The organism is Aquabacterium soli, assembly GCF_003933735.1.
GTDB lineage: Bacteria > Pseudomonadota > Gammaproteobacteria > Burkholderiales > Burkholderiaceae_C > Aquabacterium > Aquabacterium soli.
Map to the genome: position 1 here is coordinate 1 of NZ_RSED01000015.1, position 57671 is coordinate 57671.

A 57671-nucleotide genomic window follows, 5' to 3' on the forward strand; every position below is an offset into this window, starting at 1 on the left:
GGGCGCCGAGACCGTCAAGCTCACAGCCAACACGGCGCAGAACACCACGCCAGCAGCGGGCACCGGCACGATCAATGACGGCAATGGCCTTCCCAGCCTGAGCATCAACGACGTCGAAGTGAACGAAGCGGCCGGCACGGCCACCTTCACGGTGACCCTGAGCGGCCCGAGCAGCACCCAGGTGACGGTGAACTACGGCACGCAGGATGGTTCGGCCAAGGCCGGCCAGGACTACACGGCCAACAGCGGCACGCTGACCTTCGCCCCGGGCGAGACCAGCAAGACCATCACGGTCGCGATCACCAACGACAACATCTACGAAGGCATCGAGCAGTACCAGGTGGTGCTGAGCAATGCCAGTGCCAACGCGCAGATCGGTGACGGCACCGGCGTCGGTGGCATCAACGACCAGGGCGGTCCGACCACGCCGCCCCCCGGCCCGAACGTGCCGCCGACCACACCGGACGATGACCGCCCGGTGGTCAGCAGCGTGAGCAGCCCGAGCGCCACGGAAGGCAGCCCGCTGGACTTCACGGTGACGCTGAGCAAGCAGAGCACGACAGCCACGAGCGTGACGCTCAAGCTGACGGGCGAGACGGCCACGCTGGGCACGGACACCGGCACGGTGCGCGTGTCCACCGACGGTGGTGCGACCTACCAGACCGTGACGGTGGCGGCCGATGGCAGCTTCACCGTGAGCGTGCCGGCCAACGCGCCGACCAACGCCCTGCACGTGCAGGTGCCCACGGTGGCGGACAACCTCAGCGAGGGCGCCGAGACCGTCAAGCTCACAGCCAACACGGCGCAGAACACCACGCCAGCAGCGGGCACCGGCACGATCAATGACGGCAATGGCCTTCCCAGCCTGAGCATCAACGACGTCGAAGTGAACGAAGCGGCCGGCACGGCCACCTTCACGGTGACCCTGAGCGGCCCGAGCAGCACCCAGGTGACGGTGAACTACGGCACGCAGGATGGTTCGGCCAAGGCCGGCCAGGACTACACGGCCAACAGCGGCACGCTGACCTTCGCCCCGGGCGAGACCAGCAAGACCATCACGGTCGCGATCACCAACGACAACATCTACGAAGGCATCGAGCAGTACCAGGTGGTGCTGAGCAATGCCAGTGCCAACGCGCAGATCGGTGACGGCACCGGCGTCGGTGGCATCAACGACCAGGGCGGTCCGACCACGCCGCCCCCCGGCCCGAACGTGCCGCCGACCACACCGGACGATGACCGCCCAACGGTGGCCAGCATCACCAGCCCTTCGGTGACGGAAGGCCAGCCGCTCGGTTTCGTCGTGAAGTTGAGCAACCAGTTCGACACGGCCGTTTCCGTCAAGCTGACGCTGACGGGCGGCACGGGAGCGCAGGGCAAGGCCACGATCGGCGTGGACACCGGCACCGTCGAATACTCCGTCGATGGCGGTGTGACCTATTCGCAGGCTGTGATCGCTGCTGATGGCTCGTTCACTGTGGTAGTTCCCGCCGGCACCAATGGCACCCGCGTGGACAGCATCCTGGTGCGCGTCCCTACGGTGGACGATGTGCTGCCCGAAGGTGCCGAGACGCTGACCCTGTCGGGTCAGACAACACGGGATGCGTCAGAAGGCCGGCCTGTGGTGGCAGGCACGGGCACCATCGTCGACAACGATGCCCCGCCCGCCGTCGATCTGGATGCCGACAACTCGTCCGGCATCCCTGGCAACGGCTACCAGACGACCTACACCGAGAACGGCACTCCGATCGCCATCGCCGACCTCGACATCCGCATCACCGATGTGGACAGCACGGTCTTGCGCGGTGCCACCATCAAGCTCACCAATGCGCAAACGGGTGACACGTTCGCCGTGGTCGGCACCCTGCCTTCCGGCATCTCGGCCAGCGTGTCCAACGGCACCATCACCTTGACGGGGGCTGCCTCTCTGGCTGACTACCAGACGGCCATCCGTCAGATCGGCTTTGCCAACACCACCGACACACCCGCCACGGTCGACCGCGTCATCACGGTCACGGTCAATGACGGGACTTCCGACAGCGCCGTTGCCACGACCACCATCAAGGTGATCGCCGTGAACGATCCACCGGAAGTGACGGACACGCCGACGAATCCGGGCGGCCCGGGTACCTCGTTCGATCCGAACACGGGCAACTACAGCCACACCACGCCCGAAGACACCCCGGTCAGCGGCCAGGTCAAGGCCACGGACAAGGATGGTGACGCACTGACCTTCACGAAGGGCAGCGACCCGGCGCATGGCACCGTCACCGTGAACCCGGACGGCACCTGGACCTACACGCCCAACCCTGATTACAACGGCGGCGACAGCTTCAAGGTGGTGGTCAGTGACGGCAAGGGCGGCACGGACACCTCCATCGTCAACATCGGCGTCACGCCGGTCAACGACGCGCCCGTGCTGGTGGCCCAAACCGCCGCCGTGTCGGAGGAAGGTCTGGCTGGTGGCTTGGCCGACAACACCGGCGCGCCCTCGGACACGACCAATGCGAGCACCGTCTCGGGCACGATCGCGGCGTCCGATCCTGATGGCGCCACACCATCGAACTGGACGCTGGAAGCGCCCACCACGGTCCTCACCTCGGGCGGTGCGGCCGTGACCTGGACGGGCAATGGCACCCAGACGCTCACCGCCACGGCGGGCGGTGTCACCGTGGGCACGCTGACCATCAACAACAGCGGCGGCTACACCTTCACGCTCAAGGCACCGCTGGATCACCCTGTGGCCAACGCCGAGGACGTGCTGCCGCTGAACTTCACGGTGCGTGCCAGCGATGGTCAGTTGACGAGTTCGACCACGCTGACCATCAACGTGGAAGACGACGCGCCCAGCGCCGCAGTGCCGCAAACTCGCGACACGTCGGGCATCGACTCCAACATCATGGTGATCCTGGACATGTCGACGTCCATGAACACGCTCGATGGTGTCAATGGCACGACTCGCCTGGCCAGCGCCATCGCATCCATCAACAGCCTGCTCGACAAGTACGATGCGCTGGGCGACGTGCGCGTGCGCCTGGTGACCTTCGGTACCAACGCACAGGCCCGCGGCGATGTCTGGACCACGGTGGCCGAAGCGCGCAGCATCCTGGCGAGCCTGGGCACGACCGCGCCGACCAACCAGGGCACCAACTACGACGAAGCGCTGGGCGATGCCATCACGGCCTTTGCCAGCGCTGGCAAGCTGTCATCTGCCCAGAACGTGTCCTACTTCATCTCCGATGGCGCACCGACGTTCGGCTCTGGCACCGAGAGTCAGCTCACCCCCACGGGGCAGAGCCCTGGTACGCCTGCCACCAATGGCTCCGGCAGCAACCAGGACGGCGGCGACACCGGCATCCAGGCCAACGAAGAGTTTCTCTGGAAGAACTTCCTTACCGCCAACCAGATCGACAGCTTTGCGCTGGGCGTGGGCGGCGTGACGGCAACGCAGCGCACCTTCCTGGACCCGATCGCCTTTGATGGCCGGGCCGTGGCCGAGCGCAATGGTGTCGTGGTCAGCGCGTTCTCGCAGCTCGATGGCGTGTTGGCAACCACGATTCCTGCGTCGATCAACGGCAACCTGCTGTCCGGCAGCTTCCTGGGCAACGGCAGCGTGGGCGCCGATGCGCCGGCGTATGTGAAGTCGCTGACGGTCAATGGCATCACCTACACCTACAACCCGGCCGATGGGGGCTCGATCACGGTGACAGGCGGCGTCAGTGCCGGCGTGTTCGACACCACCACCGATACATTGACGATCACCACCAAGCTGGCCGATGGCTCGACAGGCGGCAAGTTCATCGTCGACATGGATGGCGGCGACTACCGCTACGAGGTGCCGCCGGTGGTGCCGGCCGGTGGTGCCAGCGAGGTCCTGAACTTCGTGATCACCGACCGTGATGGCGACACGACGGGCTCGGCCCTGACCGTCAACGTCAGCAAGCCGACCGTGACCAACGGCACGGCGGGTGCGGACACGCTGAACGGCGGTTCCGGCATCGACTTCATCACCGGCGGCGAGGGCAACGACACCATCAATGGCGGTGCGGGCGACGACAAGCTGTACGGCAACAATGGCAGTGACATCCTGAATGGCGGCGCCGGCAATGACGTGCTGCACGGTGGGGCTGGCAACGACACCCTCAATGGTGGCGATGGCAATGACCTGCTCATCGGCGGTGCCGGCAACGACACGTTGACGGGCGGCCTGGGTTCGGATGTGTTCCAGTGGACACTGGCCGATCCGGGCACCAACGCTGCTACCCGGGCCACCGATACCGTCAAGGACTTCAACGTGGCGGCGGCTTCGGCCGGTGGCGATGTGCTGGATCTGCGTGACCTGCTCACCGGTGAGAACACCACGGGTGGTGCGGGCAACCTGCAGAACTTCCTGGACTTCGACACCAGCACCGGCAATACCGTGATCCGCATCAGCCCGACAGGCGCTTTCAGCAACGGCACCTACGCGGCCGCCAGCGACCATCAGCAGATCGTGCTGGAGGGGGTGAACATTCGCACCGGGCTGGGCTTGGCCGCCAATGCCACGGATGCGCAGATCATCACCAAGCTGATCCAGGACGGGAAGTTGCTCGTCGACAACTGAGGCCTCACGACTTGACTTGAAAGCCCGCCTTGATGGCGGGCTTTTTTCTGCCAATTTTCCAATATGCGAAAAATAGAAGGCGTTCCCTCTGAATGAGGGTGGGACAAAGCGTGTGGGGAGGAGAGCCCTCAACTGAGCAGCAAAGTGATCAGATGCCGAGAAACGTGCAAACCGTCACATTTGCAGAGGAGCCTTATCCGGATAGCTGAACATGGCTTCGTGATTTACCGCACTCAGCGGTGCGGTTTTTGGCTGGTTTGGCGCAGTGCGATCGGATTACATTGCAGTCAGTTGTATTAGCCCTCTGGAGTCGCCCATGCCTTTGCTCGCCAAATCCCAATCCGGGACCGTGACCGCACTTTGGGGCACAGCGTTCCTGCAGTTGCCGGATGGCACGCTCAAGCCGATCAAAGTGGGGGACCACCTGAACTGGGGCGAGCAGATCCTGACGTCTCAGGACGGCATCGTCCAGATCACCCGCCCCGACGGTCAGATGGCTGAGTTGCGGGCTGATGCGCTGGCGCCTTCCGATCTGGACCGGGACATCGCCGGGCTGGAAGACGGAGAGATCGACTTTGCAACCGCGGCTGGCCTGACCGGCGGCGGCGAGGGTGGGCTGACTCCCGGCCTGCGCGTGGACCGCGTCAGCGAGTCCGTGACCCCTCTGAATTTCGCTTTCGATACGGCCGGCCTTGGCCCGGGCGCACCGCTGGCGGGCGTCGAGCAACCGTTCATTGCCGACCAGGTGCCGGCGGTGACGTTGCCCACCTTGTCCGTGGGCAATGCCAGCACCATCGAGGGTGGCAATGCAGTGTTCACTGTGTCCTTGAGTGCGCCCTCCAGCACGTCGCAGACCTACGACCTGGCGCTGAGCGATGGCACGGCCGCGCAGGGCCAGGATTACGCAAACACCATCGAGGTGTCCTTCGACAATGGCGTGACCTGGGCGGCCGTGGTCAATGGACAGGTGGTGCTGCCAGCGGGCCAGACCGGTTTCCTGGCACGTGTGCCCACGCTCGACGACAACCTCACCGAAGCCACCGAGACCTTCACGCTGACCGTGTCCGGCGCGGGCACGGTCAATGGCAGCGCTGCAGGCATCGGTTCCATCGTGGACAACGATGCCCCGCCGGTGCTGGATCTGGATACCAACGACTCCAGTGGCACCACGGGCAGCGGCTACCAGACCCGCTACACCGAGAACGGGGAGCCCGTGCGCCTGGCCGATGCCGACGTGAGCATCACGGATGCGGACAGCGCCATCTTGAAAGGCGCCACCATCACGCTGACCAATGCGCAGGCCGGTGACGTGCTCAGTGTGCTGGGCACTTTGCCCTCGGGCATCACGGCTGCCGTCAATGGTTCAATCATCACCTTGACGGGCGATGCCAGTCTGGCCGCCTACCAGGCCGCCTTGCGAGAGATCGGGTTCTCAAGCACCGGCGACAATCCGTCCACGGCGGCCCGCAGTGTCGAGATCACCGTGACCGATGGCGGGCAGATCAGCAACACGGCCGTGACCACCATCGAGGTGGTCGGGGTGAACGATGCCCCCACCGTGTCGGCCACCTCTGGCACCGTCTCTGAAGAGGGCCTGCCCGGCGGGGCCACCGATCCCAATGCGCCGTCGCCCGAATCGGCTGTGTTCAGCGGCAAGATCGACGTGTCTGATCCTGACGGAGATGCCACCACGATCACCCTGACCGGCCCTGGCGGCATCTATGGCAGCAACGGCAGCGAAGTGATCTGGACCAGCGATGGCAAGGGCGGCTTGATCGGCACCGCTGGCTCGACCCCCGTGGCCACGCTGACCATCGATGCCGCCGGCAACTACACTTTTGAGCTGAAGGGCCCGTTGAAGCACAGCGCGCAGGGCGAGGACACGCTGGACCTCACGTTCGGCGTCAGCGTCAGCGATGGGCAAGGCGGCACGGGCACCACATCGTTCACCGTCACGGTGCAGGATGATTCACCGGCCACACTGCTTCCCGTCACCGACACGGTGCAGGTGCTGGACACCAACGTGCTGATTGTGTTGGACGTGTCAGGCTCGATGAACAACCAAAGCGGCATTGGCGACCTGAGCAGCCTGCAGGCTGCCATCCAGTCGATCAACGCGTTGCTGGAGAGTTACGACCAGTTCGGCAATGTCTCCGTGCGTCTGGTCACCTTCTCGGATACCGTGCAGGCCCTGGGAACAACCTGGGTCAGCATTGCGGAGGCCAAGACGCTGCTGGCCAACATCTCGGCCATTGGCAGCACCAACTATGACTACGGCCTGTCGGCCGCAGAGGATGCGTTCGCCAGCGACGGCAAGATCAGCGGTGCGCAGAACGTGTCCTACTTTTTCTCCGATGGGGACCCGACCCTGTCCGATGCCAACCCGAAGGGGACGGCGTTCGGTGGCAACAACGATGGCAACGTCACCAACCCGGAGTTGGGTGACGGCATCGATGCCTTGGAAGAGGCCGCCTGGCAAGCCTTCCTGGACGCCAACCGGATCACCTCCTATGTGGTGGGCCTGGGGGCCAGCGTCAACCAGAGCAACCTGAACCCGATCGCCTACGATGGTCAATCGTCGTCCGATCTGGACGCCACGGTGGTGACCGATCTGGCACAGCTTGGCTCGGTGCTGGCCGGGACGGTGAAGCAGACCACCAGCGGCTCCTTGTCCGATGGGCAACTGCTCGGGGCCGATGGCTTTGGTCACATGCAGAGCATCACGGTCGATGGCGTCTCGTACACCTACGATGCGGCCAACCCGGTGGTGTCCATCACAACGGCGCTGGGCCAGTCGCTCACGGTCAATTTCGATACCGGAGCCTATACCTACTCCGTGCGTGAAGCCCTCGGCAGCAGTGCCACCGAGAACTTCAGCTATACCCTGGTCGACAGGGATGGGGACAGCGCATCGTCCACGTTGACCATCGAGGTGCAGCGCACCGTGGTGGCCGAGGGGACGGCCTCTGCCGACACCTTGACCGGGCAACTGGCAGATGCCAACGTCATTCTGGGTCGGGGTGGGAACGACATCATCATTGGTGGTGCGGTTGGTGACCAACTGTTCGGCAATGAGGGCAATGATGTGCTGCGGGGGCTGGGCGGCGATGACTTCCTGCACGGTGGTGCGGGCAACGACACGCTGGTGGGCGGCGTGGGCAGCGACACCCTGGTGGGGGGGCTCGGCTCCGACGTGTTCCGTTGGGACCTGGGCGATGCCGGCACGGGTGTTGCACAGCGCCCTGTCGACACCATCAAGGACTTCGACGTGGCAGCGCCCGCCGCGGGCGGTGATGTGCTGGACCTGCGCGATCTGCTGGAGGGCGAGAACACCGGCAACCTGTCCAACTACCTGAACTTCGAGACCAGCGGTTCGAGCACCGTGATCCGGGTGAGCACCACCGGCGGCTTTGCCAATGGCACTTACGCCTCAGGTGCCGACAACCAGCAGATCGTGCTGGAGGGCGTGAACCTGCGAAGCGGTCTGGGCCTGGCGGCGGACGCCAGCGGCGCACAGATCATCGGCAAGCTGATCGAGAACGGCAAGCTGCTGGTGGACAACGGCTGAGGCCTGGGCCGCGGACTGCGGTGTGCTCAGTCGAGCTGCTCCAGGCGAGCCTGCAGACGCCTCTTCACCCCGGGCCATTCGTCTTCGATGAGGCTGAAGCGCACGGAGTTGCGCTTGTGCCCATCGGGCATGATGCGCTCATGACGCAGGATGCCTTCCTGCTGCGCGCCCAGGCGCAGGATCGCGGCGCGGGATGCGGCATTGCGCTCATCGGTCTGCAACTGCACACGTATGCAGCCCATGCTGTCGAATGCTTCCCCCAGCATCAGCAGCTTGGCTTCTGTGTTGGCGAAGCTGCGCTGCCACGAGCGGGCCAGCCAGGTGTGTCCGATCTCCAGCTTGCGATTGTCCCGGTCGATCTTCCAGAACCGTGATGAGCCGATGACCTGACCAGTGTCACGCAGGGTGGTGACGAATGGCATGACATGGCCTTGCCGCTGGCCGTCGAGAGCCCGAGCGATGTAAGCCTGGACTGTTGCTGCCGAAGGCACCACGGTGAAAGGCAATGACCACAGCTCGCCATCGGCGGCGGCTTCGACCAGGGCATCGGCATCGCTCGCCAGCAAAGGGCGCAACACGATGCGCTGGCCGCTCAGGGTAGGGACGGAATGGCTCATGAACGGCTCAATGCGGCGGCATGTCAGGACACGGCGGCACGCTTGAGCTTGTGGTGATACACGAATCCAACGGTCACCAGTGTGCCTCCGCAGACCAGCTCCGACAGCCCAACCAAGGTGAAGGTCAAGGAGCCGTTGTACAGGCCGCTCGCCAACGCCGGGACACCTGCTGCGAACATCACGCCACCGGCGATCCAGAAAACTTGAGGTTTCTTCATACGTTGTTGGTGGCCTGAGATCGCGGCCACTGCTGAATATCGTAGGGCATGTGGAGACGCGCCAGAGCGCCGCTGCCCGTATTCGCGCGTCGGATGAAGGGATTGCGGACGCTGGGGGGCGCACGCAGGCAAAGCCCCCAGGCCAAGGGGTTAGGGCGCTGCAGGATTTCACGAACTTGCGCGGCAAACCGGCGGTTGTCCCTCTGCATTGTTTCAGCGGCTTGAAGGACACTCCCGGGAGACCGGAAGCGGTTCCGGTGCTGAGGTTGTTGTTAATGAGGTTGTTCTCATCGTCCAGCCTGGATGCGCTGCGCAAGCGGGGCAGCCCGGAGATGGAAGCGCATATCGTGGGCGTGCGTGAGCGCGCCGCGCACGAGATGATCCCCATGGCGATGGTGTGTTCGCTGTTGACCTCCCTGGCGCTCGTGCTGGTGCTGCGCGACAAGGTCTCCATGCTGGCCCTGGGCTGGTGGTTGGCCACCCGTGTGCTGATCGCGCTCTTGCGTTCCGTGCACACCTGGATGTTCATGACAGGCCGCCTGGCCGGTCGGCCGTCCATGCCGGTGTACCGCGCGCTGGCGGGCATGGACGCCGTGCTGTGGAGCGCGCTGGGTTGGGGGCTCACGCCCATCTGGAACCTGGAGGTGGCCGTGATCACGGTCAGCACGCTGATCGGCGTGGCGGCCCTCGGTGGGTTCATGCTGCACATGGACTTGCGTGCCACCAGCTTCTTCATCGTGCCGCTGCTCTTGCCCAACGCGTTTTATGCGGGCAGCCGGCAGGACGAGATCGGCTGGTTCTGTCTGGTCGCGGTGCTGGGCCTGATGGGCATGCTGCTGTTCGAGGCCACGCGGTCGGGGCGCCGCATCACGGAGCTGCTGCAGTTGCGCTTCCAGGCTGACCAACTGGCCCAGGCCCAGGCGAGCGCGCTGACTGAAGCGCAATCGCTCAGCGAGATGAAGGGCCGCTTCGTGGCCACGATGAGCCACGAGATGCGCACGCCGCTGCACGGCATCCTGGGCGTGGCACGCATGGTGCGCCAGCAGGCCCGTGATGCACAGACCCTGCGTCACATGGACCTGATCCAGGGGGCCGGCGAACACTTGGTGAGTGTGATCAACGACGTGCTGGATTTCTCCCGCATCGAGTCGGGCGGCATGCCCCTGCACGAGCAGCCCTTCGACCTGCATGCCTTGCTCGACAACGTGGCCGACACCTGGCGCGTGAGCTGCGAGGACAAGGGCGTGCGCATGGAGGCCGTGCTCGACATCCCGCCGGGCAGCCAGGTGCAGGGCGATCCGGTACGCCTGCGGCAGGTGCTCTACAACCTGCTGGGCAATGCCGTGAAGTTCACGGCCCAGGGTCATGTACGCCTGAGCGTGGGGCGCACCAGTGCCGCCATGGTGTCTTTCCGCGTGGAGGACACGGGCGTGGGCATCCCCAAGGACGAGGTGCCTCGCATTTTCGAGGCTTTCCGGCAGGCCGAGGACACGCACCGCCGCCGTCTGGGTGGCTCGGGCCTGGGCCTGACAATCTCGCGCGAGCTGTGCGTGGCCATGGGCGGCGATCTGCGCTGCAGCAGCCAGGAGGGGGTGGGGTCGGTGTTCGAGTTCACACTGCCGCTGGCCAAGGTGATGCAGCTGGGTGCACCGCCCATGCCCGCGCTGCGTGGCCGCAACGCCCCCCGCTTCGATGGACATGCGCCACCATTCCAGGGCTGGACCCTGGCCGACGGGCCGCCACCGCATGTCTTGCTGGTGGAAGACAACCCCGTCAACGCGCTGGTGGCCGAGGCCGAACTCGCGCGCCTGGGTTTGCGGGTCACGGTGTGCACCAATGGGCGGGAGGCTGTCGATTGGCTGGAGCGTGAGGCGGCAGACCTGGTGCTGATGGACTGCGAGATGCCGGTGCTCGACGGACTCCAGGCCACGCGTCGCATCCGTGAGCGTGAACTGGTGCAGGGCCGTGCGGCCGTGCCCATCGTGGCGCTGACCGCGAATGGTCCCGAGGTCTACGGCGACAGATGCCGCCAGGCCGGCATGAACGACCACCTGCTCAAGCCCTTCCAGCCGGAAGAGCTGGCCCGCCTGCTGGGGCGCCATTTGCCCCGCCAGCCGTGCCCCGCGTGATGGCTCAGGCGTTGGCCGTGAACGTGGGGTTTCGTGCGCTGGCCTGCCTCAGCACGTCCAGATAGCCTGGCGCTGGGGGCAGGGCGTGCCTGTCGCGGAGCATGCGGTGCATCAGAGGCAATCGGTAGTAGGGCACGGAGGCCATCACATGGTGCTCCAGGTGGTGGTTCACGTGCACCGGTGCCACGGTGATGCGCGCCAGCCAGCCCGCACGCGTGGTGCGGGTGTTGACGAACATGTCAGGCGTGCGTTCCAGGCAGCCGTGCTCGGCGATCGAACGGATGCGGATGAACAGTGGCAGCGGCGTGATGTAGGCCAGCACCCAGACCCCGTACAGCCATGCATGGCCCGCCAGCGCCAGCAAGCCCCACAGCACGCCATTGGCCAGCAGCATGGGTGCCATGTTGCGCAAGGCGCTGACCACGTAGTGGTACCAGCGCCGGCCGTTGCGGGGCAGCCTCTGGATGTCGTTGGAGACCGTCCACTTGATGACGCCAGCGTCCATCAGGATCAGGCCGTAAAGCGTCTTCAAGCCGGTCAGGCCCGTGATGTCGCGCAGGAATTTGCGCACCAGCGAACGGCGGGTGACCGGGTAGTCGACGTGCAGGGACAGGTCCGGGTCGGCCTCGGTGCCCGTCTTGGTGTGATGAACGAAGTGGTGGGCGCGGTACTTGTGCAGGTGCTGCCACACGGGACGCGCGCACAGCCAGTCCACGATCACGTCGTTCATCCAGCGGGTCTTGAACAAGGTGCCGTGCGAGCCTTCGTGCTGCAGGATGGCCAGGCACAGTTGGCGCCCGGCGATGACCACCAGCGCGCCGACAAAGGTGAACACATTGGGCCAGCGTGCCAGCACCGCGAAAGCACCCGCGATGACCATCCAGGTGGAGATGATCGCCCAGGCGCCTCGCCAGTCAGAGCGTGCCGTGAGCTGGGCGATCTGCTCGCGCGTGAACAGTTCGTTGATCTTGCGCCGCGTCGTGGCTGGCAGCACCTTGGGCGTGGCGCTGTCGGGTGCGGTCTTGTCTTGGAGGGCGTGGCTGGCGGTCATGGGGACACCTCGCGAACGAGGCGTGGCTTCAGGTCAGTGAGGGCGTTTGCCCGGTGGTGACACCTTGGTACTGATAGTGCCATTGGTGTCTTCGATGGCAGTGTCGATGCGGCCGCCGGACAGCAGATGCGCCAGCAGCTTCTGCCAGATCACGTGTCCCATGCGGTCGTAGGCCTGCACTGCTTCGTTGAACGCACGGCGCTCGGCCACATCAACCAGGGGCTCGGGCAGCAAGGGATCGAACACAAGCTGCCGGATGGCCTCGTTGCCCAGCAGATAACTTTCTCTCGCGGCAACTTCCGTATCAAGCTGGGCGGCATGCGCCATCCAGCGTTCGAGCTTTTGACGCGTGGCCTTGTAGCTGGTCGTGAGGGCCTGCCCGTTCCAGAGCTGGCGGGCGGTCTGCTCGCGGGCAGGGTCCAGGTCGTGCGCGGAAAACACCGGGGCGTTGGGATCGAGGCCCAGCTTGTACAGGCGCTCGCGCACCACCGGGGCATGGCCTACCAGGTTGTCGGGGCGCAGGTACAGCGTGGGCTCCAGCTCGCGAAAGCCCGCCATGGTCAAGGCACGTTCGCGAGCCCGCAGGGCGGGGCGGTCGCTGCGGCCCAGGGCGCCGGTGCTGACGATCAGCCAGCGGCCATCCCAGTCGCAGGCGCGTTGCTCGATCGTGCGCCAGCGGGACACGTCGTCGGCCAGCGGGGCGGCCTGGGGGCCCAGGCGGTAGCTGCCACGGCCCGCGGCTTCTACCAGGCCTGCAGCGGAGAGGCGTACCAGGGCCACCCGCACGCTGTTCTCGCGAATGCCAAACAGGGCGCAGGCGCCGACGGCCTCACGCGAGGTGAGCGGGCCATCAGCGGCCATCAGCAGGTTGAGGATGAGGTGCTTCGGGTTTGGCGCCATGGTGCTGTCTTGATCCTGTGTGAATGTTAGAGACAGATTTGTTTCTCTGTCAACATCATTTTGATTTTCTACGCAATTTGTTCAATGCGACGCGGAATGGTGGGTGCCTGCCCATGACTGACGTGGCGTGTGTGTCACGGTAGATGGGTGACAGTGACATGTCCGAAAGTATGCCTCCATGCCGGGTGCCTGAACGGGCTCTGTGCGATCAGCACGTGACAAGGGCCACCCCGGGTCGTGCGGTGTGCACGACGGGTGGCCCTGTACAGTCGTCGTTGGTTGGCGCTGGGACAGTGCCCGTCAGGGGGCCAGCACGACCACGTCCTGGCCCGCGGTGACGCCGCCGCCTTCCTTGCAGCGCACGCTCAGCACGGTGCCCTTGAGAGGCGCGATGACGGGAAACTCCATCTTCATGGATTCGACCACGGCCAGGGTCTGGCCTTCATCGACCGTGTCGCCTTCGGCCACCAGCACTTTCCAGACGCTGCCCGGCACGGGGCTGCCCACAGCGGTGGCGCCTTCAGGCAGGGCGCTGTCGTCGGGCGGCGGTGAGGCGTCCAGTTCGCTGAGGCTGCCATCCTGGCCGGAGGCCTTCCAGCGCTCGCGTTCGGCGTCGAACGCGGCCTGCTGGCGTTGCTTGAACGCATCTATGCCTGCCGCTTCATGCTGCAGGAACTGGCGGTACTCGCGCAGGCTGAAGGTGCCTGGCTCGATGCGCAACTTCAGACGGCCGGCGGGAAAGTCGCGGCGCATCTGCAGCAGCTCTTCCTCGCCCACCGGGTAGAAGCGGATCTGGTCGAAAAAGCGCAGCAGCCAGGGCTTGCCGGCCTCGAAGTCCGCCGCCCCGTGGCGCTCGTCGCGCCATCGGTTCCACATCTGCACGGTGCGTCCAACGAACTGGTAGCCGCCGGGGCCCTCCATGCCATAGACGCACAGGTAGGCGCCGCCGATGCCCACGGCGTTCTCGGGCGTCCAGGTGCGGGCGGGGTTGTACTTGGTGGTGACCAGGCGGTGGCGCGGGTCCAGAGGCGTGGCCACCGGGGCACCCAGGTAGACATCGCCCAGGCCCATCACCAGGTAGCGGGCATCGAAGAGGATGCGCATGACATCGTCGATGCTGTCCAGGCCATTGATGCGTCGGATGAACTCGATGTTGCTGGGGCACCAGGGCGCATCGGCCCGCACCGACTGCATGTACTTCTCGATGGCCAGGCGCGTGGCGCTGTCGTCCCAGGACAGGGGCAGCCACACGGTGCGGGTGGGCACGGTGAGGTCGTCCAGCGAGGGCAGGGCGGCTTCGGCCCGGTCGATGGCCTGCAGCAGTTGGGCACGTGGCAGGCGGCTGGGGTCGAAGTGGATCTGCAGGGAGCGGATGCCCGGCGTCATGTCGACGATGCCGTCGAGCCGCCCTTGCTGGCGTTGCGCATCGAGCGCTGTCATCAGCGCGTGCACGTGAAAACGCAGCGTGAGGTCGAGCACCAGCGGGCCGTATTCGACCAGCAGGTAGCGGTCGCCGGCCTGGCGGATGCAGCGGGCGGGCTTGTCGCCTTGTTCGTCGCGCTGGGCCAGGATGGGGGACAGGGTGGTGGTGACGTCGCTGGCGGGGATGCCTGTGGGGAGTGTCGGCGGTGTGGCGGAAGCGGTGAGGTTCGAACCCACAGAGGCGATCTGGTCGTCTCGAGCCCGCTGCAGCGCTTGCGCCTGTTCATGCGTCAACGCGATGAAGCGCAGCGTATCGCCCGCCTTGAGCTGCCCCAGTTTCCATCGCTCGGCCGCCACCACCACGGCCGGGCAGACGAAGCCACCCAGGCTGGGGCCGTCCGGGCCGAGGATCACGGGCATGTCGCCTGTGAAGTCGATGGCCCCGATGGCATAGGCGTTGTCGTGGATGTTGGAGGGGTGCAGCCCCGCCTCGCCGCCATCGGTGCGTGCCCATTGCGGCTTGGGACCGATCAGGCGCACGCCGGTGCGGCTGCTGTTGTAGTGCACCTGGTAGTCGGTGGCAAAGAAGGTGGCGATGTCGTCTGGCGTGAAGAAGTCCGGGGCACCGTGCGGGCCGTAAAGCACGCCGATGGTCCAGTGGCGGGCGAACCGGTTTGGCGCGGCAGGGGCGGATGCCAGCAATGCACGAGCCTCGGTTCGATCAGGCCGTGTCACACCTTGAGGCGCACCATCCAGCGCTGCGAAGGCATGCAGCATGTCACCGGTGCGCAGCGTGCGGCCCGCGTGACCACCGAACTGCCCGAGCGTGAAAGTGCTGCGGCTGCCGAGGTAGGTGGGCACGTCCAGCCCGCCCTGCACGGCCAGGTAGGTGCGTGCGCCGCCTTCGCTCAGGGCCACAGGCCCGAGCTTGACCGTGCTGCCGGCGGGCAGGTGCAAGGCCTGGTTGAAGGCGTCTTCAGCAGGCAGCGGTTGGCCGTTGAGCACCACGGCCATGGGTGCGCCGCACAAGGCAATCACCAGATCGCTGTGCAGCTTGAGCGTTGGGCCGGCCACGGTGCACTCCAGCGCGGCGGCGCCTTGTTCATTGCCCACCAGCCGGTTGGCCAGGCGCAGGTGCAGGTCGTCCATCGGGCCGGAGGGGGGCACGCCCACGTCCCAGTGGCCGGTGCGGCCGGGCCAGTCCTGCACGGTGGTCTGCACGCCGCCGTCCAGCACCTCCAGTGCACGCGGGTGCCATGCGAAGCCGCCCAGCGTGCTGGTGATGATGCGGCCCTGGGCGAACACCTCGGCTCCAGTCACGGCGCGCAGGTAGCGCAGGTTGGTCTCGATGCCGGCCAGTCGGGTGGCCTTGAGCGCGTCGCGCAGCTTGAGCACAGCCTGCTCGCGCGTGTCGGCGGTGACGATGAGCTTGGCGATCATCGGGTCGTAGTAGGGCGGCACGTCGCTGCCGGTGTCCACCCAGCCGTCCACGCGCACGCCTTTTGGGAAGGCCACTTCGGTCAGCACACCCGCGCTGGGCTGGAAGTTGCGGGCCGGGTCTTCGGCGTACAGACGCACCTGGATCGAGGCGCCCTGCGGCGCTGGGGCAAGCAACGGCCATTGATCGCCGCGCGCCAGCCGCACCATCCACTCGACCAGGTCCACGCCGGTCACCTGTTCGGTCACACCATGTTCGACCTGCAGGCGCGTGTTGACCTCCAGGAAGTAGAAGGCACCGGTGTCGGCGTCCAGCACGTATTCCACGGTGCCGGCGGAGCGGTAGTTCACGGCCTGGCCCAGGCGGGTGGCGGTGTCCAGCAGGGCGGTGCGGGTGGCTGCTGCCAGGTGCGGCGCAGGGGTTTCTTCGATCACCTTCTGGTTGCGGCGCTGGGCGGAGCAATCACGCTCGCCCAGGGCGACCACGGTGCCGTGGCCATCACCGAACAGCTGCACTTCGATGTGGCGCGCACGCTCCACGAACTTTTCCAGGAACAGGCCGGCATCCTTGAAATTGGCCCGAGCCAGGCGTTCCACGGCCTCATAGGCCGCGTCAAGCTCGGCCTCGTTGCGCACCAGACGCATGCCGATGCCGCCGCCGCCAGCGGTGCTCTTGAGCATCACGGGGTAGCCGATGCGCAAGGCCTCGGTGCGGGCGTGGTCCGCGCCCTCCAGCAGGCTGCTGCCGGGCAGCAAGGGCACGCCGTGCGCTTCGGCCAGCGCGCGCGCCGTGTGCTTGAGGCCGAAGGCGCGCATCTGCTCGGGCGTGGGGCCGATGAAGGCGATGCCGGCGTCCTCGCAGGCCTGGGCGAAGCCGGGGTTCTCCGACAGAAAGCCGTAGCCGGGGTGGATCGCGCCGGCCCCGGTCTCGCGCGCGGCGGCGAGGATGCGGTCGGCATCCAGGTAGCTCTGCGCGGCAGGCGCAGGGCCGATGCAGACGCTGGCATCGGCCAGGGCCACGTGGCGCGCGTCGGCATCGGCCTCGGAATAGACGGCCACGGCCTTCAGGCCCATCTTGCGCAAGGTGCGGATGATGCGGCAGGCGATGGCGCCACGGTTGGCGATGAGGACTGTGTCGAAGCCGCGGGCGGCAGAAGCAGGGGTGTCGGACGTGCTCATGGAACGGCGGGCGCTTTCGTCGGCGTGAAGCAGGTCGTCCTGCCGTATCGGATGTCCAGGCGGGTCGTCCCGCCGGGGCTGTGGCGTGTCAGCCGAGAAGGGCGCAAGGGTTCAGGCCGGATCCCACAGCAGAAAGCGCGCGGGGGTGGGGTTGTAGGCGTTGCACGGGTTGTTGAGCTGCGGGCAGTTGGACACCAGCATCAGGATGTCCATCTCGGCGCGCAGCTCCACGTACTTGCCGGGGCCGGACACGCCATCGGCGAAGGTGAGCTGGCCGTCTTCGGTCACAGGCACGTTCATGAAGAAGTTGACGTTGGGCACCAGGTCGCGCTTGCCCAGCCCGATGTCGGCGTGCTGCAGGGCGACCAGGTAGTTGTCGCGGCAGCTGTGCATGAACTTCTTCTGCAGGGCGTAGCGCACGGTGTTGCTCTCGGCCGCGCAGGCACCGCCCAGGGTGTCGTGCCGGCCACAGGTGTCGGCGGTGAAGGTGAGCATGGGGTGGCCTTCGCTGCTCATCAGCATTGAACCGGTGGTCAGGTAGATGCCGCCTTGCGCCAGCATGGTGTTGGTGGCGCTGTAGTGCTCTGCCGGATCGTTGGCGTTGTAGAAGATCACGTCGACGGCCTGGTTGCCTTCGAGGTCGACGATGCGCAGGGTCTGGCCCTTGGCGAAGCGCAGCAGGTAGGGTTCGCCGGAGGGCAGGGTGTGGTCCAGCACGGCCTGGGCAGGGTCCAGCAGGCTCTCGTGCAGGCGGGTGGCGGCGGCGCTTGCCGTGGGCAGGTCGGTCAGGGCGTTCATGTCGTGTCCTTGTCTGGTGTGATCGCGCAGGGCGCGGGGATCACAGGTACTGCATGTCGGCGTTGTGGAGGGCGCGTGCACATTCGGGCCTGAAGGCACGGTTGAAGTCTTCCTTGGGTGCGGGGCCGGATCGCCACGCGGCCAGGCCAACTTTCTTGGGTGTATAGCTGGGGGTTGGGTCCAGCGGATGTGGCGCGGTGGACAAAGCGATCAGCGTGTCCATGTCGAAGCGCAGCTCGACCATGCCGCCAGCCGGCGTGTGTTCGGGCGTGAACTGGAAGCGGCCTTCCGCATCCACCGACACCTTGCTGAAGAAGTTCACCGGGGCGATCAGGTCGCGGCGGGCCAGGCCATGCTTGCCGATCTCGATCAGCAGGCCATCCTTGCCGCTGCGGTGCATGGCATTGCGGTGGGTGTGGAAGGTGCGGGCATCGGTTGCGTACTTGGCCTGCAGGCGCTCGGCATCGAGCAGAGCGCCCAGCGGGTCGTGCCAGCCCACGGTGTCTTCGGTGATGCTGGCCAGCGAGCAGCCCATGTCGCTCATCAGGGTGTGGCCACGCGTGTAGTGGGCCGTGTGCTGGGCCTTGAGCGAATCGGGCATGTTGTAGCGCTCGAGCTTTTCCCTGGCGTGGTAGAGCACCATGCTCAGGTTGGCGCCGGCCTCCAGCGCGACCATGCGCAGGCGGCTGCCGCGTGGCATGCGGTACGACCAGTGCCCGCCGCCTGGCACGATCTCGGACCACATCACGCGGTCTTCGGGCAGCTCGGGGGCGAAGCGCTTCCACAGCGCCAGCGCATCGACGGGGGTGTCCGGCTGGCGAAGATCAGACAGATCGGACAGTGCGGTGAGGTGTTCCATCGTGGTTCAGTCCAGGTGCGTTGTCATTCGATGGCGCCGGTGGCCACGTCCTGCACGGAGCGGTTGAGCTTGTCGAGCAGGTCCAGGTCGGTCTTCATGCCGGAGGTGTCGCGGATGCGGTCCAGCAACTGGCGCTTGAGCTGCAGGAACTCGGGCGAGAGCTTCATGTCGCGGTGTCGATCGGGCGGCAGCGGCACGTTCACGATGCTGTCGATGCGGCCGGGGCGCGGCGCCATCAGCACCACGCGGTCACCGAGGTAGATGGCCTCGTCCACATCGTGCGTGACGAACACGATGGTGGTGCGCTCCAGCTTGTGCACGTGCTTGATCAGGTCGTGCATCACCTCGCGGGTCTGCGCGTCCAGTGCGCCGAAGGGCTCGTCCATCAGCAGGATGGGTGGGCGGCTCATCAGCGCACGGGCGATCGCCACGCGCTGCTGCATGCCGCCCGACAATGCTGCCGGGTAGGACTTGGCCACGTGGGTCAGGCCCATCAGTCGCAGCAAGGCATCGGCTCGGCCGGCCGCATCTTCCACATCGGCGCTGGTGCGGCCTTGCGTGTGCGTCTTGAGCTGGCGGCAGAACTTGATGTTGTCCAGCACGCTGAGCCAGGGGTAGAGGCTGTAGTGCTGGAACACCATGGCGCGGTCCGGGCCCGGCGCGGTGATGAGGCGGCCGTCCACGCTCACGCGGCCCTGGCTATAGCCCTCCAGGCCGGCGATGGTACGGAGCAGGGTGGATTTGCCGCAACCCGAGGCGCCCACGAAGGTGACGAACTCGTTGGGACCGATGTTGAGGGACACATCGCGCAGCGCGGGTGTCGTGGCGCCTGGGTAGTACTTCCAGACGTGATCGCACTGGATGCCGAGGGCTTGGGTCATGAGGTGGCTCCTGGGCTCAGCGGGTGTGCATGTAGGGGAAGGCCTTGCGGTGCGCCAGCCGGAACAGCTGGTCGATCACCAGCCCGATCAGGCCGATGATCAGGATGCCCGCGAAGATCTTGTCGGTCTGCAGGAAGCGCTGTGCCTTCAGGATGGCGTAGCCCAGGCCGGAGCTGGCCGCCACCAGCTCGGCCACGACCAGGTAGGTCCAGGCGCAGCCCATGTTCACGCGCAGGGTGTCCAGCAGGGCAGGCTTGGCCGAGGGCAGGATCACCTTCTCGACGATCTCCCAGCGGGTGGCGCCCATGGTCTGCGCGGCCTCGATCTGGGCCATGGGAACGCGGCGCACGTCTTCGGCCACCATCAGCACCATCGGAAAGAACGTGCCGATGAAGATGATGGCCACCTTGGCGCCTTCGTCGATGCCCACCCACACCATCACCAGCGGCACGAAGGCCACGGCGGGCATGTAGCGGATGAAATCCATCATCGGCTCCAGCAGGGCCTGCACCACGCGCCAGGAGCCGATCAGCAGCCCCAGCGGCAGGGCGATCAGGGCCGCCAACGCCCAGCCCATCACCACGCGCATGGTGCTGATGCCGATGTCGCCCAGCAGGCCGTCGGTCCACCAGGTGGCAATGCGTTCCATCACGGTCACCGGCCCGGGCAGGAAGACAGGTTCGACCCGGCCACTGGCCACGGCCAGCAGCCACAGCACGATGGGGGCGATCAGGCCGAGGGCCGCCAGCCCCCAGTACACGCTGGCCGGGATGCCCTGGCGCAGCGCGAACAAGGGCGGACCCTTGGGTGCGGGTGGTGTGTCGTCGGCGTGCACAGCGGCACCGAGGCCGCTGTGGCCTGTGGCCAGCGGCAACGCGATGGACGGGGGAGATTTCGACATGGTGGACTCCAGGTGTCTTGGCGCGGCGCACCAGCCCGCATGCGCCGCGAAGCGTCTTCTTGAACGCGTTCTTCAGCGCCTACTTCAGCGCTTCTGCCAGCAACGATGCGTCCACACCCTTGGCGGCGTCGGGCTTGCCGTCGATCAGCTTGTGCTCCAGCAGGAAGCTGGAGATGGTCGGCGCCACGCCCACGAGGGACTGCGGGCCCTTGCCATCCATGGCCGCCTTGTTGGCTGCCGCGTCGAAGAACTTGGTGCCCGGCAGGAACACCTTGTATTCATCGGGCTTGAGGCTGACGATCTTGCTCATGATCTGCGCGGCTTCGTCGGGCTTGTCGGCGATGAACTTCACCGTGTCGAACCAGGCCTTGATCATGCCCACCAGCTCTTTGCGCTTGGCCTTGATCGCCTTGTCCTGCGCCACCAGCAGATCGGGGATCAGGCCGGGCATGTCCTTGGAGGTGAACAGCGACTTGCCCTTTCCGCTCTGCTCGATGGTGTGGATCCAGGGGTTCCAGACCACGGCGGCGTCCACGCGGCCAGCCATGAAGGCCGCGGCCGCATCACCGGCCGAGAGGTTCACGATCTTGACGTCGGCCGGCTTCATGCCGTTCTTGGCCAGGGCCGTGGCCAGCACGAAGTGCGAGACGCTGAACTCTTCGAGCGCGACGCTCTTGCCCTTCAGGTCCTTGATGGACTTGATCTTGGGCGAGGCCATCACGGCATCGTTGCCAGCGGAGTTGTCGTTGACCAGGATGGTCTTGAGCGGCAGGCCCTTGGCCAGCGGGCCCATGGTGTCGGACCAGGTCTGCGAATTGGCATCGAGCTGACCGGATGACAGCGCCGCGATGGAATCGGTGTAATTGGCGAACCAGACGAGCTTGACGTCGGCCCCATGCTTCTTGAAGAAGCCCTTCTGCTCAGCCACGTACCACGCGACCCAGCCCGGCCAGTCGGAGACACCGACCTTGACCTCTGCCGCGGCGGGCAAGGGTGCTGCTAGCGCCATGGCTGCGGCGACCGCGGCCATGGCGCAGAGCACTTTGCCTTTCAGTGCATGAAGCACCGAAGGCTTGGCAAGTGGTGGCAGTGCGCTGGTTTGAACCTGGGCTTTTACTGCTGGCGAAACGGAGGCGTGAGCTGTCGGCTCTGGGCGGGATTCATCGACACGGCGCATAAGGGGGCTCCTGGCTGGGGTGGACGCGCGAGAGGACACTTCTGTCGAAGCGAACCTCCCGGGCTTTTGTCCCGCCGTGGAGCCTGCGTCGGTGATGGCCGACCCGGGCCGGCAGCTCTCGGACCAGACACTTCACCGCCGGTACTGCTGGCGATGGAAGCCGGAACCCTAGCCACCATTTCGAAGAAACGACTGCGACATCGTTCCTCTCAGGGCAAGATGTATGCAAGGTCGATGCCAGGCCGTCTGGCTGCGTTTTGCGTTGTTGTGGTGCGGGTTCCGCCCATGATGCGCCACCGGGGTGCGCCGAGACTGGCGCTCAGATCGGCCTGGTGCGCTCTTGCAGCCAGGCCAGCACGTCACCCGTGACCAGCGGCCCCAGGCGTCGCAGCACCTCTGCGTGATAGTCATTGAGCCACTGGATCTCGTCCGGTCGCATCAATGCCATGTCGACACACCGTGTGTCGATCGGACACAGGCTCAGGGTCTCGAAGGCGAGGTAATGGCCATGTTCGGGTGCGCCTGGGGCGGCGTCTGGCACGGATGGGGGAACGGGCACGTTCAGCACCAGGTTCTCGATGCGAATGCCCCACTGGCCTGGTCGGTACAGGCCAGGCTCGATCGAGGTGATCATGCCGGCGTGCATGGCCATGTTGGCGTCAGGCACCGCCTTGGAGATGGATTGCGGGCCTTCGTGCACATTGAGGAAGTAGCCCACGCCGTGCCCCGTGCCGTGGCCGAAGTCCAGGCCCTCGGCCCACAGCGGGGCGCGGGCGATGGCGTCCAGCATGGGCGCCAGGGTGCCGCGCGGAAAGCGGGTGCGCGACAGGGCCAGCGTGCCCTTGAGCACCAGGGTGTAGTCGCGCTTCTGCTCGGCGCTCGGCGTGCCGATGGCCCACACACGGGTGATGTCGGTGGTGCCGCCCAGGTACTGCGCGCCCGAATCGATCAGCAGCAGGCCTTCGGCCGTGAGGCCCTCGGGTGTGCTCAGCACGGCGTAGGCCCCGGGTGTCGCGCGGTAGTGGGGCAGGGCGCCATTGGCGTTGAAGCCGGCAATGGTCGGAAAGCTCAGCGAGACGAACTCGGGCTGCTTGCGGCGCTCGGCCGTCAGGCGCTCGTCGATGGTCAATTCGCTGATGTGCTCGCGGCCCAGGGCCTGGTCGAACCAGGCGTAGAAGGCGCACATGGCGGCGCCGTCGCGCTCCATCGCCTGGCGGACGAAGCCGGCCTCGTCGGGTGTCTTGCGCGATTTGGCCAGCGTGCTCGGGTTGATCGACTCGACCACGCGCACGCCCTCGGGCACCGCCTGGCGCAGCCCCCAGGTCACGCGCTTGGGATCGATGAGCAGCACGCTGCCTGCGCGTAACGCAGCCAGCGCATCCAGGGCCAGCGCGTAGGTCTGCACGGCCACGCCGTCGTTCGCCAGGCGCTCGCGCAGGGGTGCGTCGATCTTGCCGTCCGCCACGAAGAGCGTGGCGCTGTCCAGCCCCAGCAGCAGGTGGCCGAGGAACACGGGGTTGTAGTCCACATCTGCGCCGCGCAGGTTCAGCGCCCAGGCCAGGTCGTCCACCGTGGCGATCCAGTGGTGTGAAGCGCCCTTGTCGGCCATCGCCTTGCGCAGCAGGGCCAGCTTGTCGGCACGGCTGGTGGCGGCATGGGGCGGCAGGTGCTCAAACACCGCCGCATCTGGCAGGCCCGGGCGGCCGGGCCACACGGCGTCCAGCACGTCGAGGTCGGTGCGCAGGGTCCAGCCGTCGGCCTTGAGCGCATCCTGCAGGCCTTGTGTCTGGGCCAGGCCCATCACCTGGCCATCGACTGCGAGTGTGAACACGCCATCGGCGGGCGTGTCCAGGGCCAGGTCCTTGAGCCACTGCACATAGGCGGGCGTGGCCGGCCCATCGAGCTTGACCAGGTCGACCCCGGTGCCTGCCAGTTCGGCCTCCGCCTGCTCCCAGTAGCGGCTGTCGGTGAACAGTGCAGCCCTGGGGCCAGCCACCAGCAGCGTGCCTGAGGAGCCGGTGAAGCCGCTCAGCCAGCTGCGGCCCTGCCAGCGCTCAGGCAGGTACTCCGACAGGTGCGGGTCGCTGCTGGGTACCAGCACGGCATGCACATGGCGGGCGATCAGCGCGCCGCGCACGGCGCTCAGGCGCGAAGGGGTGTCTTGCAGGGCGGCGGAGGCAGGGATGGTGGAGGTCACGGTGTTCGGGCAGGCTAAAGCGACGTTGCCGGCCGCGCGCAGCGCACAGTGCGCCGCGGGCGGCCGACCGATGGCCAATCCTGCCACGGAACGGCTGTGCCGTGCGGTGGTGGTGTCTGCGGCGCCGCCCGCCCCCGTTCAAGCCGCGTTCGACGACCCGCTGGCGTTGGCCGGTGCGGCGCTGGCGGAGCTGTCCGCTGGCGAATTGACAACAGGGGCCGGCGGCGGCACCCGCACCACGACGGCATTGGGTTCCAGCGCGTGCGGATCCGGGAAGACGCGGGCGTGGCGTTGCGATGTGAAGTAGGCCCAGGCCCAGTCCCACATCACGACGATGCGGTTGCGAAAGCCGATCAGGAAGTACACGTGCACGAACAGCCAGAACAGCCAGGCCGGAAAGCCGCTGAACTTCAGCTGCTTCTTGGTGAAGGGCACGTCGACCATCGCCACGGCCGCGCGCCGGCCGATGGTGGCCAGCGAGCCGTAGTCGAAGTAGCGGAAGGCTTGTGCCTCGAGCCCCCTGCGGCGGCGGATGATGTTGAACGCCGCCTTGCGGCCCATCTGCTTGGCGCCGGGGCTGATGCCGGGCACCGGGGTGGGGTTGGCCGGATCCAGGTAGCTCTTGGCACTGGCCAGGTCACCCACCACATAGATATCAGGGTGGCCGGGCACGGTCAGATCGGGTTCGACGATGACGCGGCCAGCGCGGTCCAGCGCGCAGCCGGTGCTCTTGGCCAGCGCGCGGCCCAACGGCGAAGCCGCCACACCGGCGCCCCACACCACCGTGCGAGTGGGCAGAAAGTGCGTCACCGGAGCGCCATCTTCAGTGGTCTGGTAGTGCACACCGAAGGCCGTGATGTCGGTCACCTTGGCGCCCAGCAGCACCTGCACGCCCAGCTCGCTGAGTTGTTCCTCTGCACGCCTGGACAGGTCTTCGGTGTACACGCCCAGCACGCGCGAGGCGCCTTCGATCAGGATCACGCGGGCCCGGCGTGAATCGATGCGGCGGAATTCTTCGCGCAACGTATGCTGGGCGATCTCGGCCAGGGTGCCGGCCATTTCCACCCCGGTCGGGCCTGCGCCCACCACCGCGAAGGTGAGCCAGGGCTCACGCGCGCTCGGATCGGTTTCACGCTCGGCCTGCTCGAAGGCGGTCAACACGCGCCGGCGGATGGTGAATGCATCGCCCAAAGTCTTGAGGCCCGGCGCGTACTTGGCCCACTGGTCGTTGCCGAAGTAGCTGTGCGTGGCACCGGCGGCGATGATCAACTGGTCGTAGTGCAGGTGCTCGCCACCGTCGAGCACGATGCAGTTCGAGGCCGCGTCGATGCCGGTGACTTCGCCCATGAGCACCGTCAGATTGCCCCGGGCGATCTGCTTGCGCAGGATGTGTCGGATCGGCCCGGCGATGGCAGGCGCGGGCAGGCCGGCCGTGGCCACCTGGTACAGCAGCGGCTGGAACAGATGGTGGTTGGTGCGGTCCACCACGAAGATTTCCACATCCGCGCTGGACAAGGCTTTGGCTGCCTCCAACCCGCCGAAGCCGCAGCCCACGATGACCACCCTGGGACGTTGTCCGGTCGAGGCGGTGGGTGGGGGTTTCGAGGCGGGGTTGTGAGCAATCTGGTTCATGCGGGCGTCTCTTGTTTTTTCTGTGCTGGGGCAGTTCTGGGCAAGGCCATCACCTCTGCATCGATTAAATGCCGGGGTGCCTGTCCGAACTCATGGTTTATACCAGTGACCGTGGTAGAGGTGTGGTTTTGCACCACCGTGGTGCCTCCCCGGATCACGGGGTGCGTTCAACCCTCTTGCGCTGGGCGTCAGGCTGCGGCAGAGGTCTGATCAGGCAGGCCGTCGCCGGACGTGCCCATCACCAGCCGGCCCTTGCCGCCATGCTTGGCCGCGTACATCGCAGCGTCCGCGCGCTCGATCAGCTCGGTGTCGGGCTCCTGCCCATCGTGCATGACAGCGCCGATGCTCGGCGTGACGGTGATGTGGTGGCCGTCGATGACATAGGCCTCGCTCAGGCAGGTCAGCACACGCTGCCCCATGCGCTGCACATCGTGGACGGCCCCGGCCCCTTCCAGGATGAGCATGAACTCGTCACCCCCCAAACGGCACACGACGTCGGTGGTGCGCACGCAGGCCAGCAGGCGGCGGGCCACCTGCACCAGCAACTAGTCGCCGACCTGGTGGCCGTGGCGGTCGTTCACGCCCTTGAAGCCGTCCAGGTCCACGCACATGATGGCCAGCGTCTTGGCATAGCGGCGCGAGCGGGCCATGGCTTTGAACAACTGCTCGCCAAAGGCGCGCCGGTTCGGCAGGCCCGTGAGGCTGTCGTGCCGGGCCTGATCGGCCATGGTCCGCAACTGCTCCTTCAGCGGGTTCACGTCCTGGAAGACACGGCAATGGTGGGTGACGCGCTGCTGGGCATTGCGGATGGTGCTCACGTTCAACCAAAGATCCTGCTGGATGCCCTGCGCCGTGGTCAGCATGGACTCGCCGCTCCAGCGCCGGCCTTCTCTGAGCGTCTGCTCCAGTTCGGGCAGGTGCGTGCCGCGCAGTGGGGCCATGCCCATGAGTTCGGCGGGCTGGCCGAGCATCGCCACGGCGGTGTGGCCGCTCACCTCCACGAAGGCTGGGTTGACCAGAACGATGCGGTCCAACGCATCGGTGATCACGATGGCCGCGCCTGATTGTTCGAACGCAGCCTCCAGCATGCGCATGCCCTGCAAGGCCCTGGCAGCACCGCCTTGTTCTTCAGGGGCGGCACCGGGTTCGAGCGCCTGACTGAGCGGTCCCGTCACACCCACGACCTGGGCGTCATGCATCTGCCGCGTCTGCCGCCTCGACTGGCGCACAGCCAGGGCGACCGAGGCCGCGGTGGCGAGCGCCCCCATGGCAGGCCAGGCCCACGAAGCCAGCCCATGCAGAGGCAGTGACAGCAGATAGCCGGTGAGCGCGGCCAGCGCGACAAGGATGGCGACCGTGGTCGGGAACGGCAAGCCCTGGCGGGTGGGCGTTCCCATGGTCGACTGCGACATAGGCAAGGACATGGTCACCCCGGATGGTTCGTGCGAACTGTCTTGATTTTCGGACAAAGGCCCTTCAACTTGAGCCGACGGGCTGGGGTAAGCTTTCGAGGTGACTCAAGCTCAAGCCGCCGCTCCCTCAAGAGATGCCCTGCCTGCCGGCACACGGCTCATGGACTACGATATCGAAGGCCTGCTCGGTGTGGGTGGCTTCGGTCTGGTTTACCGCGCCCGTGACGCGGTATTGCAGCGCACGGTGGCCATCAAGGAGTACCTGCCCTCCACGCTGGCCGCGCGGGGTGATCGCGGTGAAGTGATCCTGCGCTCACCCGCGCACGAAGAGCCGTTCGCCCTGGGCCTGCGTTCGTTCATCAACGAGGCGCGGCTGCTGGCCCGTTTCGATCATCCCTCGCTGGTCAAGGTCTTCCGGTTCTGGGAAGCCCACGGCACGGCCTACATGGTCATGCCCTGTTATGAAGGGCCCACCCTGTACGACGCGCGCCGTGCACTGGAAGGTCCGCCCGACGAGGCCTGGCTGCGGGCGCTGATGGACCCACTGCTGGGCGCGCTGGATTGCCTGCACCGCGAGCAGGTCTACCACCGCGACGTGGCGCCCGACAACATCCTGGTGGTGGCCGACCCCGATGCGCCCCAGGGCATGCGCCCGGTGCTGCTGGATTTTGGGGCTGCCCGCCGCGTCATCACCGAGAGCTCGCAGGCCTTGACCGCGATCCTCAAGCCCAGCTTCGCACCGATCGAGCAATACGCCGAGACCAGCCAGCTGCGGCAGGGGCCGTGGACGGACCTGTATGGCCTTGCGGCCGTGCTGCACTACTGCATCACGGGCCGCACCCCGGTGCCTGCCACCGCCCGCGCCGTGCATGACGACCTGCCTGTGCTGAGGCAGATGGCCGAAGCCCTGGCGCAGGATTTCGGGCGCCACTATCACCCGGCATTGCTGGCCACGATCGACCAGGCCCTGGGGGTTCGGCCCGATGTGCGGCCGGCGTCGGTGGCGGCCTGGCGTGAGGCGTTGATGCTTGATCCTGTGCCCGCTGACGGCGGTGTGTCCGAGAAGGGAACCGCCTCAGGCGACGCCTGGGTCGAGCGTACCGTGATGGTCTCGCCGGGCCGGGGACGACAGCGCCACAGCACGGACACCGATTTCCCGACCACGCACGCGATGGCCGCCAGCGGCTTGTTCGCTGGCCCATCGCCCAGGCCCGTGCGCATCTCTCGGGGCGCTGTATGGGGCATGGGCGTGCTGTTGCTGGGCGGGATCGTTGCGCTGTCGAGCTGGTCTCTGCAGCGTGAACGCGAGGCGAACGCGGTGCCTTCGCTCACGGCTACCCAGGCTCAGGAGGGAACGGCGCCGGCGGTGCGGCCGGTACTGATGGAGGCCCGGGAAGAGATCCTTGACGACAACACGGGCAAGGCGGATGCGGGTGCGGCGGCCTCGAACCCTTCGGGAACGGGGCCTGATTCAGCCCGGTCAGGCCGTGGCAATGACCTTGTCGGGCGCTCGACACGTGAGCGCTCGCCGCTCAACCCCAGGCAAGCTTGCGGGGAGCGGGTCTTCATCGCAATGGCGATCTGCATGAAGCAGCGCTGTGGGCGACCTGAATACAGCGGCCATGCCGAATGCACGCGCATGCGCCAACAGGAAGAAGCCCAGCGCAGTCGGTACGACTTCCACTGAGGCGAGGCGCCTCTGGTTTTGTCAGGCCACGGCCTGATGCCGCTCACGCATGGCCACCAAGGTCATCTGCAGCAGGCGGGCGTCGCTGCTCGCGCGGTGGCGTGTGAGGTTGGCGCGCTTGGCCACCGACAGTTTCAGGTCGTGCCAGCGGTTGGCTTCGTTGTCTGTCAGCAGGGCGCGCAGATTGTCCAGGCGGAAGCTGGGCACGCTGTCTGCCGCGTCGTAGAGCTTGTTGAGCCAGGTGTAGTCATGAGCCCAGGCATCTGAGTAGACCACCATGCCCCGCAGCCAGTCGTTGAGCGCCTGCGCCACTTCCACCGGGTTGCGGCCATGCTGCTGCAACTGGTCGCGGGAGATGTGGTGGATGGCCGCGGCATTGGGGTCCCAGTGTTGCCAGGCGGGCTCAGGCTTGACCAGGGAGCACCAGCTGCGACCGTCCGGCATGATCACGCCCACCTCGATCGGGTAGCTGCCCAGGCCGAAGCCCGAGGCTTCGATGTCCAGGATGGGGGGCGGAAGCCCCGGCGCGAACGTCTCGGATGTCATGGGACCCTGTCTGGAATTGAGAGATATTCTCGCGAGTCTCGCACCCTTGCGCCATCAGGGATCTAAGGGTTTGAACGGCATTCACGAGACTTGTTCAACGAAGACCGGCTTGCGAGAGGCAGTTCGGCCACTTCCTTGCTCAGCATGAAACGGGCCATGGGTGCATGCGTCGCTGCCGCTCGTTGAACTTCCAGAACCGGACAAGCCGTGGCATCCATGTGTCTGCGGGGCCGACAGTTCGATGAACCGTGCTTAAATTAGCAACTGAATCGCCAAAATAATGTCCTTCTGTCTGGCAGACCGCCTGGAGCTCACTTCATGAAACAAATCACCGCCATCATCAAGCCCTTCAAGCTCGAAGAAGTCCGTGAAGCCCTTGCCGAAGTCGGCGTGACCGGCTTGACCGTGACGGAAGTCAAGGGCTTCGGCCGCCAGAAGGGCCATACCGAGTTGTACCGCGGTGCTGAGTACGTGGTCGACTTCCTGCCCAAGGTCAAGGTGGAAGTGGTCGTCAAGGGTGACGACGTGGACCGCTGCATCGAGGCCATCATCCGTGCGGCCAAGACCGGCAAGATCGGCGACGGCAAGATCTTCGTGACGCCGGTGGAGCAGGTGGTGCGCATCCGCACCGGCGAAACCGACGAAGCAGCCGTCTGATCTGCTAAAGCACCCTCAGGTGCCTTGAGCCACGCCGCCCGGCGCTGCAGAGTCCTGCAGTTCTGGCGGCGTTTGCGCTTTCAGGACGGTCGATGCCTCGTGCAGGCGCTGCAGCAGGCGCTCGATCTGGTCGTCGACCAGCAGCAGTTCCTGCACGTCGGGCCACAGGAAGCCCGATTCGCGGCTGCGCTCGATGAAGCGCAGCAGGTCGTCGTAGTAGCCCGCGACATTGAGCAGGCCCAGGGGCTTGTTGTGGTAGCCCAACTGCCGCCAGGTCCAGATCTCGAAGATCTCTTCCATCGTGCCGATGCCGCCCGGCAGCGCCACGAAGGCGTCGGATTGCTGCGCCATCAGCTGCTTGCGCTCGTGCATGGAATCGACCACCTGCAGCTCGGTCACGCCACCGTGGCCCAGTTCTCGCTGGATGAGCCGTTCGGGGATGACGCCGATCACCGGCGCACCGGCCTGCAGGGCCGCATTGGCCACCGTGCCCATCAGACCGGTGCTGCCACCGCCGTAGACCAGGCCCCAGCCCTGGGCGCCGATGAAGCGTCCGCAGTCGCGGGCAGCCTGGGCATGGCGAGGGTCCAGCCCGTCGCGCGAGCCGCAGTACACACAAACAGAATAGGAAGAGCGGTGAACAGCGTGGGTCATGGTCGGGTGTCGATCACACGCGTGCCGCACAGCACGTCGTGCAGAAACTGCCGGCGGGGCAGGAAAAAGCTGGACAAGGCATAGGCCACCATCCACAGGGTGAGCAGGCTGCCAATGGATTTGCCGTGGTGCCATTGCGCGGCCCAGGCCAGCAGCAGCGGGGGCGCGAACCACAGCCAGGACAGCACGGCCCGGCCGGTGGCCTGGGCGAGGGTGAGGGGCAGGCCGTCGTGGCGCACCAATCGCACATGCCAGGTCTTCATGGCCAGGGTCTGGCCCCCCTGGGTCCAGAACCAGATGAAATACAGCGACAGCGCCAGGAAGAGCGCGGCCTGCAGACCCTCCCGGCCATGCAGCGCATGGCGTTGCTGGGTGGCCACCCCGAACACCATGCCCACCAGCATCACCACGCCGAACAGCAGCACGCCTTCGTAGATGAAGGCGGCCAAGCGGCGTTTGAGGGGGGCGGCGGGGCCCGCGGCGCGTTCAGCGCATTGGGCCCAGGTCAAGGGAGGGGCAACGGGGGGGCGAAGCATGCCGGGAGAATAACCGCAGGGCAGCGGCGGGCGGCTCAGGGAGCTGCGGTTTTATCGCCCGGCTTGACGCGGGTCACAGGTGTCATGCCGGCGCCTTGCGAGCCTTTGCGGGGCAGCAGGGTGTCCGGGTCGACAAAATTCTTGGTTGCGGCGATCTTGGGCAGGCCGGTGTGCTGGTGTAGCGGCGGGGTGGCCGGCTGCGTGACCAGCGAGGTAGTAGCCCCTGGCCCAGCCTTGACCACGGCGGGTGCCACGGCTTCGGGCGAGGGCACGCTGCGCCCGGTGTTGGGCACCAGGTTGGCCTTGCCGTCTGTCGCGCCGCGCTGGCGGTGTTTCTGGCGGGCCTGCTGTCCGGCTTCTCGGGGGCCTTGTTCTGCGTCGGGCAGCACCACGGGCTTTTGCTTGCGGCGGGCCTGTTGCGCCAGTTTCTGGCGATCTTCAGGCGACAGGGCCTGGTAGGCCGCCCATTTCTGCTGACGCTCCTGGGGGGTGAGCTGACGCGTGTTCTGAAAACGCAGCCGCGCCTCACCCCGTTGCTGGGCGGGCAGTTGAGACCACTGCGTCATGCGGTCCTGCATGCGCTTTTGATCGGCCGGAGACAGGTGGGGGAAGCGGTTGGCCACGTTGACCCACTTGTCGCGGCTGGTGCCGTCCAGCGTATGCCATTGAGAGGCCAGGGGGGTCAGGGCCTTGCGCTGGGCTGGCGTGAGCGTGGCCCAGCTGCTGTCCGTGGGCTGCAGGGCGGCGGTGCGCGGGCTGCCGGGCTGAGACCAGGCCGGCCAATGGGACAGCAAGGCCACGGCCAGCGCGGCTGCAGCCCAGGCCGTGCCCGTGAAAAAGCGGCGGCTGACGGTCATGGTGCTGCTCACTGAGGCACGGGCGGTGGCAACATGGCCGCCGCATCGCTGGGCACGCCACCTGTTTCCGTGTCGGTGAACGCTGCGGGTGCCAGGTCTTCGGCGGCGGCCTGCTCGGCCTCCTTCATGGCGGCGCTTTCCGTCACGGCCGGGCTGTCGTCGGTCTTGAGGTACTCCTCAAAGCCCGGGTCGGCGTAGGCGGAGGGAGGCAGGTCATCGGTCAGCAGAGACATGTCCACGTCGGCGGCGGCCTGTACCTGCTCGTGGCGTGTCCAGTCGCCCACGCCCCACAGGCCGGCCACCAGGGCCACCGCGGGAAGGGCCGACGCCAGGCGCCAGATCCAGGGGGTGGGGCCGTCGTCCTGGGGGCCGCGGCCGGTCTGGGCGCGATGTTGGTGGCGGTTCTCGATCAGGGTGGCGCCAAACGCCGGGCCGCTTGCCGAGCCAGCGCCTGCCAGTGTCAGTTCGACCGAGCTGACCGACACGACACCGGCCTGCGCCGCCGCCTGGGCGCCCAGGCGTGCCTGGGCTGCCGCAGCCACGGCCTGCTGGCGGGCCACGCGCAGGCGCTCGGTGATGTCATGGGGCAGTTGGCGCGCGCCGTCTTCCAGCCGCGCCGTGACGCGCAGCGCGAAGCGGGCCTGCAAGGCCTCGGTCTGCGCGGGAGTCAGAGGGGTAGGGGACGACATGATCACTTCTGCCAAAAATCAAAAAACCGGTTGGATGTCATAAACCGATGCCCCGTGCCTTCAAGGCCTTGCCCAGCGAAGCGACGGCCCGCGAACAGTGCGTCTTGACACTGCCCTCGGAGCAGCCCATGGCGGCGGCGGTCTCTGCAACATCCATTTCCTCCCAGTAACGCATCAGGAACGCTTCCCGTTGACGCGTTGGCAACTGCCCGATTTCCTCTTCGATGATCGCCAGGGTCTCGACGCGCTGTGCCGAGTCATCAGCACCTTCCGTGCCGCCGTCGTCCACCCGCAGGATGTCGAGCAGATCCATGTCGGCGCCGTCTTCGCCGCCGACGCTGGCCTCCAGGTCGCCCATGTTCTGGAACAGGGCATTGCGCACCTTCTGGCGGCGGAACCAGTCCAGCGTGGCGTTGGACAGGATGCGCTGGAACAACATGGGCCATTCATTGGCCGGTCGGTCGGCGTAGCTGGTGCACAGCCGGATCATGGCGTCCTGCACGATGTCCAGGGCCGCGTCGTCGTTGCGGACGGCATAGACCGTGCGCTTGAACGCCCGGCGCTCCACGCTGCTCAGGAACTCATTGAGTTCAACGGCGAATGACAAGGGGGCGTCGGTCAAGGAGGCGGGGCTGAGAGCGGGTACATCGGGCCACACAGGGCCGCGGGCGGTAGTGCGGTCCGTCGGGCGGGGCCGTCTCGGAGGCTGCGGGCGCGATTATGGCACTGGCGGGCGGCCCTTGCCGGCGGGCGGATGAGCCCCGATGGCGCATATTGACGCCTGAATGGGTGGGCAGGATGCCGCACCCATGCAGCGCGGCTATTCACATCGGGTATTCCTGATGCGATAATGTTCGTCTTTGCGCCATCCCGATCTGGCCTGAGTCGACGCGCCGCGAGGCATTCACAAGCGTCGGTGGCAGGCCGCGCAGGCTTCGAATCCGCCTCACAAGGGCGAGCCCGGTGTCGATCCGTCGATGTTGGGCTGTGGTCAGGCTCTCCCCAGGGCCAGGCTGTGAAGAGGGGCACCGATCGTTTTTCGTTAGAGAAAATCCGAAAGGTCGTATCACATGGACATGTCCCAAGGCAACGCGCACGGCAGCGCGGCCGAAATCCTCAATGGCTCCGACATCCTCGTGCGGTGTCTGCAGGCCGAAAACGTCAAGTACATGTGGGGCTACCCCGGCGGTGCCGTCCTGTACATCTACGACGCCCTCTACAAGCAAGACACCATCGAACACGTGCTGGTGCGCCACGAACAGGCCGCCGTGCACGCGGCTGACGGCTATGCGCGCGCCACCGGCGACGTCGGCGTGGCCCTGGTCACCTCGGGCCCCGGCGTCACCAATGCCATCACCGGCATCGCCACGGCCTATATGGATTCGATCCCGATGGTGATCATCACCGGGCAGGTGCCCACGCCCGCCATCGGGCTGGACGCCTTCCAGGAGTGCGACACCGTCGGCATCACCCGCCCGATCGTCAAGCACAACTTCCTGGTCAAGGACGTGGCCGACCTGGCCCTCACGATCAAGAAGGCCTTCCACATCGCGCGCACCGGCCGCCCGGGCCCCGTGGTGGTCGACATCCCGAAGGATGTCTCGCTCAAGACCACGGCCTTCCACTACCCCGAGTCGGTGGAAATGCGCTCGTACAACCCCGTGCGCAAGGGCCACGGCGGCCAGATCCGCAAGGCCGTGCAGCTGCTGCTGGGCGCCAAGCGCCCCTACATCTACACCGGCGGCGGCGTGATCCTGGCCGAGGCGGCCAAGGAGCTGCGCGAACTGTGCGCGCTGCTGAACTACCCGTCCACCAGCACCCTGATGGGCCTGGGCGCGATCCCCGCCTCTGATCCCAACTTCCTGGGCATGCTGGGCATGCATGGCACGTACGAGGCCAACATGACCATGCAGAGCGCCGACGTGGTGATCGCCGTGGGCGCCCGCTTCGACGACCGCGTGATCGGCAATCCCAAGCACTTCGCCCAGGTCGAGCGCAAGATCATCCACATCGACATCGATCCGTCGAGCATCTCCAAGCGCGTCAAGGTCGACATTCCCATCGTGGGCGATGTGAAGGACGTGCTGCAGGAGCTGATCGCCCAGATCAAGGAATCGTCGCTGCGGCCCGACCAGAACGCGCTGACCACCTGGTGGAACCAGATCGCCGAATGGCGCAAGCGCGAGTGCCTGAAGTACAAGCACTCCGACGAGGTCATCAAGCCCCAGTTCGTGATCGAGAAGCTCACCGAGCTCACACGCGGCACCGACCACTACATCACCTCTGATGTGGGTCAGCATCAGATGTTCGCCGCGCAGTTCTGCAAGTTCGAAGAGCCGCGCCGCTGGATCAACTCTGGTGGCCTGGGCACCATGGGTGTGGGCCTGCCCTACGCCATGGGCATCAAGCTGGCCAAACCCGATGCCGACGTGTTCTGCGTCACCGGCGAAGGCTCGATCCAGATGTGCATCCAGGAGCTGTCGACCTGCCTGCAATACCAGACCCCGGTCAAGGTGCTGTCGCTGAACAACCGCTACCTGGGCATGGTGCGCCAGTGGCAGCAGCTCGATTACGGCAGCCGCTACTCGCACAGCTACATGGACGCGCTGCCTGATTTCGTGAAGCTGGCCGAGGCTTATGGCCACGTCGGCATGCTGATCGAGCGCCCGGGCGATGTCGAAGGCGCGCTGCGCGAAGCCATCAAGCTCAAGGACCGCACCGTGTTCCTGGACATCCGCACCGACCCGACCGAGAACGTCTGGCCGATGGTCAAGGCAGGCCAGGGCATCTCCGAGATGCTGCTGGGCTCCGAGGATCTGTAAGCCAACCTGAAGTAACACATGCCCCGGCACCGCCCGGGGGTCGACGTCCAGGCGCTTTCCGGCACCTGGACGGGCGATTCAAGCCTCGCGCCGCCAGCGGCGATGGGGCAGGGCGGCGCGGGGTGTTTTCATCCCCGACTTTGTCGAACCCCGTGGCCACGGCCTGCCGGTTACCGCCGGCCGGCTCAAGAGCGCGAAAGGACGATTGAAATGAAGCACGTCATTGCCCTGTTGCTGGAGAACGAACCCGGCGCGCTGTCGCGCGTTGTGGGCCTGTTTTCCGCCCGCGGCTACAACATCGAAAGCCTGACCGTGGCGCCCACCGAGGACGCTTCGCTGTCACGCATGACGGTGGTCACCTCCGGCTCCGACGACGTGATCGAACAGATCACCAAGCACCTGAACCGCCTCATCGAGGTCGTGAAGGTGGTCGATCTTTCCGAAGGCCCCTACACCGAGCGTGAGCTGATGCTCATCAAGGTGCGCGCCGTGGGCAAGGAGCGCGAGGAGATGAAGCGCATGGCCGACATCTTCCGCGGCCGCATCATCGACGTCACCGACAAGACCTACACCATCGAGCTGACGGGCGATGCCTCCAAGCTCGATGCCTTCCTGGAGGCCATCGACCGCGCGGCCATCCTCGAAACCGCACGCACCGGTACCAGCGGCATCGGTCGTGGCGAGCGCATCCTGCGCGTTTGATCGAGCGTCACCCGGCCCTCGCTGGCCTCTTTTGCACATCTGCAATCAACCCCAAGTTTCTGTCTGGAGCAACGAATGAAAGTCTATTACGACAAGGACGCCGACCTGAGCCTGATCAAGGGCAAGAACGTCACCATCGTGGGCTACGGCTCGCAAGGCCACGCCCACGCGCAAAACCTGCGTGATTCCGGCGTCAACGTGACGGTCGGTCTGCGCCGTGGCGGCGCGTCCTGGTCCAAGGTCGAAGCCGCCGGCATCAAGGTGGCCGAGGTCGACGAGGCCGTCAAGGGCGCCGACGTGGTCATGATCCTCCTGCCGGATGAGAACATCCCCGAGGTCTACAACAACAACATCGCCCCGAACATCAAGCAAGGCGCGGTGCTGGCGTTCGCCCACGGCTTCAACGTGCACTACAACCAGGTCGTGCCCCGCGCCGATCTGGACGTGATCATGGTCGCCCCCAAGGGTCCTGGCCACACCGTGCGCTCCGAGTACCTCAAAGGCGGCGGCGTGCCTTCCCTGATCGCGATCTACCAGGACAAGTCCGGCAAGGCCCGTGACATCGCCCTGTCGTACGCGGCTGCCAACGGCGGCACCAAGGGCGGCGTGATCGAGACCAACTTCCGCGAAGAAACCGAAACCGACCTGTTCGGCGAACAGGCCGTGCTGTGCGGTGGCGCCGTCGAACTGGTGAAGATGGGCTTCGAAACCCTGACCGAAGCTGGCTACGCTCCCGAGATGGCCTACTTCGAGTGCCTGCATGAGCTCAAGCTGATCGTCGACCTGATGTACGAAGGCGGCATCGCCAACATGAACTACTCCATCTCGAACAACGCCGAGTATGGTGAGTACGTGACGGGCACGGAAGTGATCAACGAGAAGTCGCGCGAAGCCATGCGCGCTGCTCTGAAGCGCATCCAGACCGGCGAATACGCCAAGATGTTCATCCAGGAAGGCAAGACGAACTACCCGAGCATGACCGCTCGCCGTCGTCTGAACGCCGTGCACCCGATCGAGACCGTGGGTGCCGAGCTGCGCGCCATGATGCCCTGGATCGCCAAGAACAAGCTGGTCGACCAATCCAAGAACTGATCGCGGTGACCGGCCCTGCGCCGGTTGTCTGCAGGTTCACAAAAGCCGCCCTGGAACACGCCTTGGCGGCTTTTTCATGGGCGCTTTCCTTGCGTTTAGCGCGAAGGCAGATGCGCTTGCAGCCAGCGCTCCGAGTCACCTTGCTTGAAGAAGCGGGCCCAGGCGAACACGTCCTGGCCGTGGTCATCAAGCTGAGATGCATCAGCGCCATGGGCCAGCAACCACTGCATGGCGTTGACACGGCCTTTGGCTGCCGCCATCTGCAGAGGACTTTCGCCGCGGCTGGCGGTGGCGCGTGAGTTGAGCGGCAGCCCAAGCCGGGCCAGTGATGCCAGGCAGGGAACGCAATCGCCAGCGGCGGCCATGTGCACGGGTGTCCAGCCCCAGCGGTTGACCACGTTCGTGCGGGCGCCGGCCGCAAGCAGCTTCTCGAAGGCCTCGGGCTGTCCGAAGTAGGCGGCCATCAGCAGGGCCGTGTCGCCACGTTCGTTCACGCTGGTCTCGTCTGCGTAGTTCACGTCGGCGCCGCGCTGGAGCAGGATGTCCATGATGGGCAGCAAACCCCGCCCGGCGGCCAGCATCAGTGCAGAGCGGCCGGAGTGGCTGGCGATGGCGGATGGGTTGGCACCTTCGCTCAGGGCTGTGCGCACGGCCTGGTCGTCACGCTGGTCAATGGCCGCCAGCAAGGCACGGTCGGCCTGGCCGATGCCCAACAAGGCATTGAATTGCTGACGAACAGGAGGCAACCAGGCTCGGGCCGTGTCGTGCACCGTGAGCGATGCGGCGGTGTCCAGGTGGGTGGCGACGCCCAGGCTGACGGTCGACAGCACCAGCCATGCTGTGAGGGTACTGAGACGTTCTCTCGCGGTGGGCGAGCGGGCGCTGAATGTGTCCGCATCCATCACCACGCCGGCCCGTTGCTGCAGAGACTGGAGCTGCCCTGCTACGCCCAAGGCCACGCCCAGCCGGTGCAGGGGCGGGGTCACGGCCTGGTGCCGGAGGGTGTGTTCATCCCATTGTTCGAGCCGGTGGTATCCCGCTGCCTGGCCATGCGCCTGGTTGGTGTGGGTGAGCCGGGGTTCCAGGCCATGCTGGCGGGAAGTCGCCAGCATGGTGCTGTGCCGAAGCAGGTTCGATGAGCGGTCCAGCCACCAGGCATCTCGCGTGATGCCGACCACCCACCGTCGGGTGCCGATGTGCAGGGCCAGGCCGAGGACGATGACGGAGCCGATGCTGCACAGCAGCCAGATGAGCGCGTCTTTCGAGTCCTCCGCGTTAAAATGTTGGCGGGAGACGAAGCCGAGCCCCAGGCCCAACAGACCGATGGCGATGGCCCCGCCGACTCGCCAGGGCCGGGCAAAGCTGGCCAGCTGGATGCCTTGCTCCTGGCTCAGTTGCATCACGGTGGCTGGCACGGCTTCGGCCGTGGCGGCTGGAAGCGATTGCGGCGACCGATCTGGCGTGACAGCAAAACCGGGCCTGCCAGCCTGCACGGGCAGGTCGAACACCTGCTCGCGGCCCTTCTCCACCTCATCCAGCACCAGGCGCCAGGAGATGCGGTGCCCTTCCTTGCTGATGCCAGAAGGCAGGGCGTGCGCAGGCCAGTGCAATCTCATGCGCAATTGCCCACCGCCGTCGGGTGCAGCATGGATGCTCAGCGGCAGGATCTGCTCGCTCAGCGTCTCCTGGCTCTTTTCCGAATCGTCATCGGGCAGGCTGCTTTGCACCAGTCGGGCCTGCCAGGTGGAGCGCTCAGCCGTGCGCCATCGCGAGGGAGGAAGATGCGCGGTGATGCCAGCTGGCTCACCGGCGTGCAGCGCCCCGGTGTCCAAGGTGAGGGCGCTTCCCTTGTGCCGCAGCGCATCGCGCCACATCTGCACCGCGCCCCATGCCATCAGCAAGCCCACCGCGGGAAACAGGCTGATGAAGATGTCGACGAAGCGCCACCTCTCGCCGTCGGCCCAGACGGCCAGCGCAAGCGGGAAGGCGATCAGGTTCCAGAGCAAGGTGACCGCGGTGATGCCCCATGCCTTGGCTTTGCTGCTGTCGTGCAAGGTGCTGGTGTGCGATGCGGCCGATGGCGCCCGCGCCTTGTTCGTTGGTCGCTCACCCCGTAGCACCGCGATCAGCATGACCAATGCGCCCAGGCTGATGGCAGGGAAGATGAGTGCGAAGGGCAGCAGAAACGCCAACCTGCTCCAGCGCAGTTCGCGGTCAAGCAGGGCCAGGCCGGGATGCTCGGGGTCGATCCAGACGACCACCGTCTGGCCGGCACCCCGTGCTGCATCAAGGCGTTGGTGCCATTGAAACTGCTCGGTGCGGTTCAGGCTCCATGCGATGCGGTTGCCCGTGAGCGTTCGGCCCAGATGCTGGTACTGATAGCGGGCGACCAGGTAGGGGGCGCCGTCGCTGTCCTCGTCCATGCGTGCTTCTAGCACGCGGGCTGGGACGGGCACGTAGTGCTGAAGGCGGGGGGCCTCCTGCAACAGGTGCCACAAAGGCCGCACGCCGATGAGCAGCCCGCCGGCGCCGAACGCCAGCACGAACACGGACAGGAACAGGGCCAGGCCGATGCGGCCTTCCAGGCTCGGCTTGAGTGGGGCATCCATGGGGCGAGCTTGGTTTGTTTTTGCCAAGATACCTCAGCCCCTGGGGTGTGATGCCGCGCTCAATCCCTCATGCGTTGCGTGCTGGCCGCAGTCACGCTGATCAACCCCGCCATGGCTGTCTGCGCAGCCACCAGCCCAGCCACAGGCCCAGCCCCGCGCACACCAGGAACACCCAGCCTGACACGGCGGCAGCCATGATGCCCGACAGCAGCGTGCCCACCGTGCAACCCAGGGCGAGCATGCTGCCCAGCCCCATCAGAACGCCGCCGGCGAAGTTGCGAACGGCCTCCGGCAAGGTGGGCCAGCGCGGCTTGAAGTCACCTGCCAGCAATGCGGCAATGAAGGCGCCGAGCACCAGGCCGACCACCAAAGATCCGTTGTTGGACCACAGCGTTTCCTTGATGGTGGTGACGCATCCCTTGAAGGTGTCCAGCCCTTCCAGCCGGCTGGGCAGCCAGCCCTGGTGATCGGCCAGGGTGCGCGCCACGCTGCCCAGTTCGGAGGTGACACCCAGCGGTGACACCCGCAGGAAGGCCAGCACGCCCAGCCCACCAATCAGGATGCCGCCCACGTGGGGTGCCCAGCGACGCCGCCACCAGCGTGGATGAACGTCTGTCGGCGCAGGGGGCTTGCGGTGCAAGGACCACAGCAGCCAGCCCAGCGCGCCCAGCCCCAACAGTTGCACACCCAGCGAGCCTTCATAGCCCAGGTGGTGTGGCAGCCACAACACGGGCGCTTCCTGGATGTGGCCAAGGTACAGACCGTTCCATGCCTTGAGGCCCAGCACGAAGCCGAGCACGGTGCCCACCAGGGCAATGGGTGCCGTCAAGGCGCCTTCACCCAGGCGGTACAGCTGCGCACTGATGCACGAGCCGGCCAGCGCCATGCCCAGGCCGAAGGTGAAGGATGCGCCCACCAGCACGATGCTCACCGGCCCGATGTGCGCGCCGGGCGGCAGGCGGCCGGCCGCGGGCTCCGGCAGGAAGGCACCGAACACCGCGTGGTAGCCCAGGGTGCCCACGGCCAGCGCCGCCAGGATGCCCAGCAGCCCACGCGCATCGCGCTGCTCGATGAAATCACGGCTTACGCAGTAGAAGCAGAAACGTGAGCGTTGCAGCAGCCAGCCGAAGGCCAGACCGAAGGCCAGCGACAGTGCCAGTGCGCGACCGCCGGGCAGGGCGGCCAGGTGGCGGTGGAGCAAAAAGGCCGTGCTGAGCACGGCCACGGCGGACAGCAGGGCGGCCCAGCCGGGCCGCGCCTGTCCAGGTGTCAACTGCACAGAGCTCATGGACGACTCAGCGACCACCCCACACCGTGCCGGCCGGGTTGTTCACGGGCACTCCCACGGTGTTGCCGTATTCCGTCCACGAGCCGTCGTAGTTGCGCACTTCGTAGCCCAGCAGCTTCTTCAGGGCGAACCAGGTGTGGCTGGAGCGCTCGCCGATGCGGCAGTAGGTGATCACGGGGCGCTTGCCGTCGATGCCCACGCCCGCATACAGCTTGCGCAGTTCTTCGACAGGCTTGAAGGTGCCATCGGCGGCCACGGCCTGGCCCCAGGGCACGTTGACGGCGCCAGGCACGTGGCCGGCGCGCACGGCCAGTTCCTGCACGCCAGCGGGTGCGAAGACCTTGCCGCTGTACTCATCGGCCGAGCGGATGTCCACCAGGGCCGCGTTGCTCTTCTTGTCGGCCACGGCCACCACATCGGGCAGGCGTGCGCGCAGGGCGTTGTTGGCGGCGCTGACCTTCACGTTGCCGGCGCCCGGCGCGGCGGCCAGGGGCGACAGCGAGCGGCCTTCTGCCTCCCACTTCTTGCGGCCGCCATCGAGCAGCTTGACGTTCTTGACGTTGTAGACGTCGAACACCCAGGCGCCCCAGGCGGCGAACCAGTTGTTGTTGTCGCCGTACAGGATGATGGTGCTGTCCTGGTTCACGCCGGCGGCGCGCAGCTTCTTCTCCAGGTCTTGCTGGGTGGCGATGTCGCGGCGGACGGGGTCGACCAGGTCGGTGTGCCATTCGAAGTTCACGGCACCGGGGATGTGGCCACGTTCGTAGACGCCGGGCACCACGCTCACCTCGATCACCTTGATCTTCGGGTCATTGAGGTTCTTCTCCAGCCAGTCGGTGGTGACCAGATAGGGTGAGTTGGCCAGGGCTGGCAGGCTGAGCAGCCAGGCGCCTGCAACCAGGATCTTCTTGAACGTCTTCATGTGGTGACCTCATGCGTCGGAGAGGGTTTGGGATGTGCAGCCGGCGAGCGGAGAAAACCCGGCGCTGAGGCAGTCTCGTTCATGCTGCATTCATTGGTAAGTGAGGGTTTCTCATTTACATATGCGCACATCGCAGCCATAGCGGACGCTAGACCTTGCACCTGCGGAGGCGGCCGGGCCTGACTACACTGCCTGCCATGTCAGAGCAGTCACCTTCCCAGCCCATCGCTCCTGTGTCCACCACCTTGGCGCGACCGGCCCATGTCGTTGCGGTGGATCTGGCCAAGGCCTACCGCCTCATCAACCATGGGCCCACGGTGCTGGTGAGTTCGGCCCATGGCGGTCGCCGCAACGTGATGGCGGCGGCCTGGAACATGCCACTCGACTTTTCTCCGCCCAAGGTGGCGGTGGTCATCGATCGCAACACCTACACGCGTGAGTTGATCGAAGCGTCGGGTGAACTGGCGCTGTGCGTGCCCACGCGCGCGCAGGTCGATGCCGTGTCGCAGGTGGGCAAGACCACCGGCCGTGAGCAGGACAAGTTGGCCGAGGCTGACCTGTCGGTGTTCGCGGGCAGCCATGTCGGCGCGCCGCTGGTGGATGGGTGCGTGGCGTGGCTGGAGTGCCGGCTGCTGAACGAGCCGGAGATGGCGCAGCGCTATGACCTGTTCCTGGCAGAGGTGGTGGCCGCCTGGGCTGATGCTCGCCTGTTCGATGGTGGGCACTGGTTGCCCATCGATGCACCGCACAGCACTTTGCACCATGTGGCTGGCGGCGTGTTCTTCACGCTGGGGGATCTGGTGTCGGCCAAGCCTGCCGCAGAAGGCTGAACCGGCGTCGTGGCCTGAGCCGAGGCTCAGTCGCCCCGCTGCGACGACAGCTTCGCGCGTTGCTGGCGCACGCGGGCCTTGAGCTTGTCGTGCACCCCGCGGTCGAACTCTTGCTGCAGCACCACCGGGAAGGCCGCCGACACCGAGCCGATGGCCAGCGGGCGCAGGCGCTCGAACAGGTTGTGCACGGTGCGCAGCGCATTGGGCGGCAGCGCCAGCAGAGGGTCCTGGTCGGCTGCATCCGGATCCACCTGCTGCGGGCTCAATGTCTGCATGAGCTCGCGCACCATGGCGATCACGAACTGGTCCACATAGGCCTGGGCGATGGCCCGCATGTGCTCGATCAGCTGGTTCTGCAGCGCCAGTGAGGTCGACAAAGGCACCTGCATCTCGGCCATTTGCTTGCCGATGGCCCACAGCGACGGGCTGAGGATGTCCACCTGCGTTTCGGACTGCAGCGGGCTTTCCTCGTCGGTGTCGACCGTCTGGTACAGGCCCGTGTTGAGCAGCGGCATGACCTGTTCGGCGGTGATGCTTTCACCCCAGTGCTCGGTCAGATCGGCCAGACTCTTGCGAAGTGGTTGCTCCACGCGGAAGAAGCCGTTGGAAAACAGCTGGGCGATCAGCGAGTACTCCGCACCGGCGCGGTCGGGCACACGGGCCAGCAGGTCGCCGATGGCTTCCAGGCCGAAGCCCATGTGACGCATCTCGCGGATCAGCTCCAGCCGTGACTTGTGCTGACCCGAGTACAGGCCCAGGCGCCCATGCAGCACTGGAGGCGGCATGAGCCCGGCAGTTTGGTAGGCGCGGATGTTGCGCACCGACACGCCCGTCTGGCGAGCCAGTTCGGCCACGGTCATGCCGGAGGCTGTGCTGCCCGCAGGCCGGCGCGGCGAGGCCTGCTCGACATCTTCAGGCGCGGCGGCCTGTGGGCTGGCAGCGGGTTTCTGGCGGCTGGGCGGCGGGGCTTTGACGGGCATTTGTAATGCAAGTAGCAAACGCGACATGATGGACCACTCAATGTTGCATTCGCGATGTAGCATTGCCATCGGTTTTTCCACCAACATGGCAGCCAACAAGATGAACAAGCTGAACAGGCACCGTCACCACCGTCACGTCAAGCGCTTGCTGGCGGTGCTGGCCATGGCCGGCGCCTGCGTGATCGCGCTGCCGGGGCAGGCCTCGGAAGTGGCCGGCGTGGCACTGGATGACGCGGTCGCGGTGGCTGGGCAGCCATTGGTGCTCAATGGCCTGGGCCTGCGGTCCAAGATGTTCATCAAGGTCTATGTGGTCGGCCTGTACCTGCCGCACAAGGAAACGCATCCGAGCGATGTACTGGGCATGCCCGGCGCCAAGCGCGTGCAACTGGTGATGATGCGCAATGTGGGCAGCGAGTTGCTGGCCGACAACCTGAGCAAGGCCCTGGCGGAGAACACCAGCAAGGCAGAGATGGCGCGGCTGCAGCCACGCGTGGAGCAGCTCAGGTCCTTGATGATGTCGCTGGGTGAAGCCCGCAAGGGCTCGAAGATCCTGCTGGATTTCCAGCCCGGCGTGGGCACGCACGTGACGGTGGACGGCCAGGCCGTGGGCAACGACATCCCCGGCGATGATTTCTACCGGGCCTTGTTGCGCATCTGGATCGGTGACGAGGTGGCGTCCAAGCCCCTCAGGGCCCAGCTGCTGGGGCTGCCGCCGACCTGATCCCGATAGATCAAGCCAGCGATCAGGTCAGCACTTCAGGCCCATGTGCAGGGCCACGACGCCACCGGTCATGTTGTGCACGTCCACATGGCCGAAGCCCGCGTCCTTCATCAGGGCCTTGAGGGTGGCCTGGTCGGGGTGCATGCGGATGGATTCGGCCAGGTAGCGATAGCTTTCTTCGTCGTTGGCGACGAACTTGCCGATCTTGGGCAGCACCTTGAACGAGTACCAGTCGTAGGTCTTCTCCAGCGGCTTGGCCACCTTGGAGAACTCCAGCACCAGCAGGCGGCCGCCCGGCTTGAGCACGCGGCACATCTCGGCCAGGGCCTTGTCCTTGTGCGTCATGTTGCGCAGGCCGAAGGCCACGGTGACGATGTCGAAGGTGTTGGCCGGGAAAGGCAGCTTTTCGGCATCGCACAGCGTGGTGGGCAGCATCACGCCGGCGTTGACCAGGCGGTCGCGGCCGGTGGCCAGCATGGCCTCGTTGATGTCCGTGTGCACGACCGTGCCGCGCGGGCCCACGCGCTTGGCGAAGGCCTGGGCCAGATCGCCCGTGCCGCCTGCGATGTCCAGCACCTTGTGGCCTTCGCGCACACCGCTGGCGGCGATGGTGTAGGCCTTCCACAGGCGGTGCAGGCCCATCGACATCAGGTCGTTCATGATGTCGTACTTGCCGGCCACGGAGTCGAAGACGCCGCGCACGCGCGAGGCCTTCTGGGATTCGTCGACGGTCTGGAAACCGAAGTGGGTGTCGCTCATGTGTGCATCTTAGCGCGGGCTCAGGCCGGGCTCTGTGCCATGGCCCTGGCGCAGGCCATGGCACTCGACCAGGCCCACTGGAAGTTGTAGCCACCCAGCCAGCCGGTCACGTCCACCACCTCGCCGATGAAATACAGGCCGGGCTGCAGCTTGCTCTCCATGGATTGTGAACTGAGCTCGCGCGTGTCCACGCCGCCAGCCGTGACCTCGGCCTTGGCATAGCCCTCGGTGCCGCTGGGTGTGATGGACCAGGCATTGGCCGACTGGCCCAGGGCGTCCAGGTCCTTGTCCTTCAGTTCGGCCACGGCGGCGGTGTCCTGCAGGGCAGGATGGCGCGCGGCAGTGTCCTGCAGCCAGGCCTGGGCCAGACGCTGCGGTACGGCCTCTGGCAGGGCATCTCGCCAGGCGGTGGAGAGCTGACGGCGCGAGCCCTGCTTGCTCTGCCTCAAGGCCTCGGCCAAGTCGATGCCGGGGGCCAGATTGATGCTCAGCGGCTGGCCGGGCGCCCAGAAACTGGAGATCTGCAGGATGGCCGGGCCGCTCAGGCCGCGGTGGGTGAACAGCAGGTCTTCGTCGAAGCTGACGGGTTTGACCTTGTTCTTGCCCTTGGTGGCGCCCTCGGCAGGCGCCGGTGTGGCCGTGACGACAACCGGCAGCGCGACCCCCGACAAGGCCGACCACCGCGCCCACTGGGCCGCATCGAAGGTCAGCGGGACCAGGGCAGGGCGCAGCGGCACGATGCGGTGGCCGAACTGCTGAGCCAGGCGCTGGCCGAAATCGGTGGCGCCGATCTTGGGGATCGACAGCCCGCCGGTGGCCACCACGACATGGTCGGCCCGCACCAGGCCCTGTTCGGTGTCCAGCTCGAAACGCCGCTCACCCGGCCCGGGCTCGGCCACTGCGCGCACGGCACCCACGCCGCAGGGCTGGCGCCGCGTCACGCCGCCTTCAGTGCATTCGGTCAGCAGCAGGTCGATGATCTGCTGGCTGCTGCCATCGCAGAACAGCTGTCCCTTGTGCTTTTCGTGGAAGGCGATGCCGTGCCTGCGCACCAGCTCGATGAAATCGGCGCAGGTGTACTGGGCCAACGCGGAGCGGCAGAAATGCGGGTTCTCGCCCAGGTAGTTGGCGGGCAGGGCTTCGCGGTTGGTGAAGTTGCAGCGGCCGCCGCCGGAGATGCGGATCTTCTCGGCCACCTTGGTGGCGTGGTCCAGCAGCAGCACCCGCAGGCCGCGCTGGCCAGCCGCGCCGGCACAGAAGAGGCCGGCGGCACCGGCCCCGATCACGACCACGTCAAAGTCGGGCATGTCGAAGGTATCAAGTCAGAAGAAAGGAGAAGTGCACTCAGCTTCGTGTTGGCTTGAAGGCCTGCACGCTGATCACACCGGGAGTGCCTTGGGCATCCACGCTGGCCAGCACGGCGCGGTGGGCGCCCTGGCGCTTGGCTTCGGCCACGGCTTCGGTGGCGCGGTGGATGGCATGGTCCATGGTTTCGGATTCCTGCACCTGGACGATGCCGACGCTCAGGCCGATGGGCTCCCGGGCCGAGTCGCGTTCGCGCTGCTTTTCGTCGATCAGCCGGGCCATCCGGGTGGCCACATGCAGCGCATCCTGTGGGTTGGTGTCGGGCAGCAGGGCGATGAACTGATCGCCGCCCAGGCGGCCTACCAGGTCACGGCCCCGCAGCATGGCGCGCGCCACGCTGGAGACCAGCCGCAGGGCCGTGTCGCCGGCCGCGTGCCCGTGCACCTCGTTGAGGTGCTTGAACCCATCGATGTCGAAGACCATCAGGGCGCAGGCCCCGGGGGGCGACAGGCGCACCGTCTGCTGGGCCATGTCCTGGAAGTGGCGGCGGTTGGGCAGTTGCGTGAGCATGTCGAAATCGACCATCAGACGCAGCTGGCGCTGGGATTCGCGCAGGTCCTGCTCGGTGCGCTCGTAGGTCAGCAGCAGGCCCATGTAGACGGCGAAGATCACGGCCACCGTGAGCGTGAGGCTCAGGAAGGGCTGCTGCACGAAGGTGTTGGGTGCGGTCACCTGCACGCCCCACAACTGGATGCCTTCGATCAGGCGCGGAACCTGCACGGCCACGCCCAGCACCATGAACAGCAGGAAAGCCTTGAGGTGGGTGCTCTCGCGCCATTCGCGGATCGACCACACCATCCAGGAGGCGTAGGCATAGCCGGCGATGCTGGACATGGTGAAGGACGCGACCCGGCCGCCGGCGTCATCGGGCGCATGGGACCAGACCATCAGCCACCACAGGAAGCCGGCGATCAGCACGACCTGGTCGCCCCAGGGCGGCACCGGCAGCTCCGAGCGCACGTAGAAGCGGCGCAGCCCGCCCAGCATGGTGATGGGCCATTGCAGGGCCAGCAGCACCGACAGCGCGAACATCGCGGGATGGTCGTACCTGTACAGGGTGCAGACCGCGCCGGCCAGGTTGAGCCACTGCGCCCACACCCACCACCAGAACCCCCGGTAAGTGCGTTGCGACAGGCCGACGTAGGTCATGATGCCCGCGGCCGTCGCCATCACCACGATGGTGGTGAAGAACAGCGTTGGGGGGTGCAGGTTCTCCAGAACGGCCATGGACTTTGGCGTGGTGTGGGTCGAGTTCGAGCACAATCCGGGCAGTGTCACTGTGCCCGCGATCGCGCCCCGATGGTGTCGCGATTATCCCGGGGGCACGCCGAAACGAACCCCTGTTGTTTTTTGGAGCACGCAATCATGGCGATGGACGTCGTTGACTACGAGATCAAGGGCAGTGAGATGCAGTTCGTCGAGGTCGAACTGGACCCCGGCGAGGCCGCCATTGGCGAAGCCGGCAGCATGATGTTCATGGACGGTGGCATCGACATGGACACCGTCTTCGGCGACGGCTCGCAGCAGCAGGGCGGCTTCTTCGGCAAGCTGATGGGCGCCGGCAAGCGCCTGATCACGGGCGAATCGCTGTTCACCACGGTCTACACCAACCAGGGTTCCGGCAAGAAGCGTGTGGCGTTCGCCGCCCCGTACCCCGGCAAGATCATCCCGATGGACCTGGCCCAGCTGGGCGGCACCCTGCTGTGCCAGAAGGATTCTTTCCTTTGTGCGGCCCGTGGCGTGTCGCTGGGCATCGGGTTCCAGCGCAAGCTCGGCGTCGGCTTCTTCGGCGGTGAGGGTTTCATCATGCAGAAGCTGGAGGGTGATGGCCTGGCCTTCGTGCATGCCGGCGGCACCTTGCTGCGCCGCGATCTGCAAGCCGGCGAAGCCTTGATGGTGGACACGGGCTGCGTGGTCGCCTACACCCCCAATGTGGATTTCGACATCCAGTACGTGGGCAAGATCAAGACGGCGCTTTTCGGCGGCGAGGGCATCTTCCTGGCCCGCCTCAGCGGCCCTGGCACAGTGTGGCTGCAGAGCCTGCCGTTCTCACGCCTGGCGTCCCGCATCTTTGCTGCGGCGCCGCAGACGGGCGGGGGCGGGCGTGGAGAAGGCTCCCTGCTGCCGGGCGTCGCGGGCGCCGGCCTGCTGGGCGGCATCCTCGGTGGCGACAACGAGTGATTTCACCGGGGATCCTGCACAAATCCGGTGATCCCGGGCGCAGCCGCGTCAGCACAAATCCCAGGTCATGCGTTTGACCTGGGTCGGCCTTCCCGGCTGGCGGGCCGCGTACACTGCGCGGTTCCATCGCAGGTGACGCAATTGATTTCACGTGGCTTTCCCAAGGCACTGGTGCGCCGGTCCTTCCTGTCGTCTGGCGCGCGCCATGCGCTCTCAGCCCTGGCCGTTGCGGCCTTGCCGGTGCCTGCGGTCTGGGCTCAAGGGGCTTCTGCGCCCGTCGGGCCGCTGGCCAAGGCCGCCAAGCCGCCGATCTTCGTGCTGAACTCGCTGGACGCCAATGTCAGCGTGATCGATCCGGTCACGTTCAAGGAGGTCAAGCGGGTGCCCACGGGCAAGGAGCCGCACCACCTCTACCTCACGCCGGATGAGAAATCCCTGCTGGTGGCCAATGCCCTGAGCGACACCATCACGCTGCTGGATCCGCTCACGGGGGATGTGCAGAAGGTGCTGACCGGCATCTCCGACCCCTACCACCTGCGCTTCTCACCCGACATGAAATGGTTCGTCACGGCCGCCAACCGCCTGGACCATGTCGACATTTACCGGGTGTCCTACGCTCAGCCGGCCGGCCTGACCCTGACGCTGGCCAAGCGCATCCCCACCGGCAAGACGCCCAGCCACATCACCATCGACAGCCGAAGCACCGTGGTGTATGTGTCCATGCAGGACAGCGACGAGCTGATCTCGATCGACCTGGCCACCCAGGCGCCGCGCTGGAAGGTGCCCGTGGGCAAGATGCCGGCCGATGTTTTCCTGAGCTACGACGACCGCTTCCTGCTGCTGGGCCTGACGGGCGACAAGTTCGTCGAGGTGTACGACGTGCGCGGCCCGAAGCCCGTGCTGGTCAAGCGCATCGAGACGGGCGAGGGCGCCCACGCCTTCCGTGCCTGGGGTGACAAACGGCACCTGCTGGTCAGCAACCGCGTGGCCAACACCATCAGCCGCATTGACCTGCAAACCTTCACCGTGGTGGCCAACTACCCGGCCCCCGGCGGGCCGGACTGCATGGACGTGCTGTCGGACGGCAAGACCATCCTGACCACCTCGCGCTGGGCCCGCAAGCTCACCTTCATCGACACCGTGCAGGGCAAGGTGATTCGCCAGGTGAAGGTGGGCCGCTCGCCGCACGGCGTGTGGACCCTGGACCATGCGCCGCGCTGACCGCGCACGGACCCGTTTCGCGCTGTGCCTGGCACTGCTGGGCGCGCCTGTGCTGGCCGCCCCAGGGGCTTCGGTGGCCGGCGCCAAGGCGGGCTCACCCTGCGAGCACCCCGTCTACCTGACCTTCGACACCGGCCACATGGGCGTGGCGCCGCTGGTGGCCGATGTGCTCAAGCGCCATCAGGTGCCTGTCACCTTCTTCCTGGCCAACGAGCGCACCCAGCCCGTGGGCGACCGGCCGGCGGGTGCCAGCCTGGACGATCACTGGGCCCCCTGGTGGAAGGCCATGGCCGCGCAGGGCCACGATTTCGGTAGCCACACCTGGGACCACCTGATCTGGCGCAAGGACACCTCGAAGGGCTTCACCTTCCGCCCCACGGCAGGCCCGGACAATGGCCGGTCGGTGGACCTGTCCGCGCCCCAGTACTGTGAGGAGCTGGCGCGCAGTGCCCAGCGCTTCCAGGCCATGACGGGCCAGCCCATGCGGGCCTTGTTCCGGGCCCCCGGTGGCAAGACCTCGCCCAAGCTGCTAGCCGTCGCCCGCGCCTGCGGATGGCACCACGTGCCCTGGACGCCGGCCGGCTTCCTGGGCGACGAACTGTCCAGCGAGCGCTACCCCAACCAGCGTCTGCTGCAACAGGCGCTGACCCAGGTGCGCCAGGGCGACATCCTTCTGGCCCACCTGGGCATCTGGTCGCGCCAGGAACCCTGGGCGCCCGCCGTGCTCGAACCCCTGATCGTCGGGCTCAAGGCCAAGGGCCTTTGTTTCGCCACCTTGCGCGAGCACCCCGACTACCGGGGCGTCGGCGCGGCGCCCTGAGCCAATTCAGCCATTGCGATAAGAAGGAGCGCACCAGGCATGTGGGACACGTGGATGGGTTGGTTGTCCGACCATTTCGGCTTGATGCAGCAAAGCCTGTTCGAGCACCTGGTGCAGCCCGTGCTGTTCTCGCTGGGCTGGGGCAATTTGCTCGAAGACGCCTTTGATGCCACCGGCTGGTTGCTGGTGGGCCTGGTGCAACTGCTGGTGATGCTGGCGGTGTTCTGGCCCTTGCAGCGCTGGCGCCCGGTTGAGGTCATCACCGACCGCCGTGCCGTGCGCGTCGACATCCTCTACACGCTGATCCACCGGCTGGGCCTGTTCCGTGTGGCGTTGTTCTTCTCGGTGGATCCACTGCTGGACGGCCTGTTCGGCTGGGCCAGCGTGCAGGGCATCAATGGGTTCCAGCTCGACGCTGCGGTCGCACCGTGGTGGCCTGGCATCACCGACACCGCCTGGCTGAGCTTCCTGCTCTACCTGCTGGTGTTCGATTTCGTCGATTACTGGATCCACCGTGGCCAGCACGGCCTGAACCGCTGGTGGGCCCTGCATTCGCTGCACCACAGCCAGCGCCAGATGACCATGTGGAGCGACAACCGCAACCATGTGTTCGACGACCTGCTGCGCGACCTTATCATCGTGCTGGTGGCGCGCGGCATCGGTGTGCCGCCCGGACAGTTCGTGGCGCTGGTGGCGCTCACGCAACTGGTGGAGAGCCTGTCGCACGCCAATGTGCGCATGAGCTTCGGCCCCGGGCTGCAGCGCCTGGTGGTGGGGCCACGCTTTCACCGTGTGCACCACGGCATCGGCATCGGGCATGAATCCAATGGCCCCCATTCCCTGGGGGGCTGCAATTTCGCGGTGCTCTTCCCCGTGTGGGACATCCTGTTTGGCACCGCCGATTTCCGCACCGCCTTGCAACCCACGGGCATCCGCGACCAGTTGCCTGAGCACGGCGCGCGTGATTATGGCGAAGGGTTCTGGGCGCAGCAGTGGCTGGGACTCAAGCGTCTGGCCGGGCGGAACTGACCTGGGCCGGGCGCGGTTGATCCACCTTGGGTATGCTGGCGGCACAAGGACGTACACCACCAAGATGCTCGCCGCCGATACCGCAAAGCCACCACCTTCCGCTCAACCCGCCACCTTGGCGCCGGCCTCTGTCGTGGATGCGGCCCTGCGCGCCATGCTGTACTGCCTGCACCCCCGGGTGATCTGGCTGTCGGTGGTGCCTCTGCTGCTGTCCATGCTCTGCCTGGGCGGCCTGGCCTGGTGGGGGTGGACCGATGCCGTCGCCCAGGTGCGTGTGGGGCTCGATACCTGGTCGCTCAGCCAGACCTTCCTGAACTGGCTCGATGGCTTGGGCGCCACGGGCTTTCGGGCCGTGCTGGCCCCACTGCTGCTGGTGATCGTGACCGTGCCGGTGGTGGTCGTGGCCTGCCTGCTGGTGGTGGCCACCATGATGACGCCAGCCATCGTCAAACTGGTGGCGCAGCGCCGCTTTCCGGCGCTGCAAGAGCGCCATGGCGGCAGCTGGTGGGCCTCGCTGGCGTGGTCGGCCAGCGCTGCCGTCGCGGCCTTGCTGGCGCTGTTCCTGACCTTGCCGTTGTGGTTCATCCCCCCGTTCGCCCTGGTGCTGCCGCCCTTGATCTGGGGATGGCTCACCTACCGGGTCATGGCCTATGACACCCTGGCCGATCACGCCAGCGTCAAAGAGCGCCAGCAATTGATGCGTGAGCGCCGTTCTGCCTTGCTGACCATCGGCATCATCTCGGGCTACCTGGGGGCAGCACCCGCCGCCCTGTGGGCACTGGGCGCCATCACCGTGATCCTGGCGCCCTTGATGCTGGTGATTTCGGTGTGGCTCTACACCATGGTGTTCGCGTTCTCCAGCCTGTGGTTTGCCCACTACCTGCTGGCCGCGCTGCAGATCCAGCGGGCTGCCGAGGCGCGCGCCGTGCCTGTCAGCGAACTCAGGCCCACGGCCCAATCACCGCAATCCCCGGCACATGCGCCCGAGACCACCGTGATCGATGTACCGGTGCGTGAGGTGCCCGGACCAGGGGCCGGCGGCAACACCTCCCTGCCTTCACCTCGCTCGCATCCAGACGCACCATGATCGGACTCATCATCGTCGGGGACGAGATCCTCAGTGGGCGTCGGCAGGACAAGCACCTGGCCAAATCCATCGAGCTGTTGGCGGAGCGGGGCCTGAAGGTGTCCTGGGCGCGCTATGTGGGTGACGAGCCGGGCATGATCACCGCCGCGGTCCAGGATGCGCTGGCCGGCAATGACGTGGTGTTCTCGTTTGGTGGCATCGGCGCTACCCCGGACGACCACACCCGTGCGGCGGCCGGCCGTGCGTTGGGGCGCCCCTTGGTGCTGCACGCCGAAGCGCGCGAACTGATCCTGCAGCGTTGCCGCCAGCTCGCTGAGCAGGAAGGCGAGGCCTTCGACCCGGATTCCGCCGACACCCAGCGCCGCCTGCAGATGGGCCATTTCCCCGAAGGCTCGGAGATCATCCCCAACCCCTACAACCAGATCCCGGGCTTCACCGTGGCAGGGCGCGTGCACTTCGTGCCCGGTTTTCCGGTGATGGCCTGGCCGATGGTGGCCTGGGTGCTGGACACGCTGCATGCGGGCCTGCACGGGCGGGGGGCGGAAGCCTCGCGTGCCGTCGTGGTGTATGGGGCCATCGAATCCCGGCTGACCCCGTTGATGCTGGACATCGAGGCCCGCTTCCCCGGCATCAAGGTGTTCAGCCTCCCCAGCGTCGACCACCCGGTGCATGGACGCCACATCGAGCTGGGGGTGAAAGGCTCGCCAGGGGCGATCGATCAGGCCTACCAGGCACTTCTGGACGGCCTGATCATTTTTGGTGCATCATTAGGCCCCGAAGTGGTGCATTGATTGGTTGTCAGGTCAAAAGGCACCAAAACGGTGTTTTATGCGGCCCCGCATCCGCGCTGCAACCATTTATATTTCATGATGCGGTTTCATGTCGCATGCCAGTGCATCTCTTTTGCGCGTGCAACCCGCTTTCAGCTGCACCAGACACGAGCTTGGTGCGCCGCAAACCTGTCTTTTTCCTGTCGGACACTTTGACGCACCCCGGAAGGCGGCATGGTTTTCGCTATTACACTGCGCGCTGTTTCTGATCTGGAAACAGACAAAACACCCAATTCTTCTTGCACATACAAGCCTCTTGCTAGGAGCACCTGATGGCCAACAAGACCGTCGCCGACGTGATGAAGCTGGTGAAGGACAACGAAGTCAAGTTCGTTGATTTCCGTTTCACCGACACCCGCGGTAAAGAACAGCACGTGACCGTGCCTGTGTCCCATTTCGACGAAGACAAGTTTGTCTCGGGCCACGCCTTTGACGGTTCGTCCATTGCCGGTTGGAAGGGCATCGAAGCCTCCGACATGCAGTTGATGCCTGACCCGGCCACCGCCAACATCGACCCGTTCTTCGAAGAACCCACGCTGATCCTGACCTGCGACGTCATCGATCCGACGGACGGCAAGGCCTATGAGCGCGATCCCCGCTCGCTGGCCAAGCGCGCTGAAGCCTACCTGAAGGCCTCCGGCCTGGGCGACACCGCCTACTTCGGTCCTGAGCCCGAATTCTTCGTGTTCGATTCGATCCGCTGGGGCAACGACATGTCCGGCAGCTTCTTCAAGATCGAATCCGAAGAAGGCGCCTGGTCCACCAGCAAGGAATACGAGCACGGCAACTCCGGTTACCGTCCGACCGTCAAGGGCGGCTACTTCCCCGTGCCCCCCGTCGACAGCTTCCAGGACATGCGCTCGGAAATGAGCCTGATCCTCGAATCGGTCGGCATCCCCGTCGAAGTGCACCACCACGAAGTGGCGAACGCCGGCCAGATGGAAATCGGCACGCGTTTCAGCACCCTGACCCAGCGCGCCGACTGGCTGCAGCTGCAGAAGTACGTGATCGTGAACGTGGCCCATGCCTACGGCAAGACCGCCACCTTCATGCCCAAGCCCATCGTTGGCGACAACGGCTCCGGCATGCACGTTCACCAGTCGATCTGGAAAGACGGCAAGAACCTGTTCGCCGGTGAAGGCTACGCTGGCCTGAGCGAATTCGCCCTGTACTACATCGGCGGCATCATCAAGCACGCCCGTGCCCTGAACGCCATCACCAACCCCGGTACGAACTCGTACAAGCGTCTGGTGCCCGGCTTCGAAGCCCCGGTGAAGCTGGCCTACTCGGCCAAGAACCGCTCGGCCTCGATCCGCATCCCGTATGTGGCCAACCCCAAGGGCCGCCGCATCGAAGCGCGCTTCCCCGATCCTTCGGCCAACCCCTACCTGGCCTTCGCCGCCCTGATGATGGCCGGCCTGGACGGCGTGGAAAACAAGATCCATCCGGGCGAAGCCGCCACGAAGGACCTGTACCACCTGCCGCCCGAAGAGGACGCGAAGATCCCGACCGTCTGCCACAGCCTGGACCAGGCTCTGGAGTACCTGGACAAGGACCGCGCGTTCCTGACCAAGGGTGGCGTGTTCACCGATGCGTACATCGATGCGTACATCGACCTGAAGATGCAGGAAGTCACCCGCTTCCGCATGGCCACTCACCCGGTCGAATTCGACATGTACTACAGCCTGTGATTCCCCTCGGGGATCACCACACGGAAGGGACGGCGCAAGCCGTCCCTTTTTTCATGTCGCTGCGGATGGCCTCCGGCATGTCGGCGGGCCCGAAGTCAGCCGCGTTGATGTTGTAAACAGGCCGGCACCCTCGGCTGCGGCCAGGGGGCTTGCAGGCATACTAGGCGCATGAAGCAAGGATCATCGATGAACCGTCTGTCGTCCCTGGTCTGGCAGGGGGGCGTGTTGTGCGGCGTTCTGGCCTTTTCTCAGGCCCAGGCGCAAGACAAACCCGTGTACCGCTGTCCTGGCAACCTCTACACCGATGCGCTGTCCGCCAAGGATGCGGCCGCGAAGGGCTGCAAGACCCTGGAGGGCGCGCCGATCACCGTCATCCAGTCGCAGCCTCTGCGTGCAGCGCCTCGCTCCGGTACAGCCTCTGGTGGCAGTGGTGAGAAGGTGTCCTCCGCAGATCAAAAGGCCCGAGATGCGGATTCCCGCAGCATCCTTGAGGCTGAGCTACGCAAGGAAGAAGAAACCCTCGCCGCGCTCAAGAAGGAATTCAACAACGGTGAGCCCGAGCGCCGCGGTGACGAGCGCAATTATCAGAAGTACATCGACCGTGTGGCTGAGATGAAGGCGGCCATTGCCCGCAAAGAGGCCGATGTCGCCTCGATCAAACGTGAGTTGAGCAAGCTGGGGGCGCCGCCTGCCTCGTCCCCGTCTCAGCCGCCATCTCCGTCCGCCGCTCCCACCTCGGCAACGCGTAACTGAGCATGGTGAACCGCACTCCTCCCTTGCTGGGCCGCCAGCACAGTGTGGCGCGGGGCGGCTCGCGCGTCGACCCGAGCGAAGTACAGAGTCTGCTGCCCGAGGGGGTAGAGGCGTTTGACCATCTGGCCACCATGGTGGCCGTGATCGAGCCCAATGGCCAGTGCCTGTTTGCCAACGTGGCCTTCGAAGAAGAACTTGGCCTGTCGCGCCGCAGCGTGCTGCGCGAGGCCATCTTCGACTGGTTCGAAGAGCCGGCCCTGCTGCAGGATGTGGTCAGGGCTGTCTCGTCCAATGAATACGCCACCAGCCGGCTGGAGGCGCGCCTCAAGCGTCATCCCAATGTGTTCTCCGATCCGCTGCCCGTGCAGGTGCTGGTCACGCGCATGGAACATGGTGACCTGGTCGTCATCGAACTGGTCGAGGTAGAGCAGCAGACCCGCCAGGACCGCGAAGAGCGCGTGCAGGACCAGGTCCAGGCCAACAAGGAGCTGATCCGCAACCTGGCCCATGAGATCAAGAACCCCCTTGGAGGCATCCGTGGCTCGGCCCAACTGCTGCAGATGGAACTCGAATCCAAGGCGCTGACCGAGTACACGCAGGTCATCATCCACGAGGCCGATCGCCTTCAGGCCCTGGTGGACCGGCTGCTGGCGCCACACCGCAGGCCCCACCTGGTGGGCGATGTGAACATCCACGAGGTCTGCGAGCGCGTGCGCTCGCTGATCCTGGCCGAGTTTCCCCGCGGGTTGCGGGTCTGGCGTGACTACGACACCTCGCTGCCGGAGTTCCGTGGCGACCGCGAACAGCTGATCCAGGCCTTGTTGAACATTGCGCACAATGCGGCGCAGGCGCTGTCCGAGCGCATCGTGCAGGGCGGCGACGCGCTGATCACGCTGCGCACGCGGGTGGCCCGACGTGTGACGATCAACCGCTATCTTCATCGGCTGGCACTTGTCTTGCATATTGAGGACAACGGCCCGGGTATCCCGGAGTCCTTGCGAGATCGGATCTTCTACCCGCTGGTGTCGGGAAGGGAGGGCGGGTCGGGCTTGGGACTCACCCTGGCACAAACCTTCGTTCAACAGCACCACGGCACCATCGAATGCGAGAGCGAACCCGGACGCACGGTCTTTCGAATCCTGATCCCCTTGCCTTGAGCATGGGGGCGTCGGGGCGCGAAGCATGCCAGGGGTTTGCCGTGCGGGTGCAACCACTCACAGGCCGGCATGAAACCCATCTGGATCGTTGACGACGACCAATCCATTCGCTTTGTGCTTGAAAAGGCGCTGGCCCGAGAAGACCTGCCGGTGCGCAGCTTCACGAATCCACGCGATGTGCTCACCGCCCTGGACGATGACGAGC

The 57671-nt window shown here is 66.1% G+C and carries 45 protein-coding genes, 1 pseudogene and 1 riboswitch (1 of these 47 running past the window's edge); of the genes and pseudogenes, 20 read left to right on the top strand and 26 right to left on the bottom strand.

What is annotated here, in order from left to right; all coding sequences use genetic code 11:
• Positions 1-4603: beta strand repeat-containing protein (locus EIP75_RS17090; RefSeq protein WP_125244501.1), on the top strand; the 4603-nt coding region annotated here is incomplete at its 5' end.
• A gap of 316 nt (positions 4604-4919) precedes the next feature.
• The gene (locus EIP75_RS17095) at positions 4920-8171 is read left to right on the top strand and encodes a type I secretion C-terminal target domain-containing protein (protein WP_125244502.1); all 3252 of its coding nucleotides are present in this window, start codon (positions 4920-4922) and stop codon (positions 8169-8171) included.
• A gap of 26 nt (positions 8172-8197) precedes the next feature.
• Here EIP75_RS17095 and EIP75_RS17100 read toward each other — a convergent pair whose 3' ends face one another.
• Together EIP75_RS17100 and EIP75_RS17105 are read right to left on the bottom strand one after the other, a co-directional pair.
• A complete protein-coding gene (locus EIP75_RS17100; protein WP_125244503.1) occupies positions 8198-8788 on the bottom strand; it encodes a GNAT family N-acetyltransferase in 591 nt (196 codons plus the stop codon).
• Between the two features lie 23 nt (positions 8789-8811).
• The gene (locus tag EIP75_RS17105) at positions 8812-9006 is read right to left on the bottom strand and encodes a hypothetical protein (protein ID WP_125244504.1); all 195 of its coding nucleotides are present in this window, start codon (positions 9004-9006) and stop codon (positions 8812-8814) included.
• Positions 9007-9281: 275 nt separating this feature from the next.
• Here EIP75_RS17105 and EIP75_RS17110 point away from each other — a divergent pair, with 275 nt between their 5' ends.
• Positions 9282-11135 carry an ATP-binding protein gene (locus EIP75_RS17110; RefSeq protein ID WP_125244505.1) on the top strand — a complete coding sequence of 618 codons (1854 nt, stop codon included), beginning with the start codon at positions 9282-9284 and terminating at the stop codon, positions 11133-11135.
• Between the two features lie 4 nt (positions 11136-11139).
• Here the strand turns inward: EIP75_RS17110 and EIP75_RS17115 are convergent, their stop codons facing one another.
• The 11 genes and pseudogenes from EIP75_RS17115 to EIP75_RS24625 form a co-directional block, all read right to left on the bottom strand.
• Positions 11140-12186 carry a fatty acid desaturase family protein gene (locus EIP75_RS17115; protein WP_125244506.1) on the bottom strand — a complete coding sequence of 349 codons (1047 nt, stop codon included), beginning with the start codon at positions 12184-12186 and terminating at the stop codon, positions 11140-11142.
• A 33-nt stretch (positions 12187-12219) separates the two neighbouring features.
• Positions 12220-13086 (bottom strand): PaaX family transcriptional regulator C-terminal domain-containing protein, encoded by an 867-nt coding sequence (locus EIP75_RS17120; protein WP_125244507.1) that lies wholly within the window; start codon positions 13084-13086, stop codon positions 12220-12222.
• 300 nt (positions 13087-13386) lie between these two features.
• Entirely contained in the window at positions 13387-17124 is a 3738-nt protein-coding gene (uca, locus tag EIP75_RS17125; protein ID WP_125244508.1) for an urea carboxylase, read from the bottom strand.
• Positions 17125-17235: 111 nt separating this feature from the next.
• On the bottom strand, positions 17236-17922 hold the full coding sequence (locus tag EIP75_RS17130) for an urea amidolyase associated protein UAAP2 (RefSeq protein WP_125244509.1): 687 nt from the start codon (positions 17920-17922) through the stop codon (positions 17236-17238).
• A gap of 40 nt (positions 17923-17962) precedes the next feature.
• Positions 17963-18667, bottom strand: a complete 705-nt coding sequence (locus tag EIP75_RS17135; protein WP_420797174.1) for an urea amidolyase associated protein UAAP1 — start codon at positions 18665-18667, stop codon at positions 17963-17965.
• A gap of 137 nt (positions 18668-18804) precedes the next feature.
• Positions 18805-19662 (bottom strand): ABC transporter ATP-binding protein, encoded by an 858-nt coding sequence (locus tag EIP75_RS17140; protein ID WP_125244511.1) that lies wholly within the window; start codon positions 19660-19662, stop codon positions 18805-18807.
• Positions 19663-19678: 16 nt separating this feature from the next.
• Complete coding sequence (locus EIP75_RS17145) at positions 19679-20563, bottom strand: ABC transporter permease (RefSeq protein ID WP_125244512.1); 885 nt, start codon at positions 20561-20563, stop codon at positions 19679-19681.
• Positions 20564-20642: 79 nt separating this feature from the next.
• A complete protein-coding gene (locus EIP75_RS17150) occupies positions 20643-21593 on the bottom strand; it encodes an ABC transporter substrate-binding protein (protein ID WP_125244513.1) in 951 nt (316 codons plus the stop codon).
• A gap of 200 nt (positions 21594-21793) precedes the next feature.
• Positions 21794-21923, bottom strand: a riboswitch (guanidine-I (ykkC/yxkD leader).
• Between the two features lie 136 nt (positions 21924-22059).
• Positions 22060-23937, bottom strand: coding sequence for an aminopeptidase P family protein (locus tag EIP75_RS17155; RefSeq protein ID WP_125244514.1), 1878 nt, complete (start codon positions 23935-23937; stop codon positions 22060-22062).
• A 138-nt stretch (positions 23938-24075) separates the two neighbouring features.
• The gene (locus EIP75_RS17160; RefSeq protein WP_125244515.1) at positions 24076-25569 is read right to left on the bottom strand and encodes an NAD(P)/FAD-dependent oxidoreductase; all 1494 of its coding nucleotides are present in this window, start codon (positions 25567-25569) and stop codon (positions 24076-24078) included.
• 188 nt (positions 25570-25757) lie between these two features.
• Positions 25758-26993: pseudogene (locus tag EIP75_RS24625) on the bottom strand (diguanylate cyclase domain-containing protein).
• A gap of 148 nt (positions 26994-27141) precedes the next feature.
• Between EIP75_RS24625 and EIP75_RS17175 the strand changes: the two are divergent.
• Positions 27142-28668, top strand: a complete 1527-nt coding sequence (locus EIP75_RS17175) for a serine/threonine protein kinase (RefSeq protein ID WP_125244518.1) — start codon at positions 27142-27144, stop codon at positions 28666-28668.
• 21 nt (positions 28669-28689) lie between these two features.
• On the opposite strand, the gene EIP75_RS17180 is transcribed toward EIP75_RS17175, so the two are convergent.
• Positions 28690-29214 (bottom strand): 3'-5' exonuclease, encoded by a 525-nt coding sequence (locus EIP75_RS17180; protein ID WP_125244519.1) that lies wholly within the window; start codon positions 29212-29214, stop codon positions 28690-28692.
• A 318-nt stretch (positions 29215-29532) separates the two neighbouring features.
• Between EIP75_RS17180 and EIP75_RS17185 the strand changes: the two genes are divergently transcribed.
• On the top strand, positions 29533-29871 hold the full coding sequence (locus tag EIP75_RS17185; RefSeq protein ID WP_125244520.1) for a P-II family nitrogen regulator: 339 nt from the start codon (positions 29533-29535) through the stop codon (positions 29869-29871).
• A 15-nt stretch (positions 29872-29886) separates the two neighbouring features.
• Here EIP75_RS17185 and EIP75_RS17190 read toward each other — a convergent pair whose 3' ends face one another.
• Genes EIP75_RS17190 through EIP75_RS17210 form a run of 5 tightly spaced genes read right to left on the bottom strand, consistent with a single transcriptional unit; the run spans position 29887 to position 33214 of the window.
• Positions 29887-30525 carry an LOG family protein gene (locus tag EIP75_RS17190; RefSeq protein WP_125244521.1) on the bottom strand — a complete coding sequence of 213 codons (639 nt, stop codon included), beginning with the start codon at positions 30523-30525 and terminating at the stop codon, positions 29887-29889.
• Positions 30522-31061, bottom strand: a complete 540-nt coding sequence (locus EIP75_RS17195; RefSeq protein ID WP_125244522.1) for an RDD family protein — start codon at positions 31059-31061, stop codon at positions 30522-30524. Before EIP75_RS17195 ends, EIP75_RS17190 begins: the two co-directional genes overlap by 4 nt.
• 35 nt (positions 31062-31096) lie before the next feature.
• On the bottom strand, positions 31097-31918 hold the full coding sequence (locus EIP75_RS17200) for a DUF3106 domain-containing protein (protein WP_125244523.1): 822 nt from the start codon (positions 31916-31918) through the stop codon (positions 31097-31099).
• 8 nt (positions 31919-31926) lie between these two features.
• Positions 31927-32607 (bottom strand): DUF3619 family protein, encoded by a 681-nt coding sequence (locus EIP75_RS17205; RefSeq protein WP_125244524.1) that lies wholly within the window; start codon positions 32605-32607, stop codon positions 31927-31929.
• A 37-nt stretch (positions 32608-32644) separates the two neighbouring features.
• Entirely contained in the window at positions 32645-33214 is a 570-nt protein-coding gene (locus EIP75_RS17210) for an RNA polymerase sigma factor (RefSeq protein ID WP_125244525.1), read from the bottom strand.
• 463 nt (positions 33215-33677) lie between these two features.
• Between EIP75_RS17210 and EIP75_RS17215 the strand changes: the two genes are divergently transcribed.
• From EIP75_RS17215 to ilvC, 3 genes are all read left to right on the top strand, one after another.
• The gene (locus tag EIP75_RS17215) at positions 33678-35429 is read left to right on the top strand and encodes an acetolactate synthase 3 catalytic subunit (RefSeq protein WP_125244526.1); all 1752 of its coding nucleotides are present in this window, start codon (positions 33678-33680) and stop codon (positions 35427-35429) included.
• A 210-nt stretch (positions 35430-35639) separates the two neighbouring features.
• Positions 35640-36131, top strand: coding sequence for an acetolactate synthase small subunit (gene ilvN / locus EIP75_RS17220; RefSeq protein ID WP_125244527.1), 492 nt, complete (start codon positions 35640-35642; stop codon positions 36129-36131).
• 75 nt (positions 36132-36206) lie between these two features.
• Positions 36207-37223 carry a ketol-acid reductoisomerase gene (gene ilvC / locus EIP75_RS17225; RefSeq protein ID WP_125244528.1) on the top strand — a complete coding sequence of 339 codons (1017 nt, stop codon included), beginning with the start codon at positions 36207-36209 and terminating at the stop codon, positions 37221-37223.
• Positions 37224-37318: 95 nt separating this feature from the next.
• Here the strand turns inward: ilvC and EIP75_RS17230 are convergent, their stop codons facing one another.
• From EIP75_RS17230 to EIP75_RS17240, 3 genes are all read right to left on the bottom strand, one after another.
• Positions 37319-39832, bottom strand: a complete 2514-nt coding sequence (locus EIP75_RS17230; protein ID WP_125244529.1) for an ankyrin repeat domain-containing protein — start codon at positions 39830-39832, stop codon at positions 37319-37321.
• Between the two features lie 100 nt (positions 39833-39932).
• Positions 39933-41120 carry a YeeE/YedE family protein gene (locus tag EIP75_RS17235; RefSeq protein WP_125244530.1) on the bottom strand — a complete coding sequence of 396 codons (1188 nt, stop codon included), beginning with the start codon at positions 41118-41120 and terminating at the stop codon, positions 39933-39935.
• A 7-nt stretch (positions 41121-41127) separates the two neighbouring features.
• Positions 41128-42042 (bottom strand): sulfurtransferase, encoded by a 915-nt coding sequence (locus tag EIP75_RS17240; RefSeq protein WP_125244531.1) that lies wholly within the window; start codon positions 42040-42042, stop codon positions 41128-41130.
• A gap of 197 nt (positions 42043-42239) precedes the next feature.
• Between EIP75_RS17240 and EIP75_RS17245 the strand changes: the two genes are divergently transcribed.
• Complete coding sequence (locus tag EIP75_RS17245) at positions 42240-42872, top strand: flavin reductase family protein (protein ID WP_125244532.1); 633 nt, start codon at positions 42240-42242, stop codon at positions 42870-42872.
• A 26-nt stretch (positions 42873-42898) separates the two neighbouring features.
• Here EIP75_RS17245 and EIP75_RS17250 read toward each other — a convergent pair whose 3' ends face one another.
• A complete protein-coding gene (locus EIP75_RS17250; RefSeq protein ID WP_158622888.1) occupies positions 42899-43852 on the bottom strand; it encodes a MerR family transcriptional regulator in 954 nt (317 codons plus the stop codon).
• 100 nt (positions 43853-43952) lie between these two features.
• Here EIP75_RS17250 and EIP75_RS17255 point away from each other — a divergent pair, with 100 nt between their 5' ends.
• Positions 43953-44573: a chalcone isomerase family protein gene (locus EIP75_RS17255; RefSeq protein WP_158622889.1), complete on the top strand. Its 621-nt coding sequence runs from the start codon at positions 43953-43955 to the stop codon at positions 44571-44573.
• A 27-nt stretch (positions 44574-44600) separates the two neighbouring features.
• Here the strand turns inward: EIP75_RS17255 and ubiE are convergent, their stop codons facing one another.
• Genes ubiE through EIP75_RS17270 form a run of 3 tightly spaced genes read right to left on the bottom strand, consistent with a single transcriptional unit; the run spans position 44601 to position 47924 of the window.
• Positions 44601-45332, bottom strand: coding sequence for a bifunctional demethylmenaquinone methyltransferase/2-methoxy-6-polyprenyl-1,4-benzoquinol methylase UbiE (gene ubiE, locus EIP75_RS17260; protein ID WP_125244535.1), 732 nt, complete (start codon positions 45330-45332; stop codon positions 44601-44603).
• Between the two features lie 20 nt (positions 45333-45352).
• Positions 45353-46639, bottom strand: coding sequence for a BaiN/RdsA family NAD(P)/FAD-dependent oxidoreductase (locus tag EIP75_RS17265; protein ID WP_199758630.1), 1287 nt, complete (start codon positions 46637-46639; stop codon positions 45353-45355).
• A gap of 37 nt (positions 46640-46676) precedes the next feature.
• A complete protein-coding gene (locus EIP75_RS17270; protein WP_125244536.1) occupies positions 46677-47924 on the bottom strand; it encodes a GGDEF domain-containing protein in 1248 nt (415 codons plus the stop codon).
• Positions 47925-48062: 138 nt separating this feature from the next.
• On the opposite strand from EIP75_RS17270, the gene EIP75_RS17275 reads away from it, so the two are divergent.
• The 10 genes from EIP75_RS17275 to ntrC all read left to right on the top strand — a co-directional run.
• Positions 48063-48878, top strand: a complete 816-nt coding sequence (locus EIP75_RS17275; RefSeq protein WP_125244537.1) for a TIGR00266 family protein — start codon at positions 48063-48065, stop codon at positions 48876-48878.
• 240 nt (positions 48879-49118) lie between these two features.
• On the top strand, positions 49119-50099 hold the full coding sequence (locus EIP75_RS17280; protein ID WP_420797175.1) for a YncE family protein: 981 nt from the start codon (positions 49119-49121) through the stop codon (positions 50097-50099).
• Positions 50086-50919, top strand: coding sequence for a polysaccharide deacetylase family protein (locus tag EIP75_RS17285; protein ID WP_125244538.1), 834 nt, complete (start codon positions 50086-50088; stop codon positions 50917-50919). Before EIP75_RS17280 ends, EIP75_RS17285 begins: the two co-directional genes overlap by 14 nt.
• 54 nt (positions 50920-50973) lie before the next feature.
• Positions 50974-51948, top strand: coding sequence for a sterol desaturase family protein (locus EIP75_RS17290; RefSeq protein ID WP_125244581.1), 975 nt, complete (start codon positions 50974-50976; stop codon positions 51946-51948).
• A 64-nt stretch (positions 51949-52012) separates the two neighbouring features.
• Positions 52013-53035, top strand: a complete 1023-nt coding sequence (locus tag EIP75_RS17295; protein WP_125244539.1) for an EI24 domain-containing protein — start codon at positions 52013-52015, stop codon at positions 53033-53035.
• A complete protein-coding gene (locus tag EIP75_RS17300) occupies positions 53032-53826 on the top strand; it encodes a competence/damage-inducible protein A (protein ID WP_125244540.1) in 795 nt (264 codons plus the stop codon). The genes EIP75_RS17295 and EIP75_RS17300 overlap by 4 nt, the downstream gene beginning before the upstream one ends.
• 311 nt (positions 53827-54137) lie before the next feature.
• On the top strand, positions 54138-55556 hold the full coding sequence (gene glnA, locus EIP75_RS17305) for a type I glutamate--ammonia ligase (RefSeq protein ID WP_125244541.1): 1419 nt from the start codon (positions 54138-54140) through the stop codon (positions 55554-55556).
• Positions 55557-55742: 186 nt separating this feature from the next.
• Positions 55743-56309: a hypothetical protein gene (locus EIP75_RS17310; protein WP_125244542.1), complete on the top strand. Its 567-nt coding sequence runs from the start codon at positions 55743-55745 to the stop codon at positions 56307-56309.
• 2 nt (positions 56310-56311) lie between these two features.
• Positions 56312-57466 carry a nitrogen regulation protein NR(II) gene (gene glnL, locus EIP75_RS17315; RefSeq protein WP_125244543.1) on the top strand — a complete coding sequence of 385 codons (1155 nt, stop codon included), beginning with the start codon at positions 56312-56314 and terminating at the stop codon, positions 57464-57466.
• Between the two features lie 69 nt (positions 57467-57535).
• Positions 57536-57671, top strand: the 5' portion of a protein-coding gene (gene ntrC / locus EIP75_RS17320) for a nitrogen regulation protein NR(I) (protein WP_125244544.1). 1463 nt of this gene lie beyond the right edge of the window; the window shows 136 of its 1599 coding nt (coding positions 1-136); the start codon lies at positions 57536-57538; its stop codon lies beyond the right edge, outside the window.

What these genes read in the sequence shown, in the direction of transcription:
- ilvN (WP_125244527.1), top strand. Translation starts at nt 35,640, where the DNA reads ATGAAGCACGTCATTGCCCTGTTGCTGGAGAACGAACCCGGCGCGCTG.
- ilvC (WP_125244528.1), top strand. Translation starts at nt 36,207, where the DNA reads ATGAAAGTCTATTACGACAAGGACGCCGACCTGAGCCTGATCAAGGGC.
- EIP75_RS17180 (WP_125244519.1), bottom strand. Translation starts at nt 29,214, where the DNA reads ATGACATCCGAGACGTTCGCGCCGGGGCTTCCGCCCCCCATCCTGGAC.
- glnA (WP_125244541.1), top strand. Translation starts at nt 54,138, where the DNA reads ATGGCCAACAAGACCGTCGCCGACGTGATGAAGCTGGTGAAGGACAAC.
- EIP75_RS17195 (WP_125244522.1), bottom strand. Translation starts at nt 31,061, where the DNA reads ATGCTTCGCCCCCCCGTTGCCCCTCCCTTGACCTGGGCCCAATGCGCT.
- EIP75_RS17250 (WP_158622888.1), bottom strand. Translation starts at nt 43,852, where the DNA reads ATGCCCGTCAAAGCCCCGCCGCCCAGCCGCCAGAAACCCGCTGCCAGC.
- EIP75_RS17130 (WP_125244509.1), bottom strand. Translation starts at nt 17,922, where the DNA reads ATGAACGCCCTGACCGACCTGCCCACGGCAAGCGCCGCCGCCACCCGC.
- EIP75_RS17120 (WP_125244507.1), bottom strand. Translation starts at nt 13,086, where the DNA reads ATGGCGCCAAACCCGAAGCACCTCATCCTCAACCTGCTGATGGCCGCT.
- EIP75_RS17160 (WP_125244515.1), bottom strand. Translation starts at nt 25,569, where the DNA reads ATGAACCAGATTGCTCACAACCCCGCCTCGAAACCCCCACCCACCGCC.
- EIP75_RS17300 (WP_125244540.1), top strand. Translation starts at nt 53,032, where the DNA reads ATGATCGGACTCATCATCGTCGGGGACGAGATCCTCAGTGGGCGTCGG.
- EIP75_RS17265 (WP_199758630.1), bottom strand. Translation starts at nt 46,639, where the DNA reads ATGCCCGACTTTGACGTGGTCGTGATCGGGGCCGGTGCCGCCGGCCTC.
- EIP75_RS17095 (WP_125244502.1), top strand. Translation starts at nt 4,920, where the DNA reads ATGCCTTTGCTCGCCAAATCCCAATCCGGGACCGTGACCGCACTTTGG.
- EIP75_RS17255 (WP_158622889.1), top strand. Translation starts at nt 43,953, where the DNA reads ATGAACAAGCTGAACAGGCACCGTCACCACCGTCACGTCAAGCGCTTG.
- EIP75_RS17205 (WP_125244524.1), bottom strand. Translation starts at nt 32,607, where the DNA reads ATGTCGTCCCCTACCCCTCTGACTCCCGCGCAGACCGAGGCCTTGCAG.
- EIP75_RS17190 (WP_125244521.1), bottom strand. Translation starts at nt 30,525, where the DNA reads ATGACCCACGCTGTTCACCGCTCTTCCTATTCTGTTTGTGTGTACTGC.
- EIP75_RS17270 (WP_125244536.1), bottom strand. Translation starts at nt 47,924, where the DNA reads ATGGCCGTTCTGGAGAACCTGCACCCCCCAACGCTGTTCTTCACCACC.
- EIP75_RS17200 (WP_125244523.1), bottom strand. Translation starts at nt 31,918, where the DNA reads ATGACCGTCAGCCGCCGCTTTTTCACGGGCACGGCCTGGGCTGCAGCC.
- EIP75_RS17140 (WP_125244511.1), bottom strand. Translation starts at nt 19,662, where the DNA reads ATGACCCAAGCCCTCGGCATCCAGTGCGATCACGTCTGGAAGTACTAC.
- EIP75_RS17115 (WP_125244506.1), bottom strand. Translation starts at nt 12,186, where the DNA reads ATGACCGCCAGCCACGCCCTCCAAGACAAGACCGCACCCGACAGCGCC.
- EIP75_RS17175 (WP_125244518.1), top strand. Translation starts at nt 27,142, where the DNA reads ATGGACTACGATATCGAAGGCCTGCTCGGTGTGGGTGGCTTCGGTCTG.
- ubiE (WP_125244535.1), bottom strand. Translation starts at nt 45,332, where the DNA reads ATGAGCGACACCCACTTCGGTTTCCAGACCGTCGACGAATCCCAGAAG.
- EIP75_RS17110 (WP_125244505.1), top strand. Translation starts at nt 9,282, where the DNA reads ATGAGGTTGTTCTCATCGTCCAGCCTGGATGCGCTGCGCAAGCGGGGC.
- EIP75_RS17135 (WP_420797174.1), bottom strand. Translation starts at nt 18,667, where the DNA reads ATGTGGTCCGAGATCGTGCCAGGCGGCGGGCACTGGTCGTACCGCATG.
- EIP75_RS17145 (WP_125244512.1), bottom strand. Translation starts at nt 20,563, where the DNA reads ATGTCGAAATCTCCCCCGTCCATCGCGTTGCCGCTGGCCACAGGCCAC.
- glnL (WP_125244543.1), top strand. Translation starts at nt 56,312, where the DNA reads ATGGTGAACCGCACTCCTCCCTTGCTGGGCCGCCAGCACAGTGTGGCG.
- EIP75_RS17215 (WP_125244526.1), top strand. Translation starts at nt 33,678, where the DNA reads ATGGACATGTCCCAAGGCAACGCGCACGGCAGCGCGGCCGAAATCCTC.
- EIP75_RS17290 (WP_125244581.1), top strand. Translation starts at nt 50,974, where the DNA reads ATGGGTTGGTTGTCCGACCATTTCGGCTTGATGCAGCAAAGCCTGTTC.
- EIP75_RS17185 (WP_125244520.1), top strand. Translation starts at nt 29,533, where the DNA reads ATGAAACAAATCACCGCCATCATCAAGCCCTTCAAGCTCGAAGAAGTC.
- EIP75_RS17275 (WP_125244537.1), top strand. Translation starts at nt 48,063, where the DNA reads ATGGCGATGGACGTCGTTGACTACGAGATCAAGGGCAGTGAGATGCAG.
- EIP75_RS17150 (WP_125244513.1), bottom strand. Translation starts at nt 21,593, where the DNA reads ATGGCCGCGGTCGCCGCAGCCATGGCGCTAGCAGCACCCTTGCCCGCC.
- EIP75_RS17240 (WP_125244531.1), bottom strand. Translation starts at nt 42,042, where the DNA reads ATGAAGACGTTCAAGAAGATCCTGGTTGCAGGCGCCTGGCTGCTCAGC.
- EIP75_RS17100 (WP_125244503.1), bottom strand. Translation starts at nt 8,788, where the DNA reads ATGAGCCATTCCGTCCCTACCCTGAGCGGCCAGCGCATCGTGTTGCGC.
- EIP75_RS17235 (WP_125244530.1), bottom strand. Translation starts at nt 41,120, where the DNA reads ATGAGCTCTGTGCAGTTGACACCTGGACAGGCGCGGCCCGGCTGGGCC.
- EIP75_RS17285 (WP_125244538.1), top strand. Translation starts at nt 50,086, where the DNA reads ATGCGCCGCGCTGACCGCGCACGGACCCGTTTCGCGCTGTGCCTGGCA.
- EIP75_RS17295 (WP_125244539.1), top strand. Translation starts at nt 52,013, where the DNA reads ATGCTCGCCGCCGATACCGCAAAGCCACCACCTTCCGCTCAACCCGCC.
- EIP75_RS17245 (WP_125244532.1), top strand. Translation starts at nt 42,240, where the DNA reads ATGTCAGAGCAGTCACCTTCCCAGCCCATCGCTCCTGTGTCCACCACC.
- EIP75_RS17230 (WP_125244529.1), bottom strand. Translation starts at nt 39,832, where the DNA reads ATGGATGCCCCACTCAAGCCGAGCCTGGAAGGCCGCATCGGCCTGGCC.
- EIP75_RS17310 (WP_125244542.1), top strand. Translation starts at nt 55,743, where the DNA reads ATGAACCGTCTGTCGTCCCTGGTCTGGCAGGGGGGCGTGTTGTGCGGC.
- uca (WP_125244508.1), bottom strand. Translation starts at nt 17,124, where the DNA reads ATGAGCACGTCCGACACCCCTGCTTCTGCCGCCCGCGGCTTCGACACA.
- EIP75_RS17105 (WP_125244504.1), bottom strand. Translation starts at nt 9,006, where the DNA reads ATGAAGAAACCTCAAGTTTTCTGGATCGCCGGTGGCGTGATGTTCGCA.